The sequence below is a fragment of the Oceanobacillus halophilus genome (genome assembly GCF_003628505.1).
GTDB lineage: Bacteria > Bacillota > Bacilli > Bacillales > Amphibacillaceae > Oceanobacillus > Oceanobacillus halophilus.
In genome coordinates this window covers 1-57,671 of sequence record NZ_RBZP01000018.1, presented here as the reverse complement: position 1 = coordinate 57,671, position 57,671 = coordinate 1, and the positions used below count along the sequence as shown (strand labels likewise).

Here is a 57,671-nt window from a genome sequence, read left to right as displayed (position 1 = left end):
CCCGAAAAAGGTAATATTCGTGTAAAAGGAAAAAACGTTAAAATAACGAATCCAAATATTGCAAACGATCTGGGCATTGGGATGGTTCATCAGCACTTTATGCTAGTAGAGCCGTTTACAGTAACACAAAATATCGTGTTAGGTAAGGAACCAACCAATAAATATGGAAAAATTGATATAACAAAGGCCAGAAAAGAGATTCAGGAATTATCTGATCGTTATGGATTAAAAGTAGACCCTGATTCTAAAATTAGTGATATATCTGTAGGGATGCAGCAACGTGTTGAAATACTGAAAACCCTCTATCGGGGTGCGGAAGTGTTAATATTTGATGAGCCTACAGCTGTTCTAACTCCACAAGAAATCAGTGAATTAATGGAAATTATGCGATCTCTGATTAAAGAAGGTAAATCTATTATTCTAATCACCCATAAATTGAAGGAGATTATGGAAGTTTGTGATAGATGTACGGTCATTCGTAAAGGGAAGGGCATTGGGACGGTAAATGTATCAGAAACGAATGCAATAGAACTTGCATCATTGATGGTTGGTCGTGAGGTCAATTTTAAAACAGAGAAAAAAGTAGCGCAACCAAGGAATAATGTTCTTGAAATTAAGAATTTATATGTCAAAGATAATAGAAAAGTAGACTTAGTCAAAGGGTTAGATTTGGATGTCAAAGCTGGGGAAATAGTTGGCATAGCAGGTGTGGATGGTAACGGTCAGTCAGAACTTATTGAGGCAATTACTGGATTAGCCAAGACTAGTTCGGGGTCTATTAAGATAAATAAGAAAGAGATCTCCAATCTTTCCCCAAGGAAAATAACAGAAAGTGGAATAGGTCATATCCCTCAGGATCGCCATAAATATGGCCTCGTCTTAGATTACTCTGTTGGTGAAAATATCGTCTTACAAACGTACTATAAGAAGCCTTATTCTAAAGCGAAAGTGTTAAATTATAAAGAAGTTTTTCGTAAAGCTGAGAAAATCGTTGAAGAATATGATGTTCGCACGCCAAGTGTGTATACAAAGGCTCGTGCCTTATCTGGTGGAAATCAGCAGAAAGCAATTATTGGACGAGAAGTAGATCGCTCCCCTGACTTGCTTATTGCTGCCCAACCAACTCGAGGGCTTGATGTCGGTGCAATAGAATTTATTCACAAGAAGCTAATTGAGGAACGGGATAAGGGAAGAGCAATTCTCTTAATATCCTTCGAACTGGATGAAATTATGAATGTTAGTGACAGGATTGCCGTAATGTTCGATGGGAAGATTGTGGCTACTCTAAAACCGGAAGAAACAAATGAACAAGAACTTGGGTTATTAATGGCTGGTAGCAGGGTGAAGGCAGGTGGAGTGAATAATGACTTCTAATAAGAAAATGTTTGGTATTTTAGTACCCATTATTTCGGTACTGTTGGGCCTGATTGCAGGTGCCATTATCATGTTAAGTTCTGGCCATAATCCAATAAAGGGCTATGCAGCATTGTGGAATGGTGCTTTTGGTGATTCGTATACGTTGGGAGAAACAATTAGGAGGACCACCCCATTAATTTTAACGGGGCTTGCTGTTGCATTTGCTTTTAAAACAGGTCTTTTTAATATTGGTGCAGAAGGTCAAGTTATTGTTGGATGGTTAGCAGCTGTGTGGGTAGGTTTAGTTATTGATGCCCCTATGATCATCCATTTACCTCTTGCTGTGTTAGCAGGGATAATTGCTGGTGGTATTTGGGGATTTTTGCCTGGTTTACTGAAAGCTAAAATTGGAGTTCACGAAGTAATTGTAACTATCATGATGAATTATATTGCACTATATTCAACAAATGAGATCATTAGAAGTGTCCTAACTGATCAAAAAACCACGAGTGAAACTATACCACAAACAGCGTCACTAGCATCAGCTTGGTTACAAAGTCTAACCTTTTACTCTAGACTTCATTACGGAATTCTAATTGCTTTGTTAGCTGCATTTATCATGTGGTTTATCATCGAACGAACCACGTATGGATATGAATTAAAAGCTGTAGGTTTTAATCAACATGCCTCTAACTATTCAGGAATGAACGTTAGTAAGAATATTATTCTGTCTATGGTTATTGCTGGTGCGTTTGCAGGGCTTGCTGGTGCAATGGAAGGTCTGGGTACGTATGGAAACATTTCGGTTATGTCAGGATATACGAATCTTGGATTTGATGGGATTGCAGTAGCATTACTTGGATCGAATAATGCATTTGGTGTGGTATTAGCTGCCATTTTATTTGGCGCATTAAAAGAAGGTGCAGGCGAAATGCCTACTGCAGCAGGAGTACCCACTGAATTGGTAGATATAATCATTGCTCTCATAATCTTTTTCGTTGCTTCTAGTTACATGATCCGCTGGGCAATACTTCGCTTTAAAAAGGAGGAAAACTAGATGTTTGATGCATTACAGTCCATTATTCCTACCGTTCTATTCTATTCCGCACCACTCATTTTAACAGCCTTAGGCGGAGTATTTAGCGAAAGGTCTGGTGTTGTAAATATAGGATTAGAAGGACTCATGGTGATGGGGGCTTTTATAGGTATTGTTTTTAACCTTACTTTTTCTGATGCTTTAGGTTCTTGGACACCTTGGATATCAATCGTAGTAGCAACCATCATTGGGGCGATCTTTTCCTTGATTCATGCAGTAGCGTCTATTTCCTTTAACGCAAATCAAGTTGTTAGTGGTGTTGCAATCAATATGCTTGCTGTAGGGATAGGCGTTTATCTTACAAAAGTTTGGTATGGCAAAGGACAAACCGATATGGTCGATCAACCATTTTATACGACAAGTATTCCTGTGTTGGCAGATATTCCAATCATTGGTCCCATATTTTTTGAAGGAATTTATATAACTTCTTATATTGCACTTATTTTAGCTTTTGTTGCTTGGTATATCCTTTATAAAACTCCATTTGGATTACGATTGAGAGCTGTTGGTGAGCATCCAATGGCAGCTGACACGAATGGAATTAAGGTATCTAGAATGCGTTATATTGCTGTTATTTTATCTGGAGCATTCGGTGGATTGGGTGGATCCGTATTCGCTCTGACCATCGTATCCAATTTTTCTGGTTCAACAATTGTCGGACAAGGATTTATGGCTTTAGCAGCTGTTATTTTTGGTAAATGGCATCCACTAGGTGCAATGGGAGCGGCATTGTTTTTCGGTTTCGCACAAAGTTTAAGTGTTGTCAGTGCGGGTATACCGCTATTAGAAAATATCCCACAGGTGTTCTTGTTAATTGCACCTTATGTTCTAACTATTCTTGCCTTAGCAGGATTTATTGGACGGGCAGAAGCTCCGAGAGCTAATGGAGAACCGTATATTAAAGGAAGCAGATAAATAATAATTTCAAAGTGTGAGAAAGGTTGAGATATGCACACATAAAAAACACACGAGATTTCAGGAAGAGAAACCTCGTGTGTTTTTATATTTTCGTTAGTCCTTTCATACCAGTATTACGAATATTAGTGTGCAAGAGGCGAAACATAAATTTAAGGACAACACGATGACAATACATTGATGTTAACCTGTGAATAAAAGCGAATCACCGCAAGCCAATTTAAATTATTCCTAGTAAACCATACACATTTGTCAGGTTGGAATGAGAAGTCCTAGTACGGCAAAAATGTTTAAAAAGCAAGGATTTCAAACGATATAAAATGTTAAAGGTGGCAAGAGTGCCGTGATGTAAGAAAGGAAGTCGAAAATGGTAAAACAAATAGCACCTGAAGAAGTAGCTAAACGTCTTCGAAATGGCGAAGATGTAACTATCGTTGATGTTCGTGAAAGTAGTGAAGTAGCGACAGGGAAAATTCCTGGTGCAAAGCATATACCTTTGGGTCAACTTGCATTAAGAAAGAGTGAGATTGACAAGGATCAAAGCTATATTATTACCTGCCAATCCGGCAATCGTAGTAAAGCTGCTTGTGGAATCCTAGAAGCATTGGGGTATAAGGTGGAGGATATGACAGGCGGTATGAACAACTGGACTGACAAAACCGAATAAGCAGCTTAAAGGAGATGAATCATTTGTTTCACTACACGATCGAGACGAAAAAATCAATTGTTGATGCGATACAATCATTGGAAGAGAATTTAAAAGAGGAAAAGTTTGGTGTGCAGTGGCAGTTTAATGTAAAAGAAACATTAGAGAATAAAGGCTATGAATTAGAAAAACCATTTACGGTATTAGAGGTATGTAATCCTCAAGAAGCACAAAACGTGTTATCCGCCAACCAACTTATCGGATATTTTCTTCCTTGTAAAATTGTCGTGTACGAAGACAATCAAGGGATAACCAAAATAGGTATGCCGAAGCCTAGTGCTCTCATTCAAATGGTTGAAGATGAGTCCTTACAGGAGGTTGCTACAGATATTGAAAACAGATTAATGGCTTGTATGGATAAGAGTAAGTAAACCAAATAAAGCAGTCCGAATTTAGAGGACTGATTTATAGAGAATAATATTTTATCAAAAGCTTTATAATGGTGGGGTATACATTAGAGCTTGTACAACAACTCCATGTTCTCATTGCACAATGCTCAAGGGATTTCTATCACAAAACTACATTACGTTTAAAGAAGAGAAGGGCGATATAAAGTCGTCCTTCTTTTATATACATTATTTTCTTTGCAGCCCACGTTCAAATGCAGTCAAATGATTAAGGGAGGCATCACGCAATTGTGTGAATACAGCTCTCACATCTGCTGGAATCTCAAGTGACATGAATTTATTATACATATCAATATTTTCAATTTCACCTTCTACTCCAATGGCATAAGCTTCTTTAACCGTTGCTGGTGTCGTAATAAATTCTTTAGAATTGTCCTCTGGTACTTCCACCTGATAGCGATCGAATAAAGGTAGCAATAAACGAATATGTCGAAGTTCGGCCTCCTGAATTCTAGCGAAAGTTCTTATATAGCCAAAATTCAGCAAAATATCATTATATCTTGATTGAGCCAGGAATTCGTCTTGCAAGGCATAGGTTAACATCTGTACTAAATGAAGAGAAGTTGCATTTAGGGCCCCTTTTGCCCCAAAGTTTCCAGCATTTTGTCTGGTTATGGTTGCTTTTTCATTAGTCATCAGGAAATAACTAAACCATCCTGCGTGATTTTGTTCATCGGCTGCTGCTCTTTTAAACATTTCTTTAATCATTGGATCCTGTATCTTATCAGCCATATCCAAGTAAAAATCTACATTTTCTTGTTCATCTATAAAAGAAGTTACCAAACCTTCTCTGTAAGTTTCTTTGCAATCCTCCGTTAGTTGTGGAGAAGGTTGTTGACCAGTGATATTTGTAAAAGTCGTTATAAATGCAGATAGATGCCTCCTTTCATCTTCTCTTATTTCTAAAATTTGCATCTTTACTTCTTCAGTTGGAGCTATTTGGGCTAATTTCTCATAACAATGTATGGCACTATATTCCCCATTAATCGCTTTTTCTAGATTACTGATTATCTCGTTGTTTAGTTGATAGATCTCTGGAGTAGTAAAATTACTTCCAAAGTTTCTTAAATACATAAAAATACCTCCCAATTAAACATAGTAATACATCCTATGCCTGAGGGTTGGGCTTAGGTACTGTATAAAAGAGCCCGATTAAGTATCCTGTGGCATGGTGATAAGAAGAGAATGATGTATGAAAGTATTGGATTAAGAGAGGATAAAAAATAAATGGGGGAATAAGGGGTACCATAATAAAATTGCCACCGGTGTCACAAAGATCACAAAATAATTTATGAAGAAGTGTTTTACGATGAAGGAAAATGGGAAGAACGAAAAACAAAAACAAATAACGACAGATTCTAAGTATATTCAACAACATATGGCAAATGAACGAACATTATTAGCGTGGATTAGAACAGGAATTGCCATTATTGGAGTGGGATTTCTTGTAACGAATTTACACTTCACCATGAAATCAAGCTTAACTAAATTAGGTGATATTTTAGCGAATATCATTGGAGTTGCTTCTGTCGTATTAGGAATAATTACTATCGTTGTTGCAATCATTACTTATATCCAGAAAGTCAATGCTATTAATAACCAAACCTTTCGAGCACCAAGACATACCATTATCTTACTGGGTATATTTGTGATTATAGCAGTTGTGTTTGGTATTTATTTTGCTATTCTGTAACACCACCCATCCTTGTATATTTTTTTATTAAAAATATACCTTTGTGCGTATTCTTGGTAAATTTTATCTAAATCGTTCCCAGCCTTTTCATCTTTTGTAAAAGATTGTTGCTTTTTAAAATGACTTTACCTGACATTTTGTATAGAATAGTGTAGCTCTTGATCATACGTATGATCGATTTGAGCGGATATTCACTCCGGCAGAACATATCGCTTTCCACGGTTACAGCCTTAGCCTCCTCGCGAAAAAACCATAACTGCGCCTGCGTCTATTAGTAACGCTCCGAAGTAGGTTTTCTCGGCACAAGGGCCAAAGATGCTTAATCAAGTAGCTTCCCTTGCTACGGGTTCTTCGGACACGTGCTCTTCCTGTAGGACAAGGAATGCTTGGTCAGCATTACATCGCACGAAGAAAATTCCCTTTTATTTTCGAGGAGTCTCCGTATTTGCCTCCGCTTTGATCGATGCTCAAGATATTTTTGAGGAAAAACATCATCTTGAAATTAGAACAGACAACATAGCGTAGTGTATTTCCGCAGCGGGGTTAAGCGCATTACATTGCTATGAATTCGAAATACTGGTTCATTATGAAAAGCTTTAGATGTACATGATTTATGATTTACGTTTCCAATTGAATAAAATGCTTTTCCGTGATAAGCTATAATTAACTTTTATGATTAGGAGGTGTGGGAAGATGTTGAATCAAGCTGTTTTAGTGCGCGGATTTTGGGTGGAATTCCTTTATTTATACCGTGCAAAATTTGCTGCTGTAGTTGTTAACGGGATAAGTGTGTCCTTTTTTAACAACTCTATAGCAATCTAAAACAGTGAAAACATCTCCTCACCCACATAATCAATGGACGGTTGAAAGGAGGGCATTTTCATGCTCTCCTTTTTTAACGGAATAGAACGGTGGAATAATCGTTCGATTAAAAGCCATGGGAAGATATGTCTTCTCATGGCTTTTTTTAATTTTCAGAAACTTGTAACAAAAAGAAAGAACGATTTTTAGAAGGAGGAATCATTATGATTATATGTAGCGTCAATAAAATAGCTAAGATGTATGGGGGAAACGCTATTTTTGAAAATATAACTTTGGAGTTAAAAGAAAAGGAACGAGTTGGTTTGGTAGGTCGAAATGGTAGTGGGAAGACGACGCTCGTTCGTTTACTGGCTGGAGAGGAAACGCCAGATGCAGGACAAATCCATTGGAAAAAGGGGGCTGCCATTGGTTATCTGACACAGATACCAGATTATCATGATTCACCCCCTACGAAGGATGTATTAAGAACGGCCTTTTCCTCATTACTGCAAATGGAAGAAAAAATGAAAAGAATAGAATATGAAATGGGGATAGAGAAGAACGCAGATAAACTTCCAAAACTCATCGACGAATATGGGAATTTACAGGACCAGTATGCAATAAAGGGTGGGTATGAAATAGAAGCGAATGTGGAAAAAATCGCTCATGGCCTAAATATTCCTCACTTATTGAATCAGCCATTCTCTCGATTAAGTGGAGGAGAAAAGACAAAGGTTGGACTGGGCCTCATGTTATTAAAAGAACCAGACCTGTTATTATTAGATGAACCAACCAACCATTTAGATTTAATGGCAGTCGAATGGCTAGGAAATTTTTTACGAGAATACCGTGGGACAGTTCTTGTCATTTCACACGACCGCTATTTTCTAGATGAAGTCGTTAACAAGGTGATTGACTTGGAAGACGGAGAAGTATCGGTATACCATACGAATTTTACCGGGTTCGTAAAAGAAAAAGAAGAAAAACTTCTAAGGGAATTTCAAGCTTACGAGGAACAGCAAAAGAAAATGAAAAAGATGAAGGAAGCGATTAAACGGTTAAGAGATTGGGCGAACAGAGCTAACCCACCCAATGCGGATCTTCATAGACGTGCAAGGAACATGGAAAGAGCCTTAGAGAGAATGGAAAAGATAAAACGACCGACTATCAATCGGAAGAAAATGAACTTAGAGATGGAGGCTACAGATCGAAGTGGGAAGGATGTTCTTATGCTTCGAGATGTCGCGAAAAGATTTGATGACAAGTTATTATTTGAGGATGTAACGATGCATGTTACTTATCAAGATCGAGCGGCGATTATAGGAGAAAACGGAACAGGGAAGTCCACCCTACTTAAGTTAATACTTCGTCAGATTAATCCAGATAAAGGAGAGGTGCGAATCGGTAGCAATGTAAAAATAGGATACCTATCTCAGAATATATTTTCAACGATAGAAGAGGAAACGGTGATTGAAACTTTCAGAGAGGAGGTCAATGTGACAGAAGGGGAGGCCAGACGTATTTTAGCAAGGTTTTTGTTTTATGGATATGCTGTTTTTCAAAAAGTCTCTCAGCTTAGTGGGGGTGAGAGGATGCGGTTACGTTTGGCTCAACTAATGTATCAAGATATTAATTTGCTTATCTTAGATGAACCAACCAACCATTTAGATATTGAGTCTAGAGAAGTATTGGAAGAAGCACTCGAAGATTTCGAGGGTAGCTTATTAGCGGTTTCTCATGACCGTTATTTTCTTAACAAGTTATTTGACAAGATTTATTGGATAGAAGAAAAGCAGATTCATTGTTTCGAGGGCGACTATACCTGGGCTAAAGGAAAAATGGCTGAATTAAGAGAAAGCGCCGTACCGTTAAGGACGGAGAAAAAGAAAGAAACGCCTCCGCGACCAAAGAAGGAGAACAATAAGCTTCTGGTCAATAAAAATTTGGAAAAGGATTTAGTTTCCTTGGAGGAAAGAATCGTGGAGTTAGATGAAAAGCTATTGGGAGTTCAGGACTTGGATTTACTGCAAGAATTATATAAGGAAAAAGAAGAATTAGAGCAGAAATGGGAAGAGCTTTGTGAGAGGTTAGAAAATGAATAGAAAGTAGGTTGATATCTTATGAAAAATGATTCTATTAATCAATTGTGGGAAGCGTATCAAAAAGTAAATCCAAACGCACCAAAGGATTATGAGGCATGGGCATTTGGTGACTCAAAGGAAATGGCGGATGAACTGGCAAAATTAGTTATAGAAGGAAGGAAAACAGCGACATCATCCAACTATACATTATATGAAGTTGGGCAAGACCATTTACCATATGCTGGCCTGGTTAATATTATTCTCGATGGAGAGGAGAATGCTGTTGCCATCGCAGAAACGACATCTGTAGAAATTGTTCCCTTCGATGAAGTGACAGCAGAACACGCGTATTTGGAAGGAGAAGGGGACCGTACATTGGAATATTGGCAGAACGTTCATGAAGAGTTTTTCAAAAAAGAATTAGAAACGATTAACCAAGATTTTAATTATAAAATCCCTGTGGTATGTGAGAGATTTAAAGTCGTTTATAAGAAGTAAGATGGAGGATTTTGAACAGAATATAGCCTGAAAATGGTCTGTCCCCTACTTCTCTAAATCAATAGGGAAGTAGGGGACCAATGTTTACTTGGGAATACGAAAAATCATATTGGTAATCGGATATAAAAATTTAACTCCTTTTTTCGTTAGCATATCTCCTATAATATGGGAAAGATAAGCTATGGTGGAAACAGTAGCCAGTCCTTCTACTTCCATATTATTTTCTAGCAACTGGGACATATACCACCAGTAAATCAATGCCCAAATCGTATGGCTCATTCCTCGATGAGCAAACCACCCGACAATCCCAATATATAAAGAAAACATTACCAGCCACGATATCTCATTCGTTATAGCATAATATAGAAGCAATAAACCTATCATACTCATTAAAATGTTTTTTAGCGTTTCCTGACTTCTAAGAGACAATCCTAAAATAACTGCTCCCCAGACAAATAGAAGAAGATTATCTTGTTGATCATCTAAGAAAGGAAAGAAGTCTATCTTTAAAAAGAAGGACATTAAAGACAGCGTGATCAATGCCATGGCAATAATCATTCCACTTTCTTTAATAAATTTTGCTGACTCTGTTATGCGTCTATTTAGTAAATTATTCGCATCTAAGTCAGGAGCAAGGGAAGCTACGGCTGATGTACCTAAGATAATAGGGAGCATTTCAGGGGAATGGTTAACGGAAGCCACTACTCCTATACCTACTCCTATTGCTAAATGCGTTCTTCCTTTCATGTTGTCACCTCTTTTGTTGCTAGTACTCTTTTCTATTAGGTTGGTCTACCTTCTTTCTTGCTATCAGTCTAAAATTATATCATGGATAGAAGAGGAATATGTTGGAAAAAAGAAAAGTGATGAAATATGAGTACATATATCTAGATGGACGTCTACAACTGGGAGGAGCGCCTATAAAAAGAGAGGAGCGCCTATAAAAAGTAGAGGAGCGCCTATAAAAAGTAGAGGAGCACCTATAAAACGGAAGGAGCGCCTATAAAAGGAGAGGAGCGCCTATAAAAAGGGAGGAGCGCCTATAAAAAGAGAGGAGCGCCTATAAAAAGGGAGGAGCGCCTATAAAAAGGGAGGAGCGCCTATAAAAAGGGAGGAGCGCCTATAAAAAGGAAGGAGCGCCTATAAAACGAGAGGAGCGCCTATAAAAAGAAAAGAGCCCCAGGGAGAACCCGCCCGTAAATTAGACGTTCTTTTTATTTCTCATTGCTTTTGGTATATACACGCAAAATGGTTCGCTTTCCATGTAATCTCCTGTTACTGCGTACGTTCTAGATCTTGAGCCGCCACATACGTGTCGGTATTCACAGACTCCGCACTTTCCTTTATACTTATCTGGATTGCGAATATCTTTCAAAATAGGAGATTCCCGGTAAATTTCTTTTAATGGCTGATTACGAACATTTCCTAATTTAATAGGAAGAAGACCACTAGGCATGACATCACCCGTATGCGAGATGAAAATAAAGCCGTTTCCGTCATTTACTCCTTTTGGTGCTCGACTTAATCCATCCACCTGTGATGCATGATCCGAAGTGATGGTATCTTCATAATGAATCGAGTCTTTGTCCAATTTGTGTTCTCTCACTTTTTCTTGCAGTACAACTCTGCGGTAATGTTGTGCAGCGGTGAGCTTAATATCATAGGAAGAGGTTTTGTTTAGGTTATATAACCAGCGAAACACTTTTTCATGTTCAACTGGTGTAATGCAAGCATCCAGTTGTCCTCTGCCAGTAGGTACCAAAAGGAAAATATACCACATGATAGCTCTCAACTCTTCTACTAATCTAGCCATTTGTTCTAAGTGATCGTAGTTATACCTGGAGATAACGGTGTTTATCTGCAGCGGCATACCGAGTTCATGAAGGTAGCTGATTTTTTCTAATGTTAAATCAAAGGATCCAGATGTACCTCGAAATTGATCATGAATTTTCGGGTTCGGACCATCCAGACTAAATGCCCAACGCGATAATCCGACTTTTTTGGCCATTTCCATTTTTTCTTTTGTGACATTATCTGTTGCACTTGGTGTAATGGAAACACGCATTCCTTTTTTCACCGCATAATCGGCTAGGTCATATAAATCTTCTCTCATCATGCAATCTCCGCCTGAAAAGACGAGCATCGGATTATTCATTTCATAAATTTGGTCAATTAGTTGGATGCCTTCTTCGTGCGTGAGTTCATCTGGATGAGGTTTCGTCTGTGCATCTGCTCGACAGTGCACACATCGAAGCTCACAAGCTCTTGTAACCTCCCATATCGCTATAAAAGGATTTTGGTTGAAATCAATGGTCTTACCAGAATGATGAGGATGTCCATTACTATGCATAGTACCACCTAATTTCTATGAGATTTGTCATACTGAAAGATTGTTGCATTATTGTGATGGAATGTCGTGTTTTGTATAAACTTCGCACTAACTAATGATGGAAGTGAGTGCATTAATACCGCTACGGATATACACTACGCTTTCCGCGGGCGGTTGTTGAGCCTCCTCGTGCTATCGCACTCCGGGGTCTCAACTAGGCCTCTCCTCCCGCAGGAGTCTCCGTGTATTTTCTTCGCTGTTTTTTGCTGTCCCACTTTTCATCTAAGTATTGCCAAAAATTCTAAGAAGCTAATAAAAACGTCCTTTACAAAGGTATTAGGCTATAGATTAATCAGAAAACCAACACTAGCGGAGGCAGAATACGGAGACTCCCGCGGAAAGCGAAGTATTCTGACGTAGCGAATATAAGCACTCTCAATCATTAGAACAAGCGAGAGCCAATAACAATGGAATTCTCACTACCTCGCAGTTTGTTGTTTTTACGAATGATGCGTGACTTTATGAGCTATAACTTAAAAATAGCAATTGCATCTGTTAAAGCGAGTAAGCTATTTTAAATCCCTGATGAGTAGCGTCGGCTAGGGAAGAGTAGCCTACTGCGTCGCCTATTACATATAGATTGTGTATGTAACCTTTTAGTTTGGATTCTAACGGGTTAGATGGCTCAACTCCCATGGCCATTACCACTTGGTCGGTTTCTATTTCTGATCGTTCTTGCGAATGTTTATCTTGTATAATGATAGAATTAGCGAGTATTTTCGATACTTCATGGTTAGTGACAATGTTCACATGTTTGTCCTCTAGTTTTTGCATCAGACGCGCTCTAGTTTGAGGACTTATTTTTCTTTTTGATCTTGTTGGCTGTTCAATCCAGGTGACATGGTTCCCTTGTTCAGCAAATCGTCGAGCAGTACTATGACAAATCATGCCACTACCTATTACGGTAATTCGCAGATTGTTAAATTCCTTTCTTTCTTGTCTAATGTCTTCATAAGACCATACATGAGGATGATGATGCCCTTGGATTTCTGGAATATAGGGCTTACTGCCAGTTGCTAGAATGACTGCGTATGGTTCAAGGTCTGTAATTTTTTCCACGGTTGCCTCAGTTTGGAGATGTATATTTACATTTAGACGTTCCATCTCATGTGCCAAGTATTCACAATACCAAGTCATTTTCTTTTTATAAACAGGGTCGGAGACTAATCGTAGTTGGCCACCTAACTGGTTTGTTTTTTCAAAGAGGCTGACATCATAACCTCTTAATGACAATACTCTTGCAGCTTCCATTCCGCCTGGACCACCACCAACAATGACCACATGGCGGTTTTCGTTAATTTTCTCAAAATCCGTATATTCTAGTTCATGCCCTGCTCGTGCATTAATCGAACATTCAAATTGTGATGAATAAGTACAATGAAGACAGGAAATGCACATTCTGATTTCTTTTTCACGGCCTTCTAATGCTTTGTTACTCCATTCAGGGTCAGCGATATGTGTTCGGCCCATTGCAACAAAATCTGCTTTTCCATCCGCAATAATGGAATCTACATACCCTGGTTCACGTATATTTCCTACTGCAATAACTGGTATTTGAACCACTTCTTTGATTGCTTCTGCTAGGTAAACGCGCCAGCCCTGCTCAAATAATGGGGACTCGATAACTTTATCGATAGAATTATAGTTTCCGGCACTGGCATGAATGGCATTCACACCGATTTTCTCCAGATAACGGCTAATTTCTTGGCTTTCTTCTACAGTTAATCCTTCTTGATCAAATTCATCTACACTAAGCCGTACTATGACAGTGAAGTGATCTCCGCAGGCTTGTTTGATTCCTTGGATGATTTCGGTTATAAAACGCATTCTATTTTCAAAGCTACCTCCAAATTCATCCTTTCGCAGATTCGTATGCGGGTTGAGAAACTGAGAAATTAAATAGCCGTGAGCACCATGTAGTTCTACACCGTCAGCTTGAGCGTTTTTACAACGGATGGCACCTTGAATAAATTGCTGAATGATGTTCTTCACTTCGGTGGTGGTTAATTCTCTTGGTTCTTCTCCAATTGCCGCACAGGTTACTGGGCTTGGTGCTACGATTTGTTTGCCATTTAATAAGGCAGAATTTGATTCTCGACCAGCGTGATGGAGCTGGACAAATAGTTTTGCATCGTGTTTATGTATTGCTTCTGATAATCGTTTAATACCTGGAATAAGGGCATCATCATCGATTCTTAGTTGATTAGGCGTCCCTTTTCCTAATTCGTAATCAATGGATGTGAATTCGGTAATCAGTAAACCTGTCCCTCCTTTGGCACGTTCTTCGTAATAACGGATGAGTTGCTCTGTTACCTCCCCTTCAGGAGAAGCAAGTCCTGTACCCATTCCCGGCATAACGACTCGATTTTTCACTAATAACCCACCAATTTTTCCTTCTTTGAAAACATGAGGAAAGCGCATACTTTTAACTCCTTCTTCATTTGTTGAGTTTTTCACAAGTATAAATATAAATAATGCACACTATTAATTATAATAGACCAAAGTGAAAAAAGCGATGGTAAAAAGTATAATAATTTTATAAAGGAGTCCAATTATAATCCACCAACAAATGTGGAATACTCTTGTTAGGACGACAGCAGTTATTTAGGAGGATCTTGATGGACGAACCAAAAAAAGAAAGTCAGCAGTTAAAGAAAATAAGTCCTTTCGAGTTAAAAGATGAACTCATTGATCTTGCACAGGGAAAAAAGAAAATGACAAGAACCATGCTAGATGCAGGTCGTGGTAATCCTAATTGGATTGCAGCAGCACCTCGAGAAGCCTTTTTCGCATTGGGGCAATTTGCGGTTACAGAATCTAGAAGAGTATGGGATGATGGTGATTTAGCTGGTATGCCAGTTCGGGAAGGAATGGCTCAGCGTTTTCAAAGCTTTGTTAAAGAAAATCAGCAAGTTCCTGGAATTCAATTGCTTGAGGAAATCGTGGATTACGGAATCCATAACAAACAGTTTGAGCCAGATGCATGGGTCTATGAACTAGTAGACGGAATAATAGGGGATAATTATCCTAATCCAGATCGCATGCTTATTAGGACAGAACAAGTGGTACGTGATTTTTTATCAAGAGAGTTGTACAGGCAAGATACATCAAGTGATACGTATGATTTATTTGCTGTTGAAGGCGCCACAGCAGCAATGTGCTATATTTTTGAAACGTTATACAAAAATCATTTACTACCACAAGGTTCGAAAATAGCGGTGATGGTTCCGATATTTCCTCCGTACATAGAGATTCCAGAACTCCCTAACCATGCTTATCATCTAGTGAAAATAAGGGCAACAGAAATAGACGAAGACGGACATCATACATGGCAATACCCAAAGGAGGAATTAGAAAAGTTAAGGGATGAGGAGATTAAAGCACTCTTCCTTGTTAACCCGAGTAATCCACCATCCGTTTCCATCAAAAAAGAATCCATCGAACAATTGATACAAGTTGTAAAACAAGATAATCCAAACCTTATGATTATTTCTGATGACGTGTATGGAACATTTGTAGAGGATTTTCGCTCGCTAATGGTAGAGTTACCTTACAATACCATTGGCGTCTATTCCTTTTCCAAATACTTTGGTGTGACGGGCTGGCGACTAGGAACGATTGCTATCAATCAGTCCAGTGTTTTTGATAAATTAGTAAAAGAATTACCGGTGGAAGAGAAAGATATTATTAATAAAAGGTATGCCTCTCTTACAGGAAATCCAGAGAATCTAAAGTTTATCGACCGAATTGTGGCAGATAGCAGGGATGTAGCGATGAACCACACGGCAGGTTTATCTACACCGCAGCAAGTACAAATGGCATTATTCTCGATTTTTGCCATGTTAGATTCTAATAACGAGTACAAACAAAAAACCAATGATATTTTACAACGTAGAATGCATTTATTGTACGAAGGTCTAGGGTTGCCGATGAAACGCTTACCTAACGACGCGGATTATTACACCGAAATCGATTTGGAAATCTGGTGTAAGCTTCATTATGAAGAAGGATTCATTGATTACCTTCAAAAGAATTATAAACCGATTGATATATTATATCGTCTGGCTGAGAAGTCATCCATCGTTTTATTAAGTGGTGAAGGATTTTTAGCACCTGAATGGTCGATTCGTGTATCTCTTGCTAATTTAGAGGATGAAGCTTACTCACGTATTGGGCAAGAATTAAAGAAAGTCCTTGAAGATTATGTAGTAGAGTGGAGAGAGGGAAGAGGATAGATTTCGAGCCTGTTCAAAACTAATGTTTACAGATAATGTTTTTAAAGATAACACTCGTAAATGTTGATATATCAATGTATACGAGTGTTTTTTGGGTAAAGTTGAATTAGAAAAAAATTGGTTTCATGTTTTAAGAATTTAAAAAATCCATGTGATAAACTTACTTATTTCAACATCAGATTTTGTTAACATATTCACAATTTATATGTTAGAAATAGAGGGAAGTAGAAATGTGATTTCGGTGTTATAGAGTGGAATGTTTTTAGTTTTTATCCACTATATTTATTGATGAAACGCTATATAACATAGTGTTTGCTTTTGTCAATGAAAATTTGATAAAGTAAGAGAGGATTTGAAAAGATTGTGAAATCATCAACAAACTATAGACTTATTATCCCATTTGTAATACAATTCATTGTGAAAACATTAACAAAGTTAAAGAGGAGGAAAATAGTATGACAAAAAGATGGTTAGTATTAGTTTTAGCTGCAATGGTTTCTTTATTTTTGATAACAGGTTGTGGCACTGAGGGAGAAGCAAGTGAATCAGATGCTGCAAATGATATAGAAGAAACAGAAAGCAACTCAGAAGAAACTTCCGAAGAAACAGGATCATATGAAGATGGAATTTATTATGCTGAAGAAGACGGTTTTGGTGATAGTGGTTGGAAATATATCGCTGTTTTAGAAGTTGAAGACGGAAAAATAGTTTCCGCTGACTGGAACGGTGCACACAAAGCTGGTGGAGATGACAAAGATACCGTATCAGCTAATGGCGAATATGGAATGGTTGAAAATGGAGATGCTCAAGCTGAATGGCATGAACAGGCTGAATTAGTAGAAGCATACCTAATTGAAACACAAGATCCAACTGCCATTGAGTACACAACTGATGAAGGACATACGGATGCAATCTCTGGTGTATCCATTCACGTAGTTGAGTTCTTTGACCTAGCTGAAAAAGCTTTAGCAAATGGCCCAGTAGAAAAAGGCCCTTATAAAGATGGAGCTTATTATGCAGAAGAAGATGAGTTTGGTGACAGTGGTTGGAAGTACACTGCTTCTCTAACTGTCGTTAATGGTAATATTGTGGCAGCTGACTGGAATGGTGTATTTGAAGATGGTGGAGATGACAAAGATACCGTATCAGCTAATGGAGAATACGGCATGGTTGAAAACGGAGGAGCTCAAGCTGAATGGCATGAACAGGCTGAATTAGCTGAAGCATACCTACTTGAAGTCCAAGATCCAACTGCAATCGAGTACACAAGTGAAGAAGGGCACACAGATGCAATTTCAGGTGTATCCATTCACGTAGTTGAGTTCTTTGATTTAGCAGAAAAAGCACTAGCTGAAGCAAAATAAGAAGTAGCATGTTTAGGGGAAGACCATCGAAAGGACACTTTTGGAGGGCTTCCCCTAATTACTTTACTAGAGTTTCCCGCAATTTTAGACCTTCGTTTATATGAAATAGTTTATGGTGCTTTGGTTATGTAATATGTGTATCTACTAAAAATGAAACGAGCAGACATTGTTTTTTCTAATGTTTGTTCGTTTTTTATTTGTCTTCTTTTAATGAAGGGATAGCTGTTCAACTACAATCTGGTTCTATGCTATATTTGTTATAGAAGAAGTGTATAAAGAAAGGATGGGAAAGAATGCAATCTTTACAAGGAAAAAAGGCAATAATTACAGGTGGTAGCAGGGGAATTGGACGGTCAACGGCTTTAGAACTTGCTAAAGAAGGAGTGGAGTTAGGTTTAATTGCGAGATCGGAAAACAGCTTTGGCATGATTCGTAAAGAATTAACGGAATTAGGTACAACCTTCGTAACGGCAGCGGCTGATGTATCAAATGAAACAGAGGTGAAAAGGGCTGTTGAGGAAATAGAAGGTGAGCTCGGTTCGATTGATATTCTTATCAATAACGCGGGAGTTGGAGCCTATGGATCTTTTTTGGATTTATCAACTGAGACATGGAAAAATCTGTTCGATACGAATGTGATGGGAATGGTTCATGTCACAAAAGCCGTCTTACCTGGCATGATAGAGAGAAATCAGGGCGATATTATCAACATTTCCTCTATGTCTGGTCTTAAAGGGACAAAAGGTTCCAGTGCATATAGTGCATCCAAATTTGCTGTAATTGGCATGAGCGAATCCTTGATGCAAGAGGTACGGCATCATAATATTCGAGTAAATGTTCTGACGCCAAGTCTTGTCGAAACAGACCTGACAAGGGAAAATGAGCAGCGAGATCCGGAAAGGTTTACACAACCAGAGGACCTGGCAGAGTATATGGTAAGTCTTCTAAAGCTGGAACAACGTACATTTATTAAGACTTCTGAAATTTGGGCAACTAATCCGTTTTAAGTTCGAAAAGGTGTTAGGGCCGGGGCATAAGAAAAGTGGTTAATTCTAATAATGATAAATGGCTATATATTCGTAGTTACGCTCAAATAAGGTTCGCATTATATTTCTTTTGGTGTCGTATTTTTCGTATAACCTAAGACATAACTATCATTGTGTGGAGTGTGAAATGTAATTGTGGGAGTGGAGAGTAAGGCCTTTATTCACAAGAGGTTGTTTTGTTTTCATAGATATCTTGGCGAGCTTCGTGGATATCCGCATCGTTCGAAGATATCCTGCTTGTTTTGGTAGATTTCAAATTGTTTTTTGTAGATATGATAGCTTGCTTCGTTGATATCTTGGTGAAGTTCGTCGATATCAACTCCATAGTTGATTTACCGCTCACATTTTGATGATATGACACCTAAAAGTACAGCTCTCTTTCTTAATAGGCTAGTCATTTACAGTGTGTAGACACAAAATCATTAATTTTTTCTATCAATTACAACATAATTAAAAGCACTAAAAATATGATTAAAGCTAGTTTTTCCTCCACCACTGAAATTAGGACTAGACTTCTCTTTTGATAGAATGATACAGTCTTTTTTAATAGTAGGTTCTTTTTGAGCGAGGGACTTTTTCGAATAAATGAGGGACAAGGAACCCCTTTGTCCCAGAAATGAGGGTGTGTATGCGTAAGTTTGGTGGTTCATTTTTGATATATTTTTGTGGGATTGTGGTGTTGACATTAGGAATTTCTCTCACCGTTCAATCTGAATTAGGTACTTCTCCGTTTGATGCTTTGCTTGTTGGGTTGTATCGGACGTTTGGATTAAGTATAGGGAGCTGGGAGATTGTTGTTGGGTCTACTATGGTTCTGCTTAATGCAATCGCATTAAAAGCCAGGCCTGAACTTTTGGCGATACTAACTTCCCTTATTACTGGAATGGGGATTGATACATGGCTTTTGATATTAGGGGGTTGGTTAATACCAAATCAGTTATTGGAACAAGTTATATTAGTATTACTAGGCATTCTTTTTACTGGAATTGGTATTGCGATTTATTTAGAATCCAGTTTTGCTCCAAATCCAATGGACCGTTCGATGGTTATTTTAACCGAAAAGACGGGATGGTCTTTTAGTAGGTCACGGGCAATCATTAGTATCATTTTAGTGATTATTGCTTTCTTCTTTAATGGTGCTATCGGTATTGGAACATTGCTAAATGCACTAATCACTGGGGTTATCATTCAGTGGATTCGGCCATATGTGTTAATGGTACTTCAAAAACGTTCCATGGAAAAAGAAAATATTAGTTAATAAATTCATTTTATATAGAAAGCTTAAGAAATCGATGAAAAAGACTGCGATACTCTTCATATAATGCTAGTTTAAAGGAGGGGTTGTTTAGCTGCTAGTCAGTATCACTAGGTCTAGTAAAGAAGGAGTTGATTCGTTTGTTAATCCTTGCTGAGATTTTACGTGCAATATCTATCCTAGTTTTATTAGTTAGTTCTTCTTTTTATTTTCGTTCTCTAGATAGAAAAAAGAAACAAAGTAAACTATCAACCTTTGAATTTACCATGTACATAATCATCCAAGTTGCTTATATACTCTTTACTATTAGTTTATTAGTTTTTATATTTTTTGATTAACTTTGAAGTGAAGAAGGTTTAAATACTAGGAGGATGATTTGGTGTTTAAAGAGTATCCTGAGATTCACATACAGAAATGAAGTTTATTATATATCCACTACGCTTTTTTTACATATCAGAAAAGTTCGGGAGCTACCAATTGTTACACCTCTATAAACCTCCCCATAGTTACCTCAACTTCCGCAATACATAGAAAAATAACAATCCCTATTTTCTTCCCTAAACTACCTTCATCAAAGATTGAAGTCAATCGTGCGTTTGAAAATTTTCTGTGATTTCAAACAAAAAGGTTGCACGATGTATTTAGGTGTGTATATAATGTATATATAGTATATATACATTATATAAGAATGAGTGTTAGGGGGAGTGGATAATTTAGAACTATATCCTCTTCTATCATAGTAAGGTTTATGAGGGAGAAGGGATTACATGTCTAGAGCTGAGGAAAATCCTAAACTGGTCAAACGTTGGATACTCATTTTGGTTATACTTTCTGTTTTTCAGTTGTTTTTTATTATTGCTGATGGAACTATCCTGGAGCCAAATATAAATGATAGTAATCACTTATTCTCCAGAATGGGAAGAAGGATTTTGAACTCGGGGCTTTTTACGGAATGGATAACACCTTATTCCTATCCATTTTTTAATATGTTTACCGTAATTCAGATTGTTGCAATACTTTTTCAAGCAGTCCAAGACATCATTTCACCACGGAAGATCTTAAATAAATAAAGAAGAGGGATTGGCATGCAAATCATTATTTCCAATAGTTCAAAGGAGCCGATTTATGAGCAAATTACCAATCAAATTAAATCGTCCATTTTATCAGGAGAACTACAGGAGGGTACGTCTTTACCTTCCATGCGACAACTAGCAAAGGATTTACAAATTAGTGTGATTACGACGAAACGTGCCTATGAAGAATTGGAAAAGGCGGGTTTTATTTATTCCATTGTTGGAAAAGGGTCGTTTGTTGCTGAGCAAAATTTAGAGATTATTAGAGAGAAGAAGCAGAGGGTCATTGAGGAGCAACTAAATGCAGTCATTATAAATAGCAGAGAAATCGGCTTGCCCCTTGATGAACTGCAGCAATTATTGGAAATCTTATATAAGGAGTGAAAATAGTGGAAAATGTGGTTGAATTGATAAATGTATCGAAAAAGTTTAAAGGCTTTTCCATAAAAAATATAGATTTACATGTGAAACAGGGCTTTGTCACAGGATTCATTGGAGCAAATGGTGCTGGGAAATCAACAACGATAAAAATGATGATGAATTTATTAAGACCGGATGCCGGAGAAGTTAAACTTTTTGGATTGGATTATCAAACAAATGAGAAGGATATAAAGGAGCGCATCGGGTTCGTGTACGATAGCAATGTATTTTTTGAAGGGCTCAATTTAAAAGATATAAAACGTATTGTAGCACCAGCATACAGACGTTGGGACGATACATTATTTCATCAATACGTAGAGAAATTCGAATTACCACTCAATAAATCAATAAAGACATTCTCCAAGGGAATGCAAATGAAGGCATCATTGGCTATTGCTTTATCCCATCATGCAGAGCTGATTATTATGGATGAGCCAACAGCAGGTTTAGATCCCATTTTTAGACGAGAATTGTTGGGTCTCCTGCAAGAATTAATGCTTGATGGAACTCGTACCATATTCTTCTCCACTCATATTACAACAGATTTAGATCGTATTGCAGACTATATAGCATTTATACAAAGAGGGGAATTAGTATTTAGTAAGTCGATTCACGACGTTACTGAAGATTATGCACTTGTTAAAGGGAGAATCGATCTTTTGGACAGAGACACGGAAAAAGCCTTTGTTCACGTTCATCGTGCACCAACAGGTTTTGAAGCTTTAACCGATAATACTACAGAAGTGAAAGAAATTTTTGGAGATACGGTTGTCATGGAACGGGCTTCTCTGGAAGATATTATGTATTACTTTAAAGGAGGGATCCATCATGTTTAATCTAATCAGACGTGATATCATAATACAGAAAAATCAGCTGTTTATCTTTATTCCTTTTATTTTATTCTTTATCATTATGGGTGCACAGCCAGCTTTTACTTTTTTGGTGGCCAGTATTTTTATTCCCTTTAATGCTTTTGGTTACGATGAAAAAGCTGAAACCAATATCTTGTTAAATTCCCTACCTTACAAACGTACGGAGATTATCGCATCACGCTATCTAGGTGCCATTGTATATATGCTTTTATCTATTGGGTTGACTAGTGTAGCATTGTTTGCTTTCAATAAAACTTTTACCATGACTGATGTTGTGATTGGCAGTGGATTATTCTTATTATTTGTAGCTTTAACCTTTCCGTTATTTCATATATTTAAACCAGGGTATATTACGACAGTTGTTCTCATTTCCTTTATTCTTTTATCATGGATAGCTGGTCCTGTTGTTTCGTTTATTTCTAATCATTTAACAGGGATAACTGAATTCTTTGCTAGTTTGTCTACGCCAAGCTTATATATGGGAGCAACCCTTATTGTTATAATTATATATGCTCTTTCGTGGGGGATTTCGACTGTCATTTATGAGCGAAAAGTGTTCTAAGTTTTTTCGTGGGCGAGGTTTTTGTCAAATATGAGAATACGGAAAATGAGCGAAGATGAGAGGTTGACTTCACAAATTTAGAATAGAATACGAGGAAAATATAGTAATTCTATGTAAAATCTAGCATTATATGAACAGTATAAACTGTATAATGTGGACGGATGAATTTAAGAAAATTTGCCGTTTTCCTTCTCGTGCCGTAAGTTATATAATAGCTTATGCTAATTTAATAACTTAACTATGGTTAAATTAAGATTTAAGGACATACCAAGTGTATAGTCCTTTTTAATTTTGAAGGAGGAAGACAAATTGGTAAAATCAAGGTTAATTGGTATCACTCTTGCCTTTTCTATTTCTTTACTGCTGATTGGTTGCGGTAATGGAGAAGAAATGCAGGAAAATGATAATGCAGGAGTAGAGACTGCTAATATAAGTGAAACGGTTGATTATGAGATTATAGGTATTGAGCCTGGAGCAGGAGCAATGGGGCTTTCAGAAACAGCTTTAGAAGAATATGATAGCTTAGCAGGCTGGGAACTTGTAGAAGGTTCCACTGCAGGTATGTTAACAGAGTTAGATAAGGCAATTAGTAATGAAGAGCCAATCATTGTCGTTGGTTGGAATCCACACTATATGTTTGCTTCTCATGATTTGAAGTATTTGGAGGATCCAAAAGGTACATTTGGAGAAGAGGAGAACATCAATACAATAACTAGAATGGGCTTGGAAGAGGACATGCCTGGTGCTAATGAAATTCTCGATCGTTTCTACTGGGAAGTAGAAGATATGGAATCTGTCATGCTCGAGGCGCAAGATATGCCCATGGAAGAAGCGGCGAGCAATTGGGTAGAAGCGAATCGCGATAAAGTTAATGAGTGGACAGAAGGCGTTGAGCCAGATGATGAAAAAGATATTGAACTAGTACTAACCCCTTGGGACTCTGAACGTGCATCTGGTGAAGTGATGAAACTAGTATTGGAAGAACAAGGGTATCAAGTGGAATTAACACCTGTCGACCCAGCAATTGTGTTCCAAGCAATCGCTAATGGTGAAGCTGACGCATCGCTTGCTCCGTGGCTACCTGTAACGCACGGTCCTTTCTATGAAGAATATAAAGAAGATATTGTTGATTTAGGTCCAAACTTAGAAGGTACAATTATTGGTTTGACTGTTCCTGAATATGTGGACATCGAATCAATCGAGGATTTACAACCAAACGAATAATAGATTTTCAGGGTCGGATTGCTCACTTGATAGAGTTAGAGTAATCTGGCCCTTGTTTTTATTTGTGGGGAACCAAGTATAAGGATACCAAACCAATAAAAGTCATACTAATTACACAGCAAGGAAATTATCAAGAAATTCATGAGGGGATACTCTGTCACTATTGTGCTACAATTGCTGTTATGGATTGGGTGAGCTAGGCAATTTTTAATTAAAAAGCAAGTTAGTGAAATAGTGAAACACATTTCTTTCTAATTCGTAGTAAAGTATAAACGTAAAAATGTCTGGGGGTGTCAACAAATGAAAAAATATATAATCTTTGCGATTAGTTTTCTATTATTACTTTCATTATTCCAGGTTATTTCTGGATGGTTTCTTACATTTATGTATACACCGGATGTAACAGATGCGTGGAATGTGAGTGCTAATTTATCTAGTGAAGTTGTTATTAGAAGTGATAACAGAAATGATTTACTGACAATATTTTTTGCCTTTCTTTCTGCGATTATAGCTTATTTTATCTCCTGGAAAATGACTAAAAATTAACAATTAAATATTCTAAGCGTTTCTGTCTATAAGTTAGCCACAGGAGGAATGCTGATTTTTAGCAAAGACGGGAAAGGAACCCCCGTGTCCTTATCCTCGGTCCAGTGCGCTAGGGGGTTGTTCCATCCATCCGTTATCGATCATGATATTTGCTCCATCTTCTACATAAAGAGTGACATCCATTATAAATCGTGCATACATAGCTCCAATATCGCGCCTCCCGTTTAGGGATGCTCCATTTGCATACGATCTTATCTTCATGGAAAACATATCCATTTTGTGAAACAACATTAGCTTATCCGAAAATGGCGGTATGGTAGAATCTGTGACCATCTGATCCAATAAGGGTGGGGCAGGCAAATTATCTTTATACAACATTTCGGTAGCTGTAGTAATGTGTCGGTGGTTTATGTTCTTTCCTCGCTCGAAATATCGTTTTATTTTTTGGTCTTGGACTACTTGTTTAAAGGCGACTATTAGTGCCTTACTGGTCGTATCGTTATTGATGTCATCGTATAGATGGCCAATTTCTAATCCATGCAATGGTCTCTTATCGCCAAAAAATCCATTCAAATAACTTTGACTTTTTATAAAATCTATCTTCTTAGGTGTAGGGATATCTGGGCCGCCATAAAAAATCCCTTTCGACTTAAGTACTTCATTTACACTGGATATTAATTCTACTGTTCTTTGTAATGTTTCAGCTAAGAAATCTCTAATATCTTTTCTTGTAATGATAGGAATACCTGCATTGTAAAGACTCATTCCTGCTCTTCCAGTGTAACCTAAGTAATACAAATAAAACTCGTCAGCAAATAATCTTGGTGCATCTAAATTTACGTCTTCTTCTGTTGTTAATCCTTTTGGTACAGGAAAATTACTTTGATGAAAGATTTCTTTAATCCTGTGCAGAATATCTTCACTTAGAGTAAGTGCATCATTTAGTACACTTTTTATCTCCAGATCATCTACGTTTTTCAAGTAGTATGTAAGGACACATTTTCCCATGCTGTTTCCAATATATGTCACCCACAGCTTGCCCATTTCCGTTGCTGTTAATGAAGTGTTATCGTGGTAGCTAATTTCCTCTGACATGAGTAATCTCTCCCAAGCTTTTAATAATAATATTATTATCTATTTTGTTGTTCAATATGTATAAGGAGTTTTATCATCACCGAATAAGATTAGTATTATAATACATACTAATTGTGTTTACTATTTAATTGAATTGTTCGAAATAAAGGAGGTAGCTTTGCGAGATGATATTTGAAGATCCGGTGATGGCCAGTAGATTTTTGACGTTAATGACTCTGACCTTTCATATTATTTATGCGACGATTGGTGTGGGAATCCCTCTTTTCATCATTATCGCGCACTGGCTGGGAATTCGGAAAAACGATGAACATTACATATATATGGCAAGAAGATGGTCAAGGGGATATCTGGTTACGGTGGCTGTTGGAGTCGTAACAGGAACGATTATTGGGCTGCAGCTTTCCTTGCTTTGGCCAAGGTTCATGGAGCTAGCTGGTCAAATTATTGCCTTGCCGTTATTTATGGAGACCTTTGCATTCTTTTTTGAAGCTATCTTTTTAGGAATATACGCCTATACTTGGGATCGATTTGATAATCAGAAAAAACATTTCCTCTTGCTTATTCCAGTTGCCATTGGCGGAGGGATGTCTGCTTTCTTTATCACGATTGTTAATTCGTTTATGAACGCTCCCGCCGGCTTTGACCTTGTAAATGGAGAGCTTGTCAATGCTAATCCAATTGCTGCCATGTTTAATCCGGCGATGCCGACGAAAGTATTCCATGTTGTTGTTTCCTCTTATATGACAGCTGCATTTGTCCTGGCATCGATTGCTGCATACAGGCTGCTGAAGGGATCAAGACACAGTTATCACAAAAAAGCCCTTTATTTAACCATGAAAATTGGTCTTATTTTTGCTATTGCAACAGCCATTAATGGGGATTTTTCAGGGAAGTATCTCGCAGCCTATCAACCAGAAAAGCTAGCTGCGGCAGAGTGGCATTTTGAAACAGATGATTATGCACCGTTATTGATGTATGGAATCTTGGATGAAGATCAGGAAGTGAAGTATGCGATTAAGGTTCCTTATATGTTGAGCATTCTCGGTTTTGGAAATCCTGCTGCAGAAGTAATCGGACTTAATGATTTTCCAGAAGAGGAGACTCCCCCACTTATTGTTCACTACTTTTTTGATTCCATGGTAACGATAGGGAGCTTCATGATTATCTTAGCCCTCATCTATTGGATAGGGATTAAAAGAGGCTGGACCTTTGTAAAATCGCGTATTTATCGCTGGCTTATTGTTCTTGGTGGACCATTATCCATTCTGGCTATTGAGTTTGGCTGGTGGATGGCAGAAGTTGGGAGACAGCCATGGATTTTAAGGGGAATTATGACAGTCGAAGAAGCTGCAACAACCAGTGATTATGTAAACGTCATGATTATTCTTTTTGCTTTGTTATACCTCATTTTGGGAGTGGGAACGGTTGTCGTGTTGCGACGTATCTTTAAAAACAACCCTGTTGAGAAGGAACTGAAAGCTGTAGAGCAAGGAGATGATCAGGCATGAGCTTAGAAATACTAGGGATTGCTGTTCTTTGGACGTTCTTGTTTGGCTACGTTATTATTGGCTCGATTGATTACGGTGCAGGCTTTTTTAATGCGTACAGTATTATCACCGGAAAACAGCATATCTTATCAAAGATTATTCAGCAGTACCTTTCTCCAGTATGGGAAATAACCAATGTCTTTTTCGTTTTCTTTTTTGTAGGGATTGTTGGATTTTTCCCACAGACTGCCTATTACATTGGAACCATCTTTCTTATTCCTGGAAGTATCGGGTTGATTTTACTGGCTATTCGAGGTTCCTATTATGCTTTTGAAACCTACAGTTCCAAGGGGCATAAAGGATATGCATTTATGTATGGACTCACTGGTTTGCTGATTCCTGCTTCGTTATCAACGGTTCTAGCAATATCAGAAGGCGGATTTGTCTATTTAGAGGAAGGAAATCCAGTGTTAGATTACTGGGAGTTATTCACCAGTCCGGTTTCCTGGTCGATTGTCGCCTTAAGTATTGTTGCTGTTCTCTATATTTCATCCGTCTTTTTGACATGGTATGCCAACCAAACGGGAGATGAGGACGCTACGAATCTGATGCGAAAATATGCGTTGATTTGGGCAGTGCCATTAATTATTACTGCGGTTGGTATTGTTTATGAGTTGAGCTTTCATAATACGGAACATTATAACCGACTGACTGACTTATGGTGGATGTTTGGTCTGTCTTTTATACTTTGGGCACTGACTGTTTGGCTATTATGGAAAAAGCGGAACTACGGAACCGCTGTGTGGCTCTTATTTGGACAATTTGCATTGGCGTTTTATGGATATGGGATATCCCATTATCCGTATTTGCTATACCCCCATCTAACGATCTATGAAGGATTTACAAATCAAGCGATGGCTATTTCCCTTGTCATTGTATTTATTCTTGGATTGGCTTTATTGGTTCCTTCATTGTATTTGGTTTTAAAGCTATTTTTATTTGATAAAGATTATGTACAAGGTAAGAAAAATAAAGGGTGACGTCTTATGTTGGATAATTTCATGCTTTTCATAGCACCAGTTATTATTGCATTGGTAGCTATCGTCGTTTCATTCTGGGCCGCTCTAAAAGATTCCCCGGTTACGGAAGAAGATGACTAGAGAAAACGCTCCATTCACCTTTCCCTTGTGAATGGAGCGTTTTCCTTTTTAAAGTCGTAGTTGATAGAAGTTTGTGATAATCTAAATTCAGAGTAATGTACTCAACTCTCGCTACGGAACGACACTACGCCTTCCGCGGAGAGCAGGTGAGTCTTCTTCAATGAGCGATTATAAAACTGGAGGAGCGCCTATAAAAGAGAAGGAGCGCCTATAAAAGTGTAGGAACGCCTATAAAAGTGTAGGAGCGCCTATAAAAGAGAAGGGGCGCCTATAAAATTGTAGGAGCGCCTATAAAATTGTAGGAGCGCCTATAAAATTGTAGGAGCGCCTATAAAATTGTAGGAGCGCCTATAAAATTGTAGGAGCGCCTATAAAAGAGAAGGAGCGCCTATAAAAATGAAGGAGCGCTTATAAAAGAGAAGGAGCGCCTATAAAAGTGTAGGAGCGCCTATAAAACGGAAGGGGCGCCTATAAAATTGTAGGAGCGCCTATAAAACGGAAGGAGCGCCTATAAAAGTGTAGGAGCGCCTATAAAAGTGTAGGAGCGCCTATAAAATTGTAGGAGCGCCTATAAAAGAGAAGGAGCGCCTATAAAATTGTAGGAACGCCTATAAAAGAGAAGGAGCGCCTATAAAAGAGAAGGGGCGCCTATAAAAGTGTAGGAGCGCCTATAAAATTGTAGGAGCGCCTATAAAAGAGAAGGAGCGCCTATAAAAATGAAGGAGCGCCTATAAAAATGAAGGAGCGCCTATAAAAATGAAGGAGCGCCTATAAAAATGAAGGAGCGCCTATAAAAGAGAAGGAGCGCCTATAAAAGTGTAGGAGCGCCTATAAAACTGGAGGAGCGCCTATAAAACGGAAGGAACGCCTATAAAAGAGAAGGAGCGCTTATAAAAAAAGGAGGTTCGCCTATTAACAAATTGAATCAGGACATTAGTTATAACTGGGTTATTTTTTGCATACAAAAACAGGCTGGGACATAACTAAAGTGTTTAATTCAGAAAACGAACAATGTGCTACATAGCGGAGGAAATATACGTAGACTCCTGCGGGAAGAAGAGCATCGGTGAGACTGCGTAGTGCGGCAGCACGAAGGAGGCTCACCAGCTCCCCGCGGAAAGCGAAGTATATTTCCGGAGCGTATTTATGCACCGATCCACCAATCATGTTCGGGATTTCTTTGAGAAAATACTTTTGTCCCAGCCTCTTTTTAATATACATTTTGATATACAAAATAGAGTTTTGCGATAGGAATCGGAACCCGTTATTAAAAAGAAATAACGTTTTTTTCTATTTGGTTCATTCGATAAAAATAACCCTGCTTCTCCATTAATGTCTTATATGTTCCTATTTCTACGATCTTTCCATGATCCATGACAATGATTTGGTCCATTTTGTCGAGTCCGGTCAAGCGGTGGGTGATAAGGACAAGGGTATCCTGTTTCGCCACCTCCATTAGATGATTGTAAATGGCTGATTCTGTTACAGGGTCCAATGAGGAGGTTGGTTCATCTAATAACCACAAGGGAGATCGCTTTAACAGTATTCGCGCAATGGCCAACCGCTGTTTTTCTCCACCAGATAGATTTTCAGCCTTTTCTAAAATCTGATCCTGTAAGTCGAGGTTTTCAAGTTGGACAGCTGCTAATACGTGTTGCAATTCCTCCATTGTTGCAGCTTTATTCGCAAGCAGTAAATTATCCTCTACCGTACCGTAAAAGAAATGATGGTGCTGCAAGATGACGTTTGTATTTTTCCAAATACTATCTGGTTCTATTTGCTGATAGCTTTTGTTGTTTAACCTAATATCTCCTTGATCGAGTGAATAAAAGGAGAGCAGTAAGTTTAGTAAAGTAGATTTCCCTGATCCGCTAGGGCCTACAATTGCTGTTTTAGAGCCTGCAGGGAGTTTGAATGTCACGTCATCAATAGCTTTCATGGATTGATCAGGAAATGTAAACGAAGCATGCTCTATCTTGATGCTAGGAGCATCGGATAATATTAATTCTTCTTTTTTCTTACTCGCTTGATCCTGTTTGTCATTACTTTTTACAATTTCATTTAATCGGGAAGCCGCTTGTCGATTGTCTTCAAAATGACTTGGAAAGACTGCCATGGATGTGACATTTTCGAAAACGGTTAAAGAAATCATCACAAGCAAGGCAAGATACACACCATTCAACTGTCCGTTGGCTACTAAGTAGGCGCCATACCCTAGAACTAATAGTGTCATGATAGAAGCGAGGAAACCATTTAACGATTCACTGAATAACTGTTCGGTAGTTTCTGCTTCTTGTTCTTTGACATAAGCATCCGCCACCTGAAAAAGCTGATCCTTTTTCTTTTCTTGTTTTTGATATGTTTTTAAATCTCGAAAACCATAAAGAAATTCCGTCACATTTGTCGATAAATTGGCTCGATATTGGCGGACAGGGCGCTTTACTTTTCTTTGCCTAAGAGCAAATATGGCTGGAATTAGGATGGTTGTAAGAATAAACCCTAAGAATAATAAAACAGCGGCTCCCAAGGAAAAGAAGCTTGTGAAATAAATCGTAAAACTAAATATCAAAGCTATCACGATAGGTGGATAGAAGACCCGTAAAAAGAAATTCTGTAATGTTTCGACATCTCCTATTATCTTTGCTAACAAATCTCCACTTCGGTGTTTTTGAAAAATATGGGCTGATTGATCGGTAAGCTTTTCGTAAAACAGCACCCTTAAGTGACTCAACATGGAAAATGTTCCTTGATGGGAATAATATCTTTCACCATACCGACTGAGTGCAGAGGTGATTCCTAATAATTTTATCGATGCTACTAATATTATTAATGTGTAGATGGGAGGAGCGAATGCCGATTGAGATAGTAAATAGCCACTGGAAGCAAATAAAGCGACTGCAGTCAATCCGGCAATGAACCCACAAATGACGGAGACATACATTGCCTTTTTCTCAAGAAATATAATCCTGATTAGTATTTGTAATTCTTTCAACCCATGCACCTCCCTGATCTGTCGTTAACATGTTTCGAAATAATTGTTTCTTCATCAGTTCATGGAAGTTTCCTGATGCGATAATCTCTCCATCTTCCATGAAGAAAATAATATCAGCTTGATTAATCGTATATAGGCGATGTGCAATCGTCACCACGGTGGATGTCTTTGATAATTCCATTATGGAAGCCTGTAAGATTTGTTCGGTTTGAATGTCCAACCCAGTTGTCGGTTCATCAAACAAAATGAACGTAGGCTGTTTTAAAAATGCTCTAGCTAATGCGATTCGCTGCATTTCTCCACCCGAAAGTCCTCTTCCACCTTCGCCAATTTGTGTATGATATCCATCTTTCATTGATTGTACAACTCTTGATAGACCAGCTTTTTCTCCAGCTTTTTGTATGTCTTTTTCCGTACAATATGGGGAGCCAATTGCTATATTTTCAGCAATCGTTCCAGAAAAAATATAGGGAAACTGGGAAATATAGCTTAATCCTGAAAACCAATCAGATTCTTGTAAAGATTCCCGGTTATCCCCATTCACCAATATTTGCCCATTTTCATTAGGGAGTAGGCCAGCCAGCATATTTAATAGGGTCGTCTTTCCTGATCCTGTTTTTCCAATGACAGCTATATTTTCGAATGCGTGAATATGTATCTGTATATTTTTTAAAGCAAAGCGATCCCTGTTATAACGATACGTGACATCTTCTAATGTAATTTCTGGTGGCTTCTTCCAGTCATATCTTTTCGTTCCCCAATTGACCGGTACCGTTTCTTCAGCCAGGTCTTCTTCGATAATTTTCGCCGCTCCCATGCTTTCCTTGGATAAATGAAAAGCACTGCCCAGCTCTTTTAATTTATTAAAGAACTCTGGTGCCAAAAGGAGCATCAAGAAACCAGGGAAAAAGTCTAAATTCTGAAATACAATCATGCGAAAGGCAACTTCGAGAGCTATTAGTCCAATGCTTAGCATCGAGATAAATTCAAGTGCTAATGAATTTTGAAAGGCAATTTTTAAGACACTTATGGTTGCTTCTTTAAATTGATGACTGCTTTCTTGAATTTTCTTTTTCTGGGTGTTGGATTGTCCAAATAACTTTAGTGTATTTATCCCTTGCAAGGCATCCAAAAATTGGCCAGAGAAAGCGGACATTTTTGCTAACTGCTCTTCTGATTTATCCCTCGTCTTAAATCCTATGATCATCATAAAAATGGGAATAAACGGGGCAGTAGCAAGAATAATAATCCCTGTTGTCCAATGCTCCCAGAAAATAACGAGTAAAATCATAAAGGAAATAGTAAAGATTTGTATGAACTGTGGAAGGTATTTGCTGTAGTAGCTATCTAATTTATCCACCGTATCAAGCAATACACTAACCTTTTTCCCAGATTGTCCCTGAAGAGAAGCCAGCAAAGAGTTATGGCTGTGTTTGTGTATAAGCGATTTTCGGATATTGCTTTTTACTTTTGCTGCTAATTGAATCCCGATTTTTCCACAGAGAAAGTGACTAAGATGACGTACAGCTAGTATAAAAAACAGTCCGGTTAACAATGGGAGAGCCTGGGCGAAAGGAGCTCCTTTGAGAAAAACTTTTTCAATGATTAATACCAGCAAATAAGCTTGGCCAATAATAGAAATGCCAGAAAAAATGGCAAACAGGGTGATGAAACGAACTTCCTTTTTATTTTCTTTCATGACTTCCTTTATTCGCAGCATTGTTAGCCAACCTTTCTAATGCTTTTTTACAAGAGTTTATGATAATGAGCGTTGTCTATCAGTTTATACATAATTATCGTTAATTATTATTCGTTTAGTGTAACGGCACTTCCAGATGGAAAAATGACTCTATTATAAAACTACACGAAAAGAGCCGAAAAAATAGAATATATAATTTCTATGTTTTATTTTCCTAGAATCAGGGTAGACAATAGATGTAAGTAATTTTGATAGAAAGGATGGCTACCATTGAGAAGAAATGCACAATATCAACCAACTGTAAATCAGCAATTATCAGATGCACAGGAAGTACACTATGCCAGGGAATTTAAAAAAGCTGATATTGCTGGAGGATATCGTAAATCAGAAGTAATAGAGGCAAAAGATGAGAATCCGAATCTATTAAAATAATTGAATAAGAAGCGAGGTACAAGTCTTTCCACCAGTAATGTAGGGAATAAGAAAAGGTACCCTCTTATACTATGAATCTTATAGTTTTAAATCACTCCGAAAGATGTTACAATACAATTTAGTTTATTAAAATAGTATACAAAGATAGGATAAAGAGAATAGAATGCTCATTATCCATCTTTAGATAGATATTTATCGTGTTCAAGTCAATTTAAAAGTAGGTTATGATGAATTAGACATTATGCTAAAAATCATTAAAGCCAAAATAAGAGGTAGTTATATCGCTACCCTTATTTTGGCTTTTTTACGTTGAAGTACTTTTCAATGAAGGGAATATGGTACTGTCAAAGTTTTGAAACTTTATGAGATGGATTTTCAAAATGGAGGATTAAAGGGATGGCCGGTTTTAATGGGGAATTGGATAATCAACATAAGTTCCTGCAATTAGAAGAATATATAAAAACACAAATAAATCATACATTCACCATCGCCTCTGCAGAAAAGGAACCTTTTTTCATTATTAATTTGGAAAATCAAATTAGATATGCAAGTGATTGCTGCGAACCACTATTAGGGTATGCACCTGACGAATTATCAACGATGAACCTTTATGATATTTTCCCAAATAGTGATTTGCCAATTACGGATTTTTTCACGGAAACCCTGCAAACTGCTGCAGCAAAAGCTTTCACGAAGAACTATTGTGAGAGTAAAGAATTGCGTCTTATTTTTTTGCCGATTTATTCGAACGATCATTTGATAGGAAGATATGTATTCTTCAAATCCACCATGTTAGATCAACCATCCTTAGAAGCAGAACCTCAAGAAGATGGAGATACATCCTATAAAAACTTAATTGATCACTCTCCATTTGGCATCATTATTGTAGCGAACTATAAAGTAGAATATATCAATCTGTTGGCTTTGAGAGCAATGGGTGCTAAAGGAAAAGAAAGTGTGGTGGGTAAAAGCATTTTTGATCTAGTTCCAGCAGAAGACATTCCTTTAGTTAGAGAAAAAATTGATCAGTCAGATCAAAGCGTGATTGAGCGCCCGTATAACCAAAGGATATTAAAACTGGATGGAAGTCAAATAGAAACGGAAATGCAAGTATTGCCAGCTATTTATAATCAAAAGAAAATGACGCATTTTATTATTAGAGATTTGTTTGATCATAAAAAGCACTTTAATCTATCTATTCTAATTGCCACTGGAATAGCATATGAACTAAAAAACCCAGTGATTCGAGTGAAAGGTTTTATGGAACTAATACGAAGCGGGAAAAATGAAGAAGCATATTTTAATCAAATTGCAGAAGATATGAGTTACATAGAAAAAATAGTGAATGAGGTACTTGTTTTAGAGGGAAATAAATATGGGATTCATAATGATCGAGATGCGAGCACCATACTAGGGTTAATTAAAGAATCTATGAAATGATAAGAAGTTAGTTTTGCATTTTTACTTGATGAATGGTAGTCTAGAGGAGACTAATGTCTTATAGTCATTAGTATGAACTGATATTTTTTAATTTGATTTATTACTTTGACTAATTATACATATAAATAGATTCTAGAAATCTATTTCTAATTTGAATCGGTAAATGGTAGAAATTATGTTAAATAGCAAGTCTAACCATGGCCTAACTTCTTATTAAAGGAAGTTAGGCCTTTTTTGTTTTTTTTAGGCTCTTTTTCTAATAGATTGTTGCTTATATGGTTATGTCTTATTTTGAATAGAATATGGATTCTTTAATCTCGTCTAGGCCTATCAACCTGCAGGAGTCGACTGCCCTCTGCTCCAATCAACACTGTTTTAAGGAGTATAACGATTTCTTACCTAAAAATCAGAAAACCTATCATTTATCATTAGAAAAAGATATCAAGTTAACACAAATTTCCGGAGTGGGGGGCAAAGCGCATTACTATGAATTCAGATTATAAATGAATTTATCAACTTAGTTAATAAGAGTAAAAAACTTATTTTTATTTAAAAATAAAAAGGCGGAAAGTATAAATGGAAAATGTAATAAATGAAATACAAGAACTAAATAGTACAATTAGTAAACATTTGAAATACTGGTATGGAAAGGGACCACAAACGTGTTATTCCTCTCTGCATGAAAATAAATTAATCATACACATTAATAAGTTCATGACTCCTTCAGAGAAAGCTTTATTAGAAAATAATAAGGAACCTTTAGCATATAGCTTCCGGACCTCCGTAATGGATCGTATTTGTAAAGATTTACAAGCGGAAATTCACCGTGCTTTAGGAATTTCATTTAATCATTATGCAAGTGATTGGGATTTTGTCACAGATACAGGGATTATTTTGTTTCAAAATGAACAAGCTAATTGGAAATGTGAAAATATCGATCAACAAACGAAACACCATATTGAAAATAAAGTGATGAAAGTCAGTGCCAATGTACATAAAGTTCCCACCCATTTAGAAATGGTTATGTTTAACAAGCGAATGTTTGCTGTCAAATGTCATGAAGTGATGCTTCAGGTTGAAAAAATATTATATAAAAAAGGGCACACGGATATCTTGCAAGAACGAGCGAAGGAGATTAAAAAAAGTTATCAAGAATCTTTAGGTGAAGTAATGGGCAAGGAAGTCAAAGGAGTTTATATGATTTGGGACTATCAGTATGATCAAAGTTACTTTTTCTTTTACTTGCGATAACAACTGATACGTCTCATGAGGAGGTATTTTGTGGATCAAAACATATTAAATTCCATAAGCAGTTATACAAGTAAATTATTAAGGAAAAATTTTGGCAAGGGCCCAAAATCATGTCAAACGACGGTAAATCATAAGTTTGTTGTTCTGTATATACGAGGATTTATCTCTCCGATGGAAGAAGTACTTATCAGTCAGGGGCAAACAAATCAAGTGACAAAGGCTAGAAATGTTATTATTAACCAAGTTTTGGAGGAATTAACCGGAGTAATCCAAGTGTCCCTAAACAGTGAAGTGGAGTATTATTATCACGATTGGAATTTTCCTAATAATACTGGGAATATTATTTATGTGTTAAATGAAGAGATTAGGAACGAGAATATTAATTCAATGATAGATAATTCTTTGTTAGAACAAGAGGTTGCCCGAATTAGTGAATTAGTTCAAAAAGTACCCGACAATATAAATATTTATCCGGTATCGTCAACCATATACTTAGTCGGACGGATTGGCATCTTAGTTCCAATTGAAAAAGCCCTAATAAATAAGGGATTTAAGGATGAATTATTATTTACAAAAGACAGTCTGGAAAAGAGTTATTTTCATCGCTACGGAAAATTTAAAGATATATTTAAAAGTGATATCAAGGACATTTTTATTGATTGGAATACGAAAGAAGATAAGTCATTAATGGCATTTATATTAGGAAACTGAATTCGTTCCCGGTTTAGGCACTCTTTCATGGTATATGGGAGGGTGCCAGTTTATTACAGCAGCCCATTCGACAATATTCAACAAAAACCGGGGAGTGCCAGGCACCTTGTTAGGTTTGGCTTCCATCACAGACCTACCTGTTTTTTTGTTGCGTTTTGAAGGTTATGTTAATGTAAATAAAGAAGCTATGGGACAGGTTGGACAAATAATATTGAGGGGGGGAACGAGCTGGTGAAATTTACAAAACTATTGATGGTGGTAATCTTTGTATTAATATTGGCAGGATGTATAGGAGAAGATTATGATGTTGGTGTACCAACTGCTCATGTACAATTAGAACTTGGCTTGGAAAATCCAGCAACGCAATTAACCGAAGCGAATATTAGTTGGAGCTCGTCGAGTGGAGAGGTAGAAGAAACAGTAGAAAATATCGAAGAATTTGGCTTATCACAAGAGGTAATTAGGGTATCGCCGAATCAAAAAGCAACTTTAGACTTTATGGAGAATGAAGAAAATGGTGGAGATATTTGGTCCAATCCAAGGATTACAGCTACTTTATGGAGGGATGGAGAATCAATAGATTTGGAACTGAGTGATTATAGAGAATTCCGATTCCCAACGAACGAAGGGAATTATGTATTAGAAGTTATCTTTAGTAATCCTGGAAATCGTGCACAATATGTAGGTCATATTGATATTCAAGAAAAAAAGGAGATAACCATAAAGGATAATGAAAAACTTCCAAGATTCTCCTTAATGGAATTGCCATCGATTAAAAAGTTCCAATCAGAAAGTGCAGATGGTGTGGTATTTAATCACAGTTATACAGAAGTATGTTGGAATGATTGTAATGACAAAAATACATATAATTATTCGGACATTCATGCGGGGGATGTGGAAATAGGTGACCAAATACTGATAGACTGGCATAAAATGAATCCTCAGCCTACTGAGGTGAATCTCATTGAAATAAATACGGAGAATAACGAAGAAGTGAACAAGGTGAAGGTAGATAGTACGAATACGCCACTAAATATGGAAGTGGATGAACAGAAAATGGGAGTTCAATATGCTTTAGAATTTTTATGGGCGAAAGGAAATAATTTAAAAGGTAAAAGTGTGTTGGATTTTAAACTAGAATAAATAAACTATTATTAACCTATTAAAAGAAGGTGTTCCTTGATGACAAGTAGTAAAACGAATCCCAAGGTTGATGAATTTTTAAATGAAGCTGAAAAGTGGCAGGCAGAATTTAAGAAATTGAGACAGATTATTCATGACTGTGGACTGACCGAAGAATGGAAATGGAGATTGCCTTGTTACACTTTTGACAATAGTAATATCGTAATTATGCAAGACTTTAAAGCGTACGGTGCACTTATGTTTTTCAAAGGTTCCCTATTAAAAGATCCTAAAAATATTCTAATCAAGCCCGGGGAAAACTCACAGGCACAGCGTCAGATACGGTTCACGAACGTTCAGGAAATAGAAGAAATAGAAACAGCTTTGAAAGACTATATTTATGAAGCCATTGAGGTGGAAAAATCCGGCCTGGAAGTGAAATTTAAAAAGACGGAAGAATACACGATTCCTGATGAACTTCAAGCTAAATTTGAGGAAATGCCTGAGTTGAAAACTGCTTTTGAAAGCTTAACGCCAGGAAGGCAAAGGGCATACATTTTTTATATTTCAAAAGCCAAACAATCCAAAACTAGAGAGTCCAGAATTGAAAAATATGTGCAGAAAATTCTCGATGGGAAGGGTCTACGTGATTAATAGTCAGAAAGGTTAAAGATTTAAGTTTTTATATAAAATTCACGATAGGATCTTCTACATATATTCGTGCGAGGGACCCTGGAAATCGCTCGTAATCCATTCTAAATCGCGCGAGAATCTATGAAAATCATGCCATCACCATTCATAAACGAGCGGCATCATCCGAAAACGAGCAAACACCATCCGATATCGAGCGAGGACCACTATGCATAAAAGGGCAGGCTGAGATTTTTTCCGTGATCTCAACCTGCCCATTATTTTACTGTTTTAAGAAATCTACCTCTACTTCATTTTTCCGTGGTTCACGCTTAAAGAGATATTCCCCATTTCGGATGGAGACAAGGACTTCTGCTCGCTCACGAATGGCTTCATAAGCATCTTTTGCGTCTAACACGATAAAGTTAGCAGCTTTTCCTGCTTCGATGCCATATTCATCATTTACTCGCATAATATTTGCGCCGTGGTAGGTGATGAGGTCGAAAGCCTTATTGATTTCATCAATGTGCGTATAATGGGCTAAGTGAATCCCATTATCTAAGATGTTCATCATATTTCCATTTCCTAATGGATACCAATAATCCGCAATGGAGTCTTGAGCAAAAGCAACATGATTTCCATTATTTAATAACTCTTTCACTCGTGTTAAGCCTCGACGTTTCGGATAAGTGTCCCCACGTCCTTGTAGATGTGCGTTTTCTGTAGGACAAGAAATAAAGTTAATCTGTGATTCTTTAAATAAGCCTAGCATTTTATTGGCATAACTGTTTTCTACCGAAGCAAAGCTGCAGGTATGACTTGCAGTTGTGTATGTACCATAATCTTTTTCCATCACTAGCGCATTTAACACTTCTAAAAAGCGACTATTTGGATCATCATTTTCATCACAGTGGATATCAATCATCACGTTATGTTTGATGGCCATGTCGACAATGCGTTTCAAGGATTCCACGCCATGTTCATAGGAAATTTCAAAGTGAGGGATTCCTCCTGCTACATCCGCGCCCATTTCGAGTGCCTTTTCCATTAACTGCTCCGCACCTTTATATCTGAAAAAACCTTCTTGCGGGAAGGCTACAAGCTGCAAAGTAACGATATCTTTTAATTCCTCACGCAGTTTAAGTAAAGCTTTCATTCCTGTTAAATTCGGATCCGTAATATCAACATGGGTACGAATAAATTGAACGCCTTTACTTACTTCTTTTTGGATTCCTTTTATCGCACGCTCCCGTACCATTTCTTCCGTCAATGATTTCTTGTTATCACTCCAGCGCTGTATCCCTTCAAATAATGTCCCGGAAACATTGGCATTTCCCTCGCCAAGCCCTGAAAAGATATAATCCAAGTGTAAATGAGGATCAACATAGGGAGGCAAAACCAAACGGCCTTCTAAATCAATCACTTCATCAGCGTTGCTTAAATCATTGCCGATTTCTTTGAATTGACCGTTGTCTATTAAAAATTCATGTGATTCTGGGTCTCCATATATGGTTGCATTAATAAATTTCTTCATCATACATTACTCCTCTGCATTATCATTTAGATGTCATATTATTATATTGTAACCTTGGCCATCCTAGAAAGGCAAATGGTACATCTTTAAGAAGCAAGGGATTGAAAAGAGATGATTCCTTTAATAATTTATTGCATAATACATTTAATGGATGAGCATGCTAGTAATTGTGACGGCATTGATAAAAACAAGTTATTCCACAGTAGCTCAGTGGTAGAGCAATCGGCTGTTAACCGATCGGTCGTAGGTTCGAATCCTACCTGTAGAGCCATTTACTGGGTTATAGCCAAGCGGTAAGGCATCGGGTTTTGATCCCGTGTATCCCAGGTTCGAATCCTGGTAACCCAGCCATTTACATATACAAGGACAGGTACCTCGTCTACTACGAGGTACCTGTCCTGTTTTTGGAAAGCTTTTCTATAAGGTGTCAATTCCCAACTGCCCATTAATCGAATAGGATGATGTGATGGGGACATTTAATGAATGTGCAACAGAGCAGTATTTTTCATTCGTTAATTTAATTGCACGTATGACTTTTTCTTCTGGCAAATTCCCTTCGAAGGCAAAATGCATCTTTATATTCGTAAAATTTTTCGGTGGTTTTTCTGCACGACATCCGTCTAAAGTAAGATGAAAGGAAGTCGGCTCTATTCTCATCTTTTGTAGGATGGAGATGACATGAATTCCAGTACACCCTGCTAGGGAATGCAAGAGCAGTTTCATCGGTCGAACGCCGGCATTCTGACCACCAAGTTCCTCGGCGCCATCTATTTTAATCTCATGACCTGTGTTTGTCTCACCTGAAAATGCTACGTTTCCTTTCCATGAAATATTGGTCCGCATTCATATTTTCCTTTCTTTTTTTGTTTTTTAAAAGGGTATTAGCCGTTTGCTACTCTCTCTTCTATAGAATGTTGCCTTTCTTGTATTGGTTTAAAGAACTGGATTGCGGCAATGAAGTAGGACATAATTGCTGCAAAACCAAATAATCCTAGCAATCCATTTTGATAGAGAGCGTTAAAGAATAGGACATTGATAAAAGTGAGTGCGATACCAAGACCTAAACCGACATAGGCAATTCGTGCTTCTTTTTGAATCGTCCAGTTAGACTGTTTATCTAACAAGGTCCCTACAATAATGGTGATTACGTTAACGGAACTTCCTATCCAAACGGGATGGATATTGGCGAAAAATTGATCGGGTTGCCATCCGCCTAAATGGTACCAAAGTAATCCGCTTGAAAATCCAGTAAATAACGAAGCAACAACAGCATTTCTCGTAACAATTGGCCAGAATAGAGCGGCAATGACAGGTGCAAATGTCGCACTATTTCTCATGGTCCAGGCTAATACGTTCCACCATGCTGATTGCTCGGTTCGAAGCATGCCAAAGACAATCATGAGTGCAGTTAGAAGTAGCAGTGATATTTTTGTATATTTAATTAGCTGTGCTTCTTTTGCTTGCGGATAAACGGCTCTAGCTGTATCCCTTCCTAGACTGGTTGCACCAGAAAATTGGCAAGGTGCACCCCAACCTAAAGCACAAGCCCATACTCCCAAGAAAAATACCCCGACTAATGGTGCTGGCAGTACTTCCATTAAATACTGCGGGATTGCAATGAGCCCAGTTTGTGCATTTGGAACGGCAATCGCAGCACCGATTCCGAATAATACCCCACAAACAATAAATGGAATTGCCATGCCTCCAGCAAGAATCATTCCTTTTTGCCCTTCTTCTGGTGATTTAGCGGAAAGGGCCATTTGGAACGCAGCTTGTGCAAGAATAACGTTGACTAAGAAGGTACCAAACCAAGCAACGATTACTTGCAGCCCTACACTATCCCAGTCAAACATCGCTGGAGTAGCACTGGCGTATGTACGTAACCCATCGATTCCAGGGTTGATGAAAAAGGCAATCATTCCAACGATAAACATGAAGATGAATAAAAAGAAATTAATCGTTTGGGTAAAGGCAATCGACCACATGCCGCCACCTTGTAAATAAACGAATAAGAGAATGGCCGTGATGGCAACGGATAGTGTCAAGGATATTCCGGTGAAAACATGAATGGCAGATGCAAAAGCAATCGCTGTTGCAACGGACCACATCGGAAAAGCAAAGGCTGTAATGGCACCGGAAAGTCCAAGCGCCGTACGGCCAAACTTATCGCCAATTAAACCAGAAATGGTAACAAGCATCTTTTTTCGGAAAGGTCGAATAATCAAAAAGGCTATAATAAAGATCTGCACCATTTCTGCTACTCCATACCAAATTGCTGATATTCCTGATAAATACGAGAGTTCTAGAATCGAGATATAGGTAGAACCAGAGAAAAGTCCTGTGATACAAAAGGCCACAATCCATTTATTAAAATTTCTTCCCGCTACAAAATAGCTTCCTGTCTTTGTTATCTTCCGTTTTGCTAATTGCCCTGCGATAATAAGCACGGCGGTATATCCAAAAGCAAGAACTAAAATCCATATTCCATATTCACTCATGATAATTTCCTCCTTTTACAAAAATAAATAAATCGATTTGTTTACTCGGGTTTAATTTTGCAGAAATTCTCCTTTCCTTGGCGTGATTGAAGGGGAAATAAAAAACCCCCTTCCTAAGAAGAGGGTATATGTATATGGCTTATACGAATCCTCTTCTTATCTTTCAAACAGAACAAGCTGTTTGATGGAATTGGCACAGTACTCACATGACGTGAGCCCGCTGCCGAGGCTTCAAAGGGCCATACCCCTCCACCTCTCTTAATAAGAAGTTATCTATTTGATTGATTAATAACTTATAATATTTTAAGTAATAAGTCAATAGGGAAAATTGTTTAGATAGGTGGTTACTTCCCTACATAATTTGGAATAAACATAGTTTGAATTGAAGCGTACAACAACCCATACAAATCTGAAAGAATATCATAACTTGATAATAGGTGATTCTCATATGGATTTATTAAGACTTTATATCTATCCAGAAACGTTTATCTTAATCCCTGCTTTATATTTCATTGGTTTAATACTTGACCAAACCCCTGTTATTCCCAAATGGATACACGCCTGGATAAAACTAATTTTTGCGGTGTCTGCTTGTCTTTTGTATTATGGTTTTGATATTAGAGCGGTTGTTCAGGGAGTGCTTGTCACTGGAACGGAAATGGTTTTCAGGGATATCATTCATAATACGATTGTTGGTATCTATGAAAGAAAGACAGAACAATCAAATATAGATATTACGAAGCGGAATGGGAAAGATGAATAAAAATCCCTTTCGCTCTTTTTTAATGGAAGCAATGCTGGTGTGCTGCTGTTAATTAGAATAATAATTATCTTAAACGTGATTTCATGAGCTAAGTGTGAGCGAGAGGAATACTATTCTAAATTAAAGATATCCACAGTCTATAAATTTATGTGCAAAAACAACAATCTTTTAGAAAATAGCTTTTTAAAAAATACTAGATTCAAGTCGATAAGGTATATTATTTGTAAATACTGAATTATAATGAAATAAATTGAAGGGAGAGGTGATTGAAAATAATGGATGTTAAATTTCCAATTGGCAAATTACAAGTTCCTGAAAAGGTAGGACAAGAAGATGTTCAAGAATGGTTGAAACAAATGGAGACGTACACGACTCGATTAAGAGAGACTGTTGACTCATTAGATGATAAGGCATTGAGCAAAACGTATCGTGATGGTAGCTGGAACGTTCGTGAACTGGTTCATCATATTGCTGACTCTCAGCTGAACATGTATCAACGTTTGAAGTTGGCTTTAACAGGTGAAAGTCCAACCGTACCAGCTTTTGATCAAGATGAGTGGGCTATTCAACCGGATACAAAAATTCCTGTAGAAAGTTCCATAAAAATGCTGGAAGGTATCAATGAGCGTATCGTATCCTTGGGACAACATTTAACCGAAGAACAATTAGATCGGTATTTCGTACATCAGACAAATGGCAAAATAACTGTTGCAACAAAGGTTGCGAAATTAGCTTGGCATGAAGAGCATCACTTAGCCCATATAAAAATTGCATTAGAAAAATAATAGGATTAGGAATGGAAAAGATATTGCTTCACGTAGCAATATCTTTTTTATTTGGTTTTATAGGAAAGGAATTGTCACTAATTTACTAGAGTAATGCCAAAAGATATATTGGGTCCTTTTAAATTTTCAAGAGCCAATGTTCCTTCACCGCCTGTATTAGAGGTATTCACATTTGCTGTCTAAAATTGTTAATTATAGTGGGTTATTCTATCTTTTATTTTATACTAGAAAACTAGTATTATCCTGTTAAATTAAGTAAAGTTCTTGGTCTGAGATATACTACTTATACGAATAGGTATTGGTCTATGGCGAACAGGGAGGAGGAATCTGTATCCTTATCACAAATATTTTAATCGAAAAACTTTTATGAAAAATTATTGACAAATAATATTTGGGCTAGTAATATATAAATAAATAATATTTATCTGAAAATACAAATAAATATTATTTGTTTGGGAGAATCTTTGCAAGGGGGGATTTCCTAATCAAAAAGGAGATAGATGAATGCGAAATAGAAGTGATGAGATTGCAAGTAAAATTGGTAGAAAAATAGTAAGCGGTTCCATGAAAGCTGGAGAAAAATTACCTAAAGTAGAAGATTTGAGTGAGGATTATGGTGTAAGTCGTACGGTGGTACGAGAAGCGCTTCAGGGATTGTCCGCACGAAAAATTGTTCGTTCCAATAAACGCTCAGGTACGGTAGTCTTGCCAAGTAGTGATTGGCAATGGTGGGATTTGGATGTGATGAATTGGATTAGTGACTACCAAGGAAGAGATGGGGAATTCTTTCTCGATATGACGAATGTCCGACTAGGAATGGAACCCGTAGCAGCTGCATTAGCAGCAAGAAATGCAACAGAGAAGGATAAAGAAGAAATTACTATTTGCTTCCAAAATCTTAAAGATACGATAAATGATACGAAAAAGTGGGCGAAAGCAGATTATAACTTTCATTTAAGAATTATCGAAGCATCCCATAATTCATTGATGATAAGTTTACTTAAACTACTTCATAAAGGTCTCGTTATTAGTAGAGAAAAAAGTATTGCAGCTTTAAATAAAAACCCAGAATTACAACAGGATAAACCAACCCTAGAAGTATTAAATAGGCATCGTGATTTATACGATGCGATCATGACCGGTGATGAGGAGAAGGCAAAAACAGTTATGACCAATATGATCTTAAGGGTTCAACTATTATTTGAAAAGACTTTACTAGATCATAATGAGTAAATAGTAGAAGTGGGAGGAGAAGTGTATATGGGAATTCAAGTAGTTCGATTTGAAAACAATAACACAGAACAATGGGGAGTATTAGAAGGAAAGCGTATCAAAGTATTAAAAGAAAATTATTCTACTCTAGAGGATTTTCTACAAAATGGTCAAGAGGAAGCAAGAAAATTATTAGAGGATTCAAGTGCTGAAACGGTTTCGTTTGATGAGGTTAACGTATTAAGTCCTGTCACGAAACCAGCAAGAATCGTTTGTCAAGGAGCGAATTATTCGAGTCATCGTGCAGAATCTGGAATGGAAGCAAACCGTCCTCCTTTTAATTTAATTTTTAGTAAAGCTGATAGCACGCTAACTGGTGCGTATTCGGAAATTATTCGACCATCTAATGTAGAATTGCTAGACTATGAAATAGAATTAGGATTGGTCTTAGGAACGAATATAAGCGAAGCGGTAGAAGTAACGGATGACAACCTACATGAATATATAGCTGGTATTGTGTTGACGAACGATGTCTCTGCTCGTGATGTACAGTTAGTGGAAGGCCAGTGGCTAAAAGGTAAAAGCTATCGTACGTTCTGTCCAACTGGGCCTATCTTTTACTTACTAGACAAGGAAGAGGTATCTTTAATCCATGATCTTGAATTAAATCTTTGGGTCAATGACGAGTTACGTCAATCTGCTAATACGGATCAGTTGCTATATAAGCCAGCAGAAACGTTGACAGAGCTATCACAAATCATGGATTTTTCCAAAGGCGATTTGGTCCTATCAGGTACAACAGGAGGAGTGGCAATGAATTTAACGCCAGACCTATTAAAACAAGTGACAGACATTACTCAGCCTGCAGAAAGTAAACATCAAGCATTAGTTGAGAATCAGCTGAGAAGTGGAAATAAATATCTAAAAGATGGCGATGTCGTTCGTGCTTCTATTAAGAGTAAGGATGGAAAAATAGATTTAGGAGAACAAAGAAATGTTGTAGCTTCTCATACCTTAGTGACAGCTGATTAATCTTGCAATGTAATAAGTGCTTCTTCAAGCACTTATTACATTGAACGGAATGTATGCGTTATCATTATGTGTTTAACTTTACTATATAAAGGGAGGAAATGATATGAAAACATTGGAGTATGATGTACTTATCATTGGCTATGGGCCAGTAGGAAAATTGGTCTCTGGTCTACTCGGGAAAAAAGGCTGGAATGTCGGAGTTTTTGAGAAATTTGATAAACCCTATGGATTACCAAGAGCAATCAAATATGATCATGAAATTACTAGAAACATCCAAGCCATTGCGCCTGTGGAGGAAATCCAAAAAGTATCTGTGAAAGTACCGGATCAATATGTTTGGTGTAACGGGGAAGGGAAAACGCTCCTAGAGATTGACTGGTCTCAGGATGGTATTTCTGGTTGGCCAGCTGATATGCTTTTCAATCAAGCAGAGCTAGAAAATGTGATGGATGAGGCAAGTAAATCCTATCCTACTGTGGATGTTCATTTAGGTTATCAGGGAATTTATATTAACGAAAAAGAAGACGATGTAAGTGTATTGTTCAAAACAAAGGATGGAGAAGTAGTCTCGGCAAAGGCAAAATATGTTATTGGCTGTGATGGTGCAAATAGTTTTGTTCGTGAAAATATGGAACACTCTATAACAGATTTAGGATTTTATAATGATTTCCTTGTAGTAGATATTATTCCAAAAGAGGAAATGAATTTTGAACCGATGAACTTACAAATTTGTGATCCAAAACGCCCAACTACTAGGGTTTCTGGTGGACCAGGCAGAAGAAGATGGGAATTTATGTTGCTCCCAGGTGAAACGAAGGAAGAATTTCAGAAGGAAGAAGTTTGCTGGGAACTATTAAAGCCTTGGAATATTACTCCAGAGAACGCCATTTTGGAACGTTACACCGTCTATACCTTTAAAGCAAAATGGGTAAATGAATGGAGAAAAAATAGATTAATGTTAGCAGGAGATGCAGCGCATTTAACTCCACCGTTTATGGGACAGGGATTATCGTCTGGCATTCGCGATGCAAGTAATATTGCCTGGAAATTAGATCTGGTTTTACAGGGAATATCCGATGACACCTTGTTAGACACATATACAGAAGAAAGAAAACCACACATGATTAAGCTGATTGAAGCAGCTATTTATCTAGGAAAAATGATATGTACAACTGATGAGGAGGAAGCGAAAAGAAGAGATGAAGCCTTCCTATCCGGAAACTTCCCACCATTTCCTGAATTCCCGATTTTAACAGATGGGATTCTATATCAAGCCGGGGAGAATCACTTAGCTGGTCAATTATCCTTACAAAGTGTGGTGTCATATCAGGGTCAGACTGATTTATATGACAATGTCATCGGGCATGGCTGGATGGTTATGGGATGGAATAAAGATCCAAAGCAATACTTAAGTGAAGAGCAAATTCAGTTTATGGATAAAATTGGAGGGAAATTTGTCCACCTGACAGATGTTCAAGGATCTAGTAAAAAAGTAGTAGATGTAGAAGGCAAATACGAAAAATATTTTAAAGATAATCAGGTAGATATACTTGTGGTTCGACCAGACTTTAATATCTTTGCTGGTGTTTCACAGGAGGAAGAATTAGCCAAAGTTATTGATTGTTTAGAAGCTACTATAAATTCTAGAGTTGGCACAGTTGAAACTGCCTAATATAAATAGAAGGTGAGGTGAAGCAATGAAAAAGGAGTATGTAGATGTTGCAATTGTTGGCTATGGTCCAATAGCAAAGATGCTAGGATCTTTACTGGGAAAGAAAGGCTGGAAAGTAGGAATCTATGAAAAATTCGTAGAGCCTTATCGCTTACCACGGGCCGTTGCCATGGATGATGAGATTGCTAGAATCCTTCAAGGGGCTGTACCTTCAGCTAAATTAGAGAAACTATTTGATGCAGCTGGAGGGGAGATGTATAACTGGTATAATGCGGATCGAGAACTGCTTTTATCCATTCCTTTTGAAAAAGAAGGAGTATCTGGATGGCCAGGAGAATTATTTTTTAACCAACCGTCTCTTGAAAAAGAAATGGATCAAACTTGCTCGAATTTATCTTCCGTTAGGATTCATTATGGAAGTGAAGTTATCGATATAGCGGAAAAAGAGGAAAGTGTGGAGTTAACGGTAAAGGAACATTCAGGGGAAGAAAGAAAAGTCATTGCCAACTATACGGTTGGTTGTGACGGGGCAAACAGTATTGTTCGAGAGCATATGGAACATACCGTTACGGATTTAAATTTTGCCTATGATTTTTTGGTTGTTGATATTATTCCAAAAGGAAAAAGCGAGTTACCAGTCATTATGCAAATCTGTGATCCAACACGACCAACAACCGTGGTTTCTGGGGGACCAGGTAGAAGAAGATGGGAATTTATGGTTCTTCCCAATGAGTCGAAAGAAGAAATCAGTCAGGAAGAATACATTTGGAAATTACTTGAACCTTGGAATCATACACCAGAAAATTCGATAGTAGAGCGTACCGCCGTTTATACCTTTAAAGCTCTTTGGGTAGATAATTGGAGAAAAGGAAGAACCATGATAGCTGGAGACGCAGCCCATTTAACCCCTCCATTTATGGGGCAAGGAATGTGTTCTGGAATCAGGGATGCAGCTAATTTAGCGTGGAAACTTGATTTAGTCTTAAAAGGAAAATCGAATGAGGATATTTTAGATACCTATACGGAAGAAAGAAAGCCTCACAATCAAAAGGTAGTCCATGCTGCTTTGTATTTAGGTGAAATGATTTGTGTGAATGACCCTAAAAAAGCAAAAGAAAGAGATGATGCTTTCTTTTCAGGAAAAGTACCACCGTTTCCAGCTTTTCCAATCTTAACAGATGGCATTCTATATCAGCCTGAGGAAGAGAAAAAGGATAACTTGGCTGGTAAATTGTCCTTCCAAAGTAAGGTTGGGTATCAGAATAAAGTTGGTTTATTTGATGATGTAGTGGGAACCGGTTGGACAATTATCAGTCCAGTACAAAACCCAAGGGAGTTATTAAGTAATACGCAATTACAATTCTTGAATGAGCTTGATGCTACCTGTATAGAAATATCCAGTGTAGAGGAAGATGGCAAAGATACCGTGGTCGATGTGACTGGTAAGTATTCCGAGTATTTTGAAGAGAATGGCATAGAAGCTGTCATCATTCGTCCAGATTATTATATTTTTGGAAGTACATCCGAGGTATCGAAAGTATCTGATCTTGTGGAAGCGCTAGCAAGTCAATTTAAAAAATACATGAACACAGTAACTGTCCAATCATAAACTTTATCAGCTACTTGTTCATGTATATAGGTCTGGGAAACCTATTTATTTATCTTAACTACTAGAGAAATAGAAAGCAACTATTTCATATCCAATTTAAAAAGTACGAGGAGGAAGTTGTATGTCTGTAAATGTATTTAGATTAGCTTATGTTGATTTCTTATCCAAAAAGCCTGGAAGTATGGTGGAGTATTATACCGATACCATGGGATACCGTATTACAGAAGAAAAGGATGGAATTACCTATTTGAGTAATGGATATGACCACCACAACATTGTTATTACTCCTTCCGATAAAAATGCCGTTCGAAGCTATGGCTATCAATTAGATGGAAAGTTGTCGTTAGATGAAGTACAGAATCAAATACTTGCACAGGGGGTTGAAGCTAGAATTCTAGAAGATGCCAAGCCTGGAGTTTCTAGACTCGTTGAATTGAATGATCCTGCTGGGAATACAATCGAGCTTTTTACAGATATTGATCAACCAGCTGTTGGTTTTTCAGGATCAGGAATCAGTCCGCTTAAACTAGGACATGTGGCATTTTTAGCTAATAATTACGAAGATACGATCCATTTTTATCGTGATGTATTAGGATTTACTTTTACCGATAAAATCGGAGAGAGCTTTGCTAATTTCTTAACTTGTAACATGGATCACCATGTATTAAACATTATTGCAGCAAATGAAACAAGGTTACATCATATTGCTTTTCAATTGAAGGATGCTTCTCACCAATACGCTGCGTCTGACTTATTAGCGAAACATGGTCGTTCCATTATTTGGGGACCTTCTCGTCATACGGCTGGCAGTAATATCGCTACCTATCATCGTGATCCTGATGAGAATGTGGTGGAACTGTACACAGATATGGATGTCTATTTACCAGAACTTGGAATTTTCGAGCCACGCCCATGGCATTCAGAAATGCCGTATAAACCAAAAGTTTGGGAAGGATTAAGTGTTTGGGGAACAGAATTCCAAGTAGACTTGGCAAAAATTTAAGGGTGAATTTCAAATGGTACAGGAGATTTTTATACTGGAAGTTACTTCAGGTTTAGAGAAAGACTTTGAAGAAGCATTTAACCAAGCGAAAGAATTAATGTCAACTTCAAAAGGTTACCTAGGTGCGGAACTGAAGCGATGTGTGGAGCAGGAAAATAAATACTTAGTATCTGTTTCTTGGGAATCAGTAGAAGCTCATGTTCATGATTTTAAAAAGACATCCGAATTTGAAGAAATGAAAAAACTGCTTGGACCTTTTTATTTGAGTATTCCAAAAGTACAACATTATGAAAAGGTAATCTAGTATTTGGGATGGTTTTAAATCGTTGCGCTCATAATTCTTTGAAAACTGATTGTTCGTTCAAGGAATGATTTCATGGGCGCTTTTCTCTGAATAACTAATAAAGAATTGAGGCGAAGGAAATGCAATCATATATAGTGGATGGAGCGAGAACTGCTTTTGGAACATTTGGTGGTTCTTTTAAAAATGTTAGTGAATTAGAGTTAGGAACTGTCTCTACGAAAGGTGCTATGGAGCGAAGTGGAATCCCAGCTGAAGATATCGATGAGATAATCTTTGGAAATGTGATTCAATCGAGTGAGAATGCTGCTTATTTGGCAAGGCATATTGGATTAAAAAGTGGGTTAACTGAAACCTCATCCGCGCTAACGTTAAATCGTTTATGTGGGTCTGGATTGCAAGCAATTGTATCTGCAGCCAAATCCATTGCTTTAGGTGAGAGCGATGTCATCGTTGCTGGAGGAACAGAAAATATGAGTCTAGCCCCACAAGTACTTAGAGGAACGAGGTTTGGATCTCCCAATAAAGCTCCTGTTGTCGATGACATGCTTTTCCAATCGCTAACAGACAAATACATTGGGTACGGGATGGGAATGACTGCTGAGAATTTAGCAGCGAAATATCAACTTTCGAGAGAAGAACAAGATGATTTTGCGGTGCAATCCCAAGAAAAAGCGAGCAAAGCAAGAAGGACAGGTCGTTTTACAGATGAAATCGTCCCTTATGTTTCTACAGATAAAAAAGGGAGAGAAATGATCGTAGACACGGATGAGCATATCCGAGAAGGGGTCGAGTCGGAGAGTTTAGGAAAATTACGCCCAGCGTTTAAGAAGGATGGTTCCGTGACTCCGGGAAATTCTAGTGGAATTAATGATGGTGCTGCTTCAGTCATGGTTGCTTCGGAAAAATATGTGCAGAGTCACCAATTAAAACCACTTGCGAGAATTGTTTCATGGGGTGTTGCTGGAGTAGATCCAACGATCATGGGGATTGGGCCGGTACCTGCGAGTAAGAAAGCATTAGAAAACGCTGGGTTGAGCATAGATGATATCGATTTGATTGAAATCAATGAAGCTTTTGCAGCTCAATCGTTGGCTGTAATTAAGGAGCTTGGAGTCAATCAGGAAAAAGTAAATGTGAACGGTGGGGCCATTGCTTTAGGTCATCCCCTTGGTGCAAGTGGAGCGAGAATCACTTATTCGCTAGCACTTGAATTGAAGAAGAGGAACTTGAGATATGGGTTATCCTCTCTCTGTATTGGTGGAGGACAAGGGATTGCCATGGTCATCGAGAATGTTACGGACTAAAGAGGAACTCTCATAAAAAGAAGTGTTAGGAGATATCGGATGAAAAATACGCTTGTTCATTTGGAAGTTAAGAAGCATATAGGAATCGTCACATTAAATCGACCGACGAAAGGAAATGCCTTTGATCTGCAAATGGCAAAAGACTTAATGGATGTTGCCATTGAATGTTCCGATAGAGACGAAATTAGAGTCGTCGTGCTGACAGGAGAAGGAAGTGCTTTTTCAGTGGGAGGAGATTTAAAAAGCTTCTCACAACAAGGCGAAGAAATTAGCTCGCATTTGAAAAAAGTGACGACTTATTTGCACCAAGCGATATCCACTTTCACACGGATGGAAAAACCGTTTATCGGTGCTATTAATGGTGCGGCGGCTGGCGCTGGCATGAGTCTGGTGTGTGCATGTGATTTAGCCTATGCCTCAGACAAGGCAAAATTAGTCATGGCATATAACCGGGTAGGGTTAACACCGGATGGATCTGGAAGTTATTTTTTACCACGTCTAGTTGGAATGAAGCGAGCACTAGAGTTAATGTACACAAATAAACCGTTAAGCTCGGCGGAAGCAAAAGACTGGGGAATTATCAATGATGTTTATCCTGCTGATCGCTTGTTAGAGGAAGTACTTCATGTAGCTGAAACATTAGCCAGTGGGCCAATGAATGCCTTTGGACTCACGAAGAAATTATTCTATCAATCTTTACAAGATACATTAGAATCTCAAATGCAAAAAGAATCCATCTCTCTAGCAGAAAGAGCGAACAGTTCAGAAGGAAAAGAAGGAATTTCGGCATTTTTGGAAAAACGGGACGCAGATTTTCTTAATAAGTAGTTTCACAGGCATTAAAGGCAGGCTAGGCTGTCGCTATAAGTAGTGGAAAGCCCAAGCTTTGTAAACAAATCCATTTTATCTATCGATTTTGTTTTTGGAAGGGGTATGGAAAATGACAGGAGAAGTTCAGGAACGATTACTTTGGCAACCTTCACAAGAAATGCAAGAAAAATCCAATATGAAGCAATTTATGAGCTGGCTACAAGAAACAAAGGGGTTAACCTTTGAAAACTATCACCAATTATGGGAGTGGTCAGTTTCTGAAAAGGAAGAATTTTGGCTAGCGATTTGGGATTATTTTGAGATTCAAGGTAAAAGAAAGGATGAGATTGTCTTATCTGGGAAAGAAATGCCTGAATTCACTTGGTTCCCAAATGCTACCTTAAACTATGCAGAGCATATTTTCAGAAAAGAAAATCCTAATAAAGAAGCGATTATCTATCAATCGGAAATGCGTCCAAAATCGGTCTTAACCTGGAAAGAATTGAAACAAAATACAGCTGCCATTGCAAGTTATTTGAAAAGTCTAGGCATCCAACCAGGTGATCGTGTGGTTTCTTACTCTTCCAATATTCATGAAACCATTACCGCCTTTTTGGCATGCGCGAGTATTGGAGCTATATGGTCTAGTTGCGCTCCAGAGTTTGGGGTTAAAAGTGTGATCGATCGATTTAAACAAATCAAACCGAAAGTCATGTTTGCAGTTGATGGCTATCAATACAATGGAAAGCAATATGACCGTTTGGAAAATATACGGCAAATTCAAGAAGAATTGCCTACATTAGAACAAACAGTCATCATTCCTTATTTACGCGAGGATTTAAGAGAATCTGATGTAGCTAGTCCATCTACTAAATTATGGAATCAACTATTAAAAGAGTATAACCAAGCCACGTTATCTTTTGAACAGGTCTCTTTTAATCATCCACTCTGGATTTTGTATTCTTCTGGAACTACTGGAAAACCAAAAGGGATTGTCCAGGGGCATGGCGGAATTTTGCTAGAGCATTTAAAATTCCATGGACTTCAAAATGATTTGAAGGAGACAGATCGCTTTTTCTGGTATACCACTACCGGATGGATGATGTGGAATATTGTGGTGAGTGGGCTGTTAACTGGTTCGAGTATTGTCTTATATGATGGTAATCCAGGTTATCCAAATCATCAAACATTATGGAAGTTTGCAGAATCGACCAAATTAACGGTGTTTGGGGCTAGTGCCAGTCTATTTATGGCTTGTGCAAAGGAGGGAATCAAACCAAAAGAAACGTTTGACCTTTCTAGTTTAAAAGCCATTGGATCTACAGGCTCACCGTTGCCAGAAGCAGGATTTGACTGGGTATATGAGGAAGTGAAAGAAGATGTATGGCTTTATTCTACCAGTGGTGGGACAGATATTTGTTCCGGATTTTTAGGAGGAAGTCCTCTCTTACCCGTCTATTCTGGTGAAATACAAGCACGTGCACTTGGTGTAGCCTTGAAGGCATTTAATGATGAAGGAAAAGAAATGATCGATGAAATTGGTGAACTCGTGATTACCGAACCGATGCCATCCATGCCTATCTATTTTTGGAATGATGAGGATGGTGAAAGATACCGAAATAGTTATTTTGATGTATTTCCAGGAGTGTGGAGACATGGTGATTTTCTCCAAATAACCTCAAGAGGTACAGGAATTATTTTTGGACGTTCCGATGCAACGATTAACCGTGGTGGGATTCGAATGGGAACCAGTGAAATCTACAGTGCACTAGACGGTGTCACTGAAATTGTCGATAGTTTAATAGTGGACATTCCGATAAGTCCCGAACAATCCTACATGCCTTTATTTGTGGTACTTAGGGATGGAACGGAAATTACGGATGAATTAAAAACAAAAATCAATCAAAATATTCGCCAAAACTGCTCACCAAGACATATTCCCAATGAAATTGTAAAAGTTCAAGAGTTACCTAAAACCTTAAATGGGAAGAAAATTGAAGTTCCGATTAAGAAAATCTTGATGGGCGTACCAAAAGAAGAAGCGGTTAACATTGGTTCCTTATTGAATCCAGAATCCATTTCCTATTTTGTTGCGTTTAAGGAGAAATTAGCAGTTAATGTTTAGTTAATTTAGAATGACGGATTAAACGGGGTGAGCATATATGAAACGAAAAGATGGTTGGTTATTCGTTATAAGTATTATTTCTTTCGTATTATTAATGGGGTGTGCAAGTGATGCTTCATCGGATAATGCAGAAAAGGAAGAGTCGAATCAGGTTGAGGCCAGTTCGTCAACATCTGAAACAAATGAAGAAACTGAAGAAGAGGTAGAAAATAGTGTGGATATGAAGGTTACGCTTCTCGGAACAGGGTCGCCAGTATTATCCATGGAGAGACTTGGAAATTCCACCTTAGTAGAAGTTGGGGATGAAAGGTTACTTTTTGATGTTGGAAGAGGGGCTGCCCTAAGATTAGATCAGATAGATATCTCTCCAGGGATGATTGATAAGCTCTTTGTGACACATTTGCATCATGATCATACCGTAGGATTTGCAGACTTATTGATTACTGCAGCTGTACCAGATCCAAGGGGGAATAGAGAAGGCGACTTACAAGTTTGGGGACCAGAAGGAACAGAAAATTTTGTTAATAGTACCATCCAAGCTTTTGAAGTGGATATAAATACACGCAAACAAGTGGAAGGTGCTTCAGGTCTAGCTTCGACAGTTCACGAGATCGAAGAAGGCATCGTTTATGAAAATAACGGTGTCGAGGTCATCGCATTTAATGTAGATCATGGCCCAATGAAACCAGCACTAGGATATCGAATAAACTACAAAGGGCGTTCTGTCGTGATTTCTGGTGATACGACCTATAGTGAAAACCTTATAAAACATGCAAAAGATGCCGATTTACTCGTTCAAGAAGTAGTGGTAGTTAAAGGTCCGGATGAAGAATATCAATCTGAAGCACACAAAAACATTGAAGCCTATCATACGACACCAGAGCAAGCAGGAGAACTTTTTAAAGAAATCGATCCTAGTCTAGCTGTATTTACTCATATTGCAACTTTTTTACCCGAACATGAAGCGACTATTGTTGATAGAACGAAGGCAATTTATGATGGTGAAGTCGAACTGGGAGAAGATTTAATGTCGATTGAGGTTGGGGAAGAGGTTACGATAAGTGAGTAAGGAGTTTTTACGTTCTAATGAATTAAAAAATCAAGCATAAAATTATATCTAAGATGAAAGAGTGGAATGGAGATGATTAGATACTCATTCCGCTCTTTTGTATACACTTTTAATTTAGTTTTTGTCGATAATAACATTTGTCTATTCATTAATGAAATTTTTTGTAAAAGTAAATCAACATTAATTACAAGCTATAAGTCAATAAGGTATATTATTTATAAATACTGAATTATAATGAAATAAAGAAGAGGGAGAGGGGTTTGAAAATAATGGATGTAAGATTTCCAATTGGCAAATTACAAGTGCCGGAAAAGGTAACACAAGAAGATATTCAAGAATGGTTAAGGCAAATCGAAACATACACGACTCGTTTAAGAGAAACTGTCGACTCCTTAAATGAGAAGGAATTAAGTAAAACGTATCGTGAGGGCAGCTGGAACGTTCGTGGGCTTGTTCATCATATTGCTGACTCTCAGTTGAACATGTATCAGCGTTTGAAGCTGGCTTTAACAGATGAGAGCCCAACCGTACCAGCTTTTGATCAAGATCAGTGGGCAATTCAACCGGATACAAAACTTCCTGTAGAAAGTTCCATAAAAATGCTGGAAGGCATCAATGAGCGTGTCGTATCTTTGGGACAACATTTAACCGAAGAACAATTAAATCGATATTTCGTACATCAGACAAATGGTAATATAAACGTTGCAACAAAGGTAGCAAAATTAGCTTGGCATGAAGAGCATCACTTAGCCCATATAAAAATTGCATTAGAAAAATAGTATTATTAGGAATGGAAAAGGTATATGATTATCTTACAGCCAACTATGAAACGGTTAATCAATACCTGTTCACTATAGGGGTGGAACAAGAGGCCATTACGTTGGTCAAGAAAAGATTAGTAGGTAGAGATTCTGTGATGGTAGTATAATTGGTGGGATTAAGTAGTTCTATTAATGAAGAGAAAAAGAGCATAAACAATTTAATTAGCAAGGATTTTAGTGGACGTATTAGCGTCTGCTTTTTTGTTGATACAAGATATAAGTAATCTCAGCCTGTCTCTGTGTTATGTGAAATTCTCCTCGCTCGATTTCGGGTGTAATCGCTCTATTCAAAGCGATTCTCGCTCGTTTCAGACTAGCGCTCGCGCGGTTTGAAGAGTTCCTTGCTCGATTTCGCGTGCTGCTTGCACGCTTTGAAGAGTTCCTCGCTCGATTCAAGTAGCTTCTTCCTCGTACTAGTGTCCTCGAGCCAGAGGGATTAACCACTGAACCGATTAGGGACAAGGAACCTGTCCAAGGCCACTGAAAAAGTCCCTCAGAACAGCCAACAAAAATGATTTGTTAGCTGTTCTGTTTTATAATCAAAGTAATAATGATGAAAGTAGTGGGTGATT

At 37.7% G+C, this 57,671-nt stretch carries 52 protein-coding genes, 2 tRNA genes and 1 riboswitch (1 of these 55 running past the window's edge); of the genes, 44 read left to right on the top strand and 10 right to left on the bottom strand.

Annotation, left to right across the window (positions count from 1 at the left end; genetic code table 11):
• The 5 genes from D8M06_RS16045 to D8M06_RS16025 all read left to right on the top strand — a co-directional run.
• A protein-coding gene (locus D8M06_RS16045; RefSeq protein WP_121205617.1) for an ABC transporter ATP-binding protein crosses the window boundary here: on the top strand, positions 1-1,374 show its 3' portion. Its footprint begins 165 nt before the window's first position; only the last 1,374 of its 1,539 coding nucleotides appear in the window; the start codon falls outside the window, past its left edge; the stop codon is at positions 1,372-1,374.
• Entirely contained in the window at positions 1,364-2,413 is a 1,050-nt protein-coding gene (locus D8M06_RS16040; protein WP_121205616.1) for an ABC transporter permease, read from the top strand. Before D8M06_RS16045 ends, D8M06_RS16040 begins: the two co-directional genes overlap by 11 nt.
• Entirely contained in the window at positions 2,414-3,367 is a 954-nt protein-coding gene (locus tag D8M06_RS16035; RefSeq protein ID WP_121205615.1) for an ABC transporter permease, read from the top strand.
• A 367-nt stretch (positions 3,368-3,734) separates the two neighbouring features.
• Positions 3,735-4,034 carry a rhodanese-like domain-containing protein gene (locus D8M06_RS16030; RefSeq protein WP_121205614.1) on the top strand — a complete coding sequence of 100 codons (300 nt, stop codon included), beginning with the start codon at positions 3,735-3,737 and terminating at the stop codon, positions 4,032-4,034.
• A gap of 23 nt (positions 4,035-4,057) precedes the next feature.
• Positions 4,058-4,444 carry a DUF302 domain-containing protein gene (locus D8M06_RS16025; protein ID WP_121205613.1) on the top strand — a complete coding sequence of 129 codons (387 nt, stop codon included), beginning with the start codon at positions 4,058-4,060 and terminating at the stop codon, positions 4,442-4,444.
• Between the two features lie 204 nt (positions 4,445-4,648).
• Here D8M06_RS16025 and D8M06_RS16020 read toward each other — a convergent pair whose 3' ends face one another.
• Positions 4,649-5,554 (bottom strand): ferritin family protein, encoded by a 906-nt coding sequence (locus tag D8M06_RS16020; protein ID WP_121205612.1) that lies wholly within the window; start codon positions 5,552-5,554, stop codon positions 4,649-4,651.
• Between the two features lie 235 nt (positions 5,555-5,789).
• Between D8M06_RS16020 and D8M06_RS16015 the strand changes: the two genes are divergently transcribed.
• From D8M06_RS16015 to D8M06_RS16005, 4 genes are all read left to right on the top strand, one after another.
• Complete coding sequence (locus D8M06_RS16015) at positions 5,790-6,173, top strand: YidH family protein (protein ID WP_121205611.1); 384 nt, start codon at positions 5,790-5,792, stop codon at positions 6,171-6,173.
• Between the two features lie 693 nt (positions 6,174-6,866).
• Positions 6,867-6,995, top strand: coding sequence for an RAxF-45 family protein (locus D8M06_RS20300; RefSeq protein WP_277749490.1), 129 nt, complete (start codon positions 6,867-6,869; stop codon positions 6,993-6,995).
• Between the two features lie 203 nt (positions 6,996-7,198).
• Positions 7,199-9,076, top strand: coding sequence for a ribosomal protection-like ABC-F family protein (gene abc-f / locus D8M06_RS16010; protein ID WP_121205610.1), 1,878 nt, complete (start codon positions 7,199-7,201; stop codon positions 9,074-9,076).
• Positions 9,077-9,094: 18 nt separating this feature from the next.
• Positions 9,095-9,553, top strand: coding sequence for an ASCH domain-containing protein (locus tag D8M06_RS16005; RefSeq protein ID WP_121205609.1), 459 nt, complete (start codon positions 9,095-9,097; stop codon positions 9,551-9,553).
• 84 nt (positions 9,554-9,637) lie between these two features.
• Here the strand turns inward: D8M06_RS16005 and D8M06_RS16000 are convergent, their stop codons facing one another.
• The 3 genes from D8M06_RS16000 to D8M06_RS15990 all read right to left on the bottom strand — a co-directional run bounded on the left by D8M06_RS16000 (position 9,638) and on the right by D8M06_RS15990 (position 14,363).
• Positions 9,638-10,300, bottom strand: coding sequence for a metal-dependent hydrolase (locus tag D8M06_RS16000; protein WP_121205608.1), 663 nt, complete (start codon positions 10,298-10,300; stop codon positions 9,638-9,640).
• 454 nt (positions 10,301-10,754) lie between these two features.
• Positions 10,755-11,903 (bottom strand): TIGR04053 family radical SAM/SPASM domain-containing protein, encoded by a 1,149-nt coding sequence (locus D8M06_RS15995; RefSeq protein ID WP_121205607.1) that lies wholly within the window; start codon positions 11,901-11,903, stop codon positions 10,755-10,757.
• A 534-nt stretch (positions 11,904-12,437) separates the two neighbouring features.
• A complete protein-coding gene (locus D8M06_RS15990) occupies positions 12,438-14,363 on the bottom strand; it encodes an oxidoreductase (protein WP_121205606.1) in 1,926 nt (641 codons plus the stop codon).
• Between the two features lie 197 nt (positions 14,364-14,560).
• Here D8M06_RS15990 and aspD point away from each other — a divergent pair, with 197 nt between their 5' ends.
• The 10 genes from aspD (at position 14,561) to D8M06_RS15935 (ending at position 24,539) form a co-directional block, all read left to right on the top strand.
• Positions 14,561-16,177: an aspartate 4-decarboxylase gene (gene aspD, locus D8M06_RS15985; protein ID WP_121205605.1), complete on the top strand. Its 1,617-nt coding sequence runs from the start codon at positions 14,561-14,563 to the stop codon at positions 16,175-16,177.
• Positions 16,178-16,632: 455 nt separating this feature from the next.
• A complete protein-coding gene (locus tag D8M06_RS15980; protein WP_121205604.1) occupies positions 16,633-17,541 on the top strand; it encodes an FMN-binding protein in 909 nt (302 codons plus the stop codon).
• 293 nt (positions 17,542-17,834) lie between these two features.
• Entirely contained in the window at positions 17,835-18,548 is a 714-nt protein-coding gene (locus D8M06_RS15975) for a 3-ketoacyl-ACP reductase (RefSeq protein ID WP_121205603.1), read from the top strand.
• Between the two features lie 667 nt (positions 18,549-19,215).
• Entirely contained in the window at positions 19,216-19,845 is a 630-nt protein-coding gene (locus tag D8M06_RS15970; protein WP_121205602.1) for a YczE/YyaS/YitT family protein, read from the top strand.
• Between the two features lie 764 nt (positions 19,846-20,609).
• Positions 20,610-20,912 (top strand): YfzA family protein, encoded by a 303-nt coding sequence (locus tag D8M06_RS15960; RefSeq protein WP_121205600.1) that lies wholly within the window; start codon positions 20,610-20,612, stop codon positions 20,910-20,912.
• Positions 20,913-20,927: 15 nt separating this feature from the next.
• Positions 20,928-21,299 carry a GntR family transcriptional regulator gene (locus D8M06_RS15955; protein WP_121205599.1) on the top strand — a complete coding sequence of 124 codons (372 nt, stop codon included), beginning with the start codon at positions 20,928-20,930 and terminating at the stop codon, positions 21,297-21,299.
• A 5-nt stretch (positions 21,300-21,304) separates the two neighbouring features.
• Complete coding sequence (locus D8M06_RS15950; RefSeq protein ID WP_121205598.1) at positions 21,305-22,171, top strand: ABC transporter ATP-binding protein; 867 nt, start codon at positions 21,305-21,307, stop codon at positions 22,169-22,171.
• Positions 22,164-22,769, top strand: coding sequence for an ABC-2 transporter permease (locus D8M06_RS15945; protein WP_121205597.1), 606 nt, complete (start codon positions 22,164-22,166; stop codon positions 22,767-22,769). The genes D8M06_RS15950 and D8M06_RS15945 overlap by 8 nt, the downstream gene beginning before the upstream one ends.
• 309 nt (positions 22,770-23,078) lie before the next feature.
• Entirely contained in the window at positions 23,079-23,993 is a 915-nt protein-coding gene (locus tag D8M06_RS15940) for a glycine betaine ABC transporter substrate-binding protein (RefSeq protein WP_241558970.1), read from the top strand.
• Between the two features lie 300 nt (positions 23,994-24,293).
• A complete protein-coding gene (locus D8M06_RS15935; RefSeq protein ID WP_121205596.1) occupies positions 24,294-24,539 on the top strand; it encodes a hypothetical protein in 246 nt (81 codons plus the stop codon).
• Positions 24,540-24,629: 90 nt separating this feature from the next.
• Here the strand turns inward: D8M06_RS15935 and D8M06_RS15930 are convergent, their stop codons facing one another.
• Positions 24,630-25,634, bottom strand: coding sequence for a DUF3231 family protein (locus D8M06_RS15930; RefSeq protein WP_121205595.1), 1,005 nt, complete (start codon positions 25,632-25,634; stop codon positions 24,630-24,632).
• 164 nt (positions 25,635-25,798) lie between these two features.
• Between D8M06_RS15930 and D8M06_RS15925 the strand changes: the two genes are divergently transcribed.
• From D8M06_RS15925 to cydS, 3 genes are read left to right on the top strand one after another with little or no spacing between them, the layout of a single operon-like run.
• Positions 25,799-27,142, top strand: a complete 1,344-nt coding sequence (locus D8M06_RS15925; RefSeq protein ID WP_121205594.1) for a cytochrome ubiquinol oxidase subunit I — start codon at positions 25,799-25,801, stop codon at positions 27,140-27,142.
• Positions 27,139-28,161 (top strand): cytochrome d ubiquinol oxidase subunit II, encoded by a 1,023-nt coding sequence (locus D8M06_RS15920; RefSeq protein ID WP_121205593.1) that lies wholly within the window; start codon positions 27,139-27,141, stop codon positions 28,159-28,161. The genes D8M06_RS15925 and D8M06_RS15920 overlap by 4 nt, the downstream gene beginning before the upstream one ends.
• Positions 28,162-28,167: 6 nt before the next feature.
• Complete coding sequence (cydS, locus tag D8M06_RS20460) at positions 28,168-28,281, top strand: cytochrome bd oxidase small subunit CydS family protein (protein WP_421904598.1); 114 nt, start codon at positions 28,168-28,170, stop codon at positions 28,279-28,281.
• Between the two features lie 1,267 nt (positions 28,282-29,548).
• On the opposite strand, the gene cydC is transcribed toward cydS, so the two are convergent.
• The gene (cydC, locus tag D8M06_RS15915; protein ID WP_121205592.1) at positions 29,549-31,273 is read right to left on the bottom strand and encodes a thiol reductant ABC exporter subunit CydC; all 1,725 of its coding nucleotides are present in this window, start codon (positions 31,271-31,273) and stop codon (positions 29,549-29,551) included.
• Positions 31,233-32,993, bottom strand: coding sequence for a thiol reductant ABC exporter subunit CydD (cydD, locus tag D8M06_RS15910; RefSeq protein WP_121205591.1), 1,761 nt, complete (start codon positions 32,991-32,993; stop codon positions 31,233-31,235). The genes cydC and cydD overlap by 41 nt, the downstream gene beginning before the upstream one ends.
• Positions 32,994-33,242: 249 nt before the next feature.
• Here cydD and D8M06_RS15905 point away from each other — a divergent pair, with 249 nt between their 5' ends.
• The 6 genes from D8M06_RS15905 to D8M06_RS15880 all read left to right on the top strand — a co-directional run bounded on the left by D8M06_RS15905 (position 33,243) and on the right by D8M06_RS15880 (position 38,582).
• Entirely contained in the window at positions 33,243-33,404 is a 162-nt protein-coding gene (locus tag D8M06_RS15905) for a YfhE family protein (protein WP_121205590.1), read from the top strand.
• 396 nt (positions 33,405-33,800) lie between these two features.
• Complete coding sequence (locus D8M06_RS15900; protein WP_121205589.1) at positions 33,801-34,844, top strand: PAS domain S-box protein; 1,044 nt, start codon at positions 33,801-33,803, stop codon at positions 34,842-34,844.
• Positions 34,845-35,420: 576 nt separating this feature from the next.
• Positions 35,421-36,095, top strand: coding sequence for a Na-translocating system protein MpsC family protein (locus D8M06_RS15895; RefSeq protein WP_121205588.1), 675 nt, complete (start codon positions 35,421-35,423; stop codon positions 36,093-36,095).
• A 30-nt stretch (positions 36,096-36,125) separates the two neighbouring features.
• Positions 36,126-36,806 (top strand): Na-translocating system protein MpsC family protein, encoded by a 681-nt coding sequence (locus D8M06_RS15890; RefSeq protein WP_241558969.1) that lies wholly within the window; start codon positions 36,126-36,128, stop codon positions 36,804-36,806.
• Positions 36,807-37,037: 231 nt separating this feature from the next.
• Positions 37,038-37,949 carry a hypothetical protein gene (locus tag D8M06_RS20055; RefSeq protein ID WP_194074644.1) on the top strand — a complete coding sequence of 304 codons (912 nt, stop codon included), beginning with the start codon at positions 37,038-37,040 and terminating at the stop codon, positions 37,947-37,949.
• A gap of 39 nt (positions 37,950-37,988) precedes the next feature.
• Positions 37,989-38,582 carry a YdeI/OmpD-associated family protein gene (locus D8M06_RS15880; protein ID WP_121205586.1) on the top strand — a complete coding sequence of 198 codons (594 nt, stop codon included), beginning with the start codon at positions 37,989-37,991 and terminating at the stop codon, positions 38,580-38,582.
• A gap of 259 nt (positions 38,583-38,841) precedes the next feature.
• Here the strand turns inward: D8M06_RS15880 and D8M06_RS15875 are convergent, their stop codons facing one another.
• Positions 38,842-40,092, bottom strand: a complete 1,251-nt coding sequence (locus tag D8M06_RS15875) for an amidohydrolase family protein (RefSeq protein ID WP_194074643.1) — start codon at positions 40,090-40,092, stop codon at positions 38,842-38,844.
• Between the two features lie 196 nt (positions 40,093-40,288).
• Here D8M06_RS15875 and D8M06_RS15870 point away from each other — a divergent pair.
• Together D8M06_RS15870 and D8M06_RS15865 are read left to right on the top strand one after the other, a co-directional pair.
• Positions 40,289-40,363, top strand: a tRNA-Asn gene (locus D8M06_RS15870).
• A 5-nt stretch (positions 40,364-40,368) separates the two neighbouring features.
• Positions 40,369-40,443: transfer RNA gene (locus tag D8M06_RS15865), tRNA-Gln, on the top strand.
• A gap of 66 nt (positions 40,444-40,509) precedes the next feature.
• Here the strand turns inward: D8M06_RS15865 and D8M06_RS15860 are convergent.
• Together D8M06_RS15860 and D8M06_RS15855 are read right to left on the bottom strand one after the other, a co-directional pair.
• Entirely contained in the window at positions 40,510-40,935 is a 426-nt protein-coding gene (locus tag D8M06_RS15860; RefSeq protein ID WP_121205584.1) for an OsmC family protein, read from the bottom strand.
• A 38-nt stretch (positions 40,936-40,973) separates the two neighbouring features.
• The gene (locus tag D8M06_RS15855) at positions 40,974-42,590 is read right to left on the bottom strand and encodes a sodium:solute symporter family protein (RefSeq protein WP_121205583.1); all 1,617 of its coding nucleotides are present in this window, start codon (positions 42,588-42,590) and stop codon (positions 40,974-40,976) included.
• 153 nt (positions 42,591-42,743) lie between these two features.
• Positions 42,744-42,858, bottom strand: a riboswitch (SAM riboswitch).
• Positions 42,859-43,038: 180 nt separating this feature from the next.
• Here D8M06_RS15855 and D8M06_RS15850 point away from each other — a divergent pair.
• The 14 genes from D8M06_RS15850 (at position 43,039) to D8M06_RS19885 (ending at position 57,206) form a co-directional block, all read left to right on the top strand.
• A complete protein-coding gene (locus tag D8M06_RS15850) occupies positions 43,039-43,353 on the top strand; it encodes a phage holin family protein (RefSeq protein ID WP_121205582.1) in 315 nt (104 codons plus the stop codon).
• A 275-nt stretch (positions 43,354-43,628) separates the two neighbouring features.
• Positions 43,629-44,138: a YfiT family bacillithiol transferase gene (locus tag D8M06_RS15845; RefSeq protein ID WP_121205581.1), complete on the top strand. Its 510-nt coding sequence runs from the start codon at positions 43,629-43,631 to the stop codon at positions 44,136-44,138.
• A 504-nt stretch (positions 44,139-44,642) separates the two neighbouring features.
• Entirely contained in the window at positions 44,643-45,371 is a 729-nt protein-coding gene (locus D8M06_RS15840) for a FadR/GntR family transcriptional regulator (protein ID WP_121205580.1), read from the top strand.
• A 27-nt stretch (positions 45,372-45,398) separates the two neighbouring features.
• Entirely contained in the window at positions 45,399-46,382 is a 984-nt protein-coding gene (locus D8M06_RS15835) for a fumarylacetoacetate hydrolase family protein (protein ID WP_121205579.1), read from the top strand.
• Positions 46,383-46,485: 103 nt separating this feature from the next.
• Positions 46,486-48,054 (top strand): bifunctional 3-(3-hydroxy-phenyl)propionate/3-hydroxycinnamic acid hydroxylase MhpA, encoded by a 1,569-nt coding sequence (gene mhpA / locus D8M06_RS15830; RefSeq protein WP_121205578.1) that lies wholly within the window; start codon positions 46,486-46,488, stop codon positions 48,052-48,054.
• A gap of 25 nt (positions 48,055-48,079) precedes the next feature.
• Complete coding sequence (mhpA, locus tag D8M06_RS15825; RefSeq protein WP_121205577.1) at positions 48,080-49,663, top strand: bifunctional 3-(3-hydroxy-phenyl)propionate/3-hydroxycinnamic acid hydroxylase MhpA; 1,584 nt, start codon at positions 48,080-48,082, stop codon at positions 49,661-49,663.
• A 121-nt stretch (positions 49,664-49,784) separates the two neighbouring features.
• Positions 49,785-50,666 carry a VOC family protein gene (locus D8M06_RS15820; protein ID WP_121205576.1) on the top strand — a complete coding sequence of 294 codons (882 nt, stop codon included), beginning with the start codon at positions 49,785-49,787 and terminating at the stop codon, positions 50,664-50,666.
• A 13-nt stretch (positions 50,667-50,679) separates the two neighbouring features.
• Entirely contained in the window at positions 50,680-50,970 is a 291-nt protein-coding gene (locus tag D8M06_RS15815) for an antibiotic biosynthesis monooxygenase family protein (RefSeq protein WP_121205575.1), read from the top strand.
• A gap of 119 nt (positions 50,971-51,089) precedes the next feature.
• Complete coding sequence (locus tag D8M06_RS15810; RefSeq protein WP_121205574.1) at positions 51,090-52,274, top strand: acetyl-CoA C-acetyltransferase; 1,185 nt, start codon at positions 51,090-51,092, stop codon at positions 52,272-52,274.
• Between the two features lie 39 nt (positions 52,275-52,313).
• Positions 52,314-53,102, top strand: a complete 789-nt coding sequence (locus tag D8M06_RS15805; protein ID WP_121205573.1) for an enoyl-CoA hydratase/isomerase family protein — start codon at positions 52,314-52,316, stop codon at positions 53,100-53,102.
• A 112-nt stretch (positions 53,103-53,214) separates the two neighbouring features.
• The gene (locus D8M06_RS15800; protein ID WP_121205572.1) at positions 53,215-55,209 is read left to right on the top strand and encodes an acetoacetate--CoA ligase; all 1,995 of its coding nucleotides are present in this window, start codon (positions 53,215-53,217) and stop codon (positions 55,207-55,209) included.
• Positions 55,210-55,246: 37 nt separating this feature from the next.
• The gene (locus D8M06_RS15795) at positions 55,247-56,278 is read left to right on the top strand and encodes an MBL fold metallo-hydrolase (protein ID WP_121205571.1); all 1,032 of its coding nucleotides are present in this window, start codon (positions 55,247-55,249) and stop codon (positions 56,276-56,278) included.
• A 269-nt stretch (positions 56,279-56,547) separates the two neighbouring features.
• Complete coding sequence (locus tag D8M06_RS15790; protein WP_121205570.1) at positions 56,548-57,057, top strand: YfiT family bacillithiol transferase; 510 nt, start codon at positions 56,548-56,550, stop codon at positions 57,055-57,057.
• An 11-nt stretch (positions 57,058-57,068) separates the two neighbouring features.
• Positions 57,069-57,206 carry a hypothetical protein gene (locus D8M06_RS19885; RefSeq protein ID WP_158591805.1) on the top strand — a complete coding sequence of 46 codons (138 nt, stop codon included), beginning with the start codon at positions 57,069-57,071 and terminating at the stop codon, positions 57,204-57,206.
• The last annotated feature ends 465 nt before the right edge of the window (positions 57,207-57,671 follow it).

Excerpts from the sequence above, each read along its gene's own strand:
- D8M06_RS16040 (WP_121205616.1), top strand. The coding sequence starts at position 1,364 with ATGACTTCTAATAAGAAAATGTTTGGTATTTTAGTACCCATTATTTCG.
- D8M06_RS16035 (WP_121205615.1), top strand. The coding sequence starts at position 2,414 with ATGTTTGATGCATTACAGTCCATTATTCCTACCGTTCTATTCTATTCC.
- D8M06_RS16030 (WP_121205614.1), top strand. The coding sequence starts at position 3,735 with ATGGTAAAACAAATAGCACCTGAAGAAGTAGCTAAACGTCTTCGAAAT.
- D8M06_RS16020 (WP_121205612.1), bottom strand. The coding sequence starts at position 5,554 with ATGTATTTAAGAAACTTTGGAAGTAATTTTACTACTCCAGAGATCTAT.
- D8M06_RS16015 (WP_121205611.1), top strand. The coding sequence starts at position 5,790 with ATGAAGGAAAATGGGAAGAACGAAAAACAAAAACAAATAACGACAGAT.
- D8M06_RS20300 (WP_277749490.1), top strand. The coding sequence starts at position 6,867 with ATGTTGAATCAAGCTGTTTTAGTGCGCGGATTTTGGGTGGAATTCCTT.
- abc-f (WP_121205610.1), top strand. The coding sequence starts at position 7,199 with ATGATTATATGTAGCGTCAATAAAATAGCTAAGATGTATGGGGGAAAC.
- D8M06_RS16005 (WP_121205609.1), top strand. The coding sequence starts at position 9,095 with ATGAAAAATGATTCTATTAATCAATTGTGGGAAGCGTATCAAAAAGTA.
- D8M06_RS16000 (WP_121205608.1), bottom strand. The coding sequence starts at position 10,300 with ATGAAAGGAAGAACGCATTTAGCAATAGGAGTAGGTATAGGAGTAGTG.
- D8M06_RS15995 (WP_121205607.1), bottom strand. The coding sequence starts at position 11,903 with ATGCATAGTAATGGACATCCTCATCATTCTGGTAAGACCATTGATTTC.
- D8M06_RS15990 (WP_121205606.1), bottom strand. The coding sequence starts at position 14,363 with ATGCGCTTTCCTCATGTTTTCAAAGAAGGAAAAATTGGTGGGTTATTA.
- aspD (WP_121205605.1), top strand. The coding sequence starts at position 14,561 with ATGGACGAACCAAAAAAAGAAAGTCAGCAGTTAAAGAAAATAAGTCCT.
- D8M06_RS15980 (WP_121205604.1), top strand. The coding sequence starts at position 16,633 with ATGACAAAAAGATGGTTAGTATTAGTTTTAGCTGCAATGGTTTCTTTA.
- D8M06_RS15975 (WP_121205603.1), top strand. The coding sequence starts at position 17,835 with ATGCAATCTTTACAAGGAAAAAAGGCAATAATTACAGGTGGTAGCAGG.
- D8M06_RS15970 (WP_121205602.1), top strand. The coding sequence starts at position 19,216 with ATGCGTAAGTTTGGTGGTTCATTTTTGATATATTTTTGTGGGATTGTG.
- D8M06_RS15960 (WP_121205600.1), top strand. The coding sequence starts at position 20,610 with ATGTCTAGAGCTGAGGAAAATCCTAAACTGGTCAAACGTTGGATACTC.
- D8M06_RS15955 (WP_121205599.1), top strand. The coding sequence starts at position 20,928 with ATGCAAATCATTATTTCCAATAGTTCAAAGGAGCCGATTTATGAGCAA.
- D8M06_RS15945 (WP_121205597.1), top strand. The coding sequence starts at position 22,164 with ATGTTTAATCTAATCAGACGTGATATCATAATACAGAAAAATCAGCTG.
- D8M06_RS15935 (WP_121205596.1), top strand. The coding sequence starts at position 24,294 with ATGAAAAAATATATAATCTTTGCGATTAGTTTTCTATTATTACTTTCA.
- D8M06_RS15930 (WP_121205595.1), bottom strand. The coding sequence starts at position 25,634 with ATGTCAGAGGAAATTAGCTACCACGATAACACTTCATTAACAGCAACG.
- D8M06_RS15925 (WP_121205594.1), top strand. The coding sequence starts at position 25,799 with ATGATATTTGAAGATCCGGTGATGGCCAGTAGATTTTTGACGTTAATG.
- D8M06_RS15920 (WP_121205593.1), top strand. The coding sequence starts at position 27,139 with ATGAGCTTAGAAATACTAGGGATTGCTGTTCTTTGGACGTTCTTGTTT.
- cydS (WP_421904598.1), top strand. The coding sequence starts at position 28,168 with ATGTTGGATAATTTCATGCTTTTCATAGCACCAGTTATTATTGCATTG.
- cydD (WP_121205591.1), bottom strand. The coding sequence starts at position 32,993 with ATGCTGCGAATAAAGGAAGTCATGAAAGAAAATAAAAAGGAAGTTCGT.
- D8M06_RS15900 (WP_121205589.1), top strand. The coding sequence starts at position 33,801 with ATGGCCGGTTTTAATGGGGAATTGGATAATCAACATAAGTTCCTGCAA.
- D8M06_RS15895 (WP_121205588.1), top strand. The coding sequence starts at position 35,421 with ATGGAAAATGTAATAAATGAAATACAAGAACTAAATAGTACAATTAGT.
- D8M06_RS15880 (WP_121205586.1), top strand. The coding sequence starts at position 37,989 with ATGACAAGTAGTAAAACGAATCCCAAGGTTGATGAATTTTTAAATGAA.
- D8M06_RS15875 (WP_194074643.1), bottom strand. The coding sequence starts at position 40,092 with ATGAAGAAATTTATTAATGCAACCATATATGGAGACCCAGAATCACAT.
- D8M06_RS15860 (WP_121205584.1), bottom strand. The coding sequence starts at position 40,935 with ATGCGGACCAATATTTCATGGAAAGGAAACGTAGCATTTTCAGGTGAG.
- D8M06_RS15855 (WP_121205583.1), bottom strand. The coding sequence starts at position 42,590 with ATGAGTGAATATGGAATATGGATTTTAGTTCTTGCTTTTGGATATACC.
- D8M06_RS15850 (WP_121205582.1), top strand. The coding sequence starts at position 43,039 with ATGGATTTATTAAGACTTTATATCTATCCAGAAACGTTTATCTTAATC.
- D8M06_RS15845 (WP_121205581.1), top strand. The coding sequence starts at position 43,629 with ATGGATGTTAAATTTCCAATTGGCAAATTACAAGTTCCTGAAAAGGTA.
- D8M06_RS15840 (WP_121205580.1), top strand. The coding sequence starts at position 44,643 with ATGCGAAATAGAAGTGATGAGATTGCAAGTAAAATTGGTAGAAAAATA.
- D8M06_RS15835 (WP_121205579.1), top strand. The coding sequence starts at position 45,399 with ATGGGAATTCAAGTAGTTCGATTTGAAAACAATAACACAGAACAATGG.
- mhpA (WP_121205578.1), top strand. The coding sequence starts at position 46,486 with ATGAAAACATTGGAGTATGATGTACTTATCATTGGCTATGGGCCAGTA.
- mhpA (WP_121205577.1), top strand. The coding sequence starts at position 48,080 with ATGAAAAAGGAGTATGTAGATGTTGCAATTGTTGGCTATGGTCCAATA.
- D8M06_RS15820 (WP_121205576.1), top strand. The coding sequence starts at position 49,785 with ATGTCTGTAAATGTATTTAGATTAGCTTATGTTGATTTCTTATCCAAA.
- D8M06_RS15815 (WP_121205575.1), top strand. The coding sequence starts at position 50,680 with ATGGTACAGGAGATTTTTATACTGGAAGTTACTTCAGGTTTAGAGAAA.
- D8M06_RS15810 (WP_121205574.1), top strand. The coding sequence starts at position 51,090 with ATGCAATCATATATAGTGGATGGAGCGAGAACTGCTTTTGGAACATTT.
- D8M06_RS15805 (WP_121205573.1), top strand. The coding sequence starts at position 52,314 with ATGAAAAATACGCTTGTTCATTTGGAAGTTAAGAAGCATATAGGAATC.
- D8M06_RS15800 (WP_121205572.1), top strand. The coding sequence starts at position 53,215 with ATGACAGGAGAAGTTCAGGAACGATTACTTTGGCAACCTTCACAAGAA.
- D8M06_RS15795 (WP_121205571.1), top strand. The coding sequence starts at position 55,247 with ATGAAACGAAAAGATGGTTGGTTATTCGTTATAAGTATTATTTCTTTC.
- D8M06_RS15790 (WP_121205570.1), top strand. The coding sequence starts at position 56,548 with ATGGATGTAAGATTTCCAATTGGCAAATTACAAGTGCCGGAAAAGGTA.
- D8M06_RS19885 (WP_158591805.1), top strand. The coding sequence starts at position 57,069 with ATGGAAAAGGTATATGATTATCTTACAGCCAACTATGAAACGGTTAAT.